Source organism: Paracoccus halophilus (genome assembly GCF_000763905.1).
Lineage (GTDB): Bacteria > Pseudomonadota > Alphaproteobacteria > Rhodobacterales > Rhodobacteraceae > Paracoccus > Paracoccus halophilus.
Genome location: NZ_JRKN01000006.1, coordinates 114,482 through 170,870 on the forward strand (window position 1 = coordinate 114,482; position 56,389 = coordinate 170,870).

53 protein-coding genes, 3 pseudogenes and 1 riboswitch (2 of these 57 cut by a window edge) are annotated in these 56,389 nt (G+C 65.2%); of the genes and pseudogenes, 32 read left to right on the forward strand and 24 right to left on the reverse strand.

Going from position 1 to position 56,389, the window contains the following annotated elements; all coding sequences use genetic code 11:
- The 7 genes from IT41_RS06285 to IT41_RS06315 all read left to right on the forward strand — a co-directional run.
- Window positions 1-345 carry the final stretch of a cobyrinate a,c-diamide synthase gene (locus IT41_RS06285; protein WP_036739528.1) on the forward strand. Its footprint begins 996 nt before the window's first position, so only the last 345 of its 1,341 coding nucleotides appear in the window; its start codon lies beyond the left edge, outside the window; it ends in the stop codon at window positions 343-345.
- A gap of 5 nt (window positions 346-350) precedes the next feature.
- Window positions 351-560: riboswitch (cobalamin riboswitch) on the forward strand.
- Window positions 561-594: 34 nt separating this feature from the next.
- Window positions 595-1,260, forward strand: coding sequence for an energy-coupling factor ABC transporter permease (locus tag IT41_RS06290; RefSeq protein WP_036739529.1), 666 nt, complete (start codon window positions 595-597; stop codon window positions 1,258-1,260).
- 48 nt (window positions 1,261-1,308) lie between these two features.
- Window positions 1,309-2,061, forward strand: coding sequence for a precorrin-6A synthase (deacetylating) (gene cobF, locus IT41_RS06295; protein WP_036739530.1), 753 nt, complete (start codon window positions 1,309-1,311; stop codon window positions 2,059-2,061).
- 176 nt (window positions 2,062-2,237) lie between these two features.
- Window positions 2,238-2,693, forward strand: a complete 456-nt coding sequence (locus IT41_RS06300) for a c-type cytochrome (RefSeq protein ID WP_036739531.1) — start codon at window positions 2,238-2,240, stop codon at window positions 2,691-2,693.
- Entirely contained in the window at window positions 2,693-3,295 is a 603-nt protein-coding gene (locus IT41_RS06305) for a cytochrome b/b6 domain-containing protein (protein ID WP_052081301.1), read from the forward strand. Before IT41_RS06300 ends, IT41_RS06305 begins: the two co-directional genes overlap by 1 nt.
- A 138-nt stretch (window positions 3,296-3,433) precedes the next feature.
- Complete coding sequence (locus IT41_RS06310; protein WP_036739532.1) at window positions 3,434-4,237, forward strand: calcium-binding protein; 804 nt, start codon at window positions 3,434-3,436, stop codon at window positions 4,235-4,237.
- A 250-nt stretch (window positions 4,238-4,487) separates the two neighbouring features.
- Window positions 4,488-4,640: a hypothetical protein gene (locus tag IT41_RS06315; RefSeq protein WP_156116954.1), complete on the forward strand. Its 153-nt coding sequence runs from the start codon at window positions 4,488-4,490 to the stop codon at window positions 4,638-4,640.
- A gap of 59 nt (window positions 4,641-4,699) precedes the next feature.
- On the opposite strand, the gene parC is transcribed toward IT41_RS06315, so the two are convergent.
- The 11 genes from parC to IT41_RS06370 all read right to left on the reverse strand — a co-directional run bounded on the left by parC (window position 4,700) and on the right by IT41_RS06370 (window position 16,111).
- A complete protein-coding gene (parC, locus tag IT41_RS06320) occupies window positions 4,700-6,928 on the reverse strand; it encodes a DNA topoisomerase IV subunit A (protein WP_036739535.1) in 2,229 nt (742 codons plus the stop codon).
- Between the two features lie 158 nt (window positions 6,929-7,086).
- Window positions 7,087-7,359, reverse strand: coding sequence for a hypothetical protein (locus tag IT41_RS06325; RefSeq protein ID WP_036739536.1), 273 nt, complete (start codon window positions 7,357-7,359; stop codon window positions 7,087-7,089).
- Window positions 7,316-8,857 carry a nitrite reductase gene (locus tag IT41_RS06330; protein WP_036739538.1) on the reverse strand — a complete coding sequence of 514 codons (1,542 nt, stop codon included), beginning with the start codon at window positions 8,855-8,857 and terminating at the stop codon, window positions 7,316-7,318. The genes IT41_RS06325 and IT41_RS06330 overlap by 44 nt, the downstream gene beginning before the upstream one ends.
- Window positions 8,832-10,049, reverse strand: coding sequence for a heme d1 biosynthesis radical SAM protein NirJ (gene nirJ, locus IT41_RS06335; protein ID WP_036739540.1), 1,218 nt, complete (start codon window positions 10,047-10,049; stop codon window positions 8,832-8,834). The genes IT41_RS06330 and nirJ overlap by 26 nt, the downstream gene beginning before the upstream one ends.
- A gap of 14 nt (window positions 10,050-10,063) precedes the next feature.
- Window positions 10,064-10,546: a siroheme decarboxylase subunit beta gene (gene ahbB, locus IT41_RS06340; protein ID WP_036739542.1), complete on the reverse strand. Its 483-nt coding sequence runs from the start codon at window positions 10,544-10,546 to the stop codon at window positions 10,064-10,066.
- Window positions 10,543-11,016, reverse strand: coding sequence for an Lrp/AsnC family transcriptional regulator (locus IT41_RS06345; RefSeq protein WP_036739544.1), 474 nt, complete (start codon window positions 11,014-11,016; stop codon window positions 10,543-10,545). The genes ahbB (IT41_RS06340) and IT41_RS06345 overlap by 4 nt, the downstream gene beginning before the upstream one ends.
- Window positions 11,013-11,984, reverse strand: a complete 972-nt coding sequence (gene ahbB / locus IT41_RS06350) for a siroheme decarboxylase subunit beta (RefSeq protein ID WP_036739545.1) — start codon at window positions 11,982-11,984, stop codon at window positions 11,013-11,015. The genes IT41_RS06345 and ahbB (IT41_RS06350) overlap by 4 nt, the downstream gene beginning before the upstream one ends.
- A 2-nt stretch (window positions 11,985-11,986) precedes the next feature.
- Window positions 11,987-13,138 (reverse strand): cytochrome D1 domain-containing protein, encoded by a 1,152-nt coding sequence (locus IT41_RS06355; protein ID WP_036739547.1) that lies wholly within the window; start codon window positions 13,136-13,138, stop codon window positions 11,987-11,989.
- Complete coding sequence (locus IT41_RS06360; protein WP_036739549.1) at window positions 13,135-13,446, reverse strand: c-type cytochrome; 312 nt, start codon at window positions 13,444-13,446, stop codon at window positions 13,135-13,137. The genes IT41_RS06355 and IT41_RS06360 overlap by 4 nt, the downstream gene beginning before the upstream one ends.
- Window positions 13,439-14,224, reverse strand: coding sequence for a uroporphyrinogen-III C-methyltransferase (gene cobA, locus IT41_RS06365; RefSeq protein ID WP_052081302.1), 786 nt, complete (start codon window positions 14,222-14,224; stop codon window positions 13,439-13,441). The genes IT41_RS06360 and cobA overlap by 8 nt, the downstream gene beginning before the upstream one ends.
- A gap of 69 nt (window positions 14,225-14,293) precedes the next feature.
- Complete coding sequence (locus IT41_RS06370; RefSeq protein WP_036739551.1) at window positions 14,294-16,111, reverse strand: cytochrome D1 domain-containing protein; 1,818 nt, start codon at window positions 16,109-16,111, stop codon at window positions 14,294-14,296.
- 136 nt (window positions 16,112-16,247) lie between these two features.
- Here IT41_RS06370 and IT41_RS06375 point away from each other — a divergent pair, with 136 nt between their 5' ends.
- The 7 genes from IT41_RS06375 (at window position 16,248) to IT41_RS06405 (ending at window position 25,064) form a co-directional block, all read left to right on the forward strand.
- A complete protein-coding gene (locus tag IT41_RS06375) occupies window positions 16,248-18,305 on the forward strand; it encodes a NosR/NirI family protein (RefSeq protein ID WP_036739553.1) in 2,058 nt (685 codons plus the stop codon).
- Window positions 18,302-19,486, forward strand: a complete 1,185-nt coding sequence (locus tag IT41_RS06380; protein WP_036739555.1) for an NnrS family protein — start codon at window positions 18,302-18,304, stop codon at window positions 19,484-19,486. Before IT41_RS06375 ends, IT41_RS06380 begins: the two co-directional genes overlap by 4 nt.
- A complete protein-coding gene (locus IT41_RS06385) occupies window positions 19,483-20,391 on the forward strand; it encodes an FAD:protein FMN transferase (RefSeq protein WP_231564699.1) in 909 nt (302 codons plus the stop codon). The genes IT41_RS06380 and IT41_RS06385 overlap by 4 nt, the downstream gene beginning before the upstream one ends.
- A 73-nt stretch (window positions 20,392-20,464) precedes the next feature.
- Entirely contained in the window at window positions 20,465-20,917 is a 453-nt protein-coding gene (locus tag IT41_RS06390) for a c-type cytochrome (RefSeq protein ID WP_036739557.1), read from the forward strand.
- Window positions 20,918-20,929: 12 nt separating this feature from the next.
- Complete coding sequence (locus IT41_RS06395; protein WP_036739558.1) at window positions 20,930-22,318, forward strand: cbb3-type cytochrome c oxidase subunit I; 1,389 nt, start codon at window positions 20,930-20,932, stop codon at window positions 22,316-22,318.
- A gap of 3 nt (window positions 22,319-22,321) precedes the next feature.
- The gene (locus IT41_RS06400; protein WP_036739559.1) at window positions 22,322-23,134 is read left to right on the forward strand and encodes a CbbQ/NirQ/NorQ/GpvN family protein; all 813 of its coding nucleotides are present in this window, start codon (window positions 22,322-22,324) and stop codon (window positions 23,132-23,134) included.
- Window positions 23,135-23,141: 7 nt separating this feature from the next.
- A complete protein-coding gene (locus tag IT41_RS06405) occupies window positions 23,142-25,064 on the forward strand; it encodes a nitric oxide reductase activation protein NorD (RefSeq protein WP_036739560.1) in 1,923 nt (640 codons plus the stop codon).
- A gap of 41 nt (window positions 25,065-25,105) precedes the next feature.
- Here IT41_RS06405 and IT41_RS06410 read toward each other — a convergent pair whose 3' ends face one another.
- Complete coding sequence (locus tag IT41_RS06410) at window positions 25,106-25,780, reverse strand: Crp/Fnr family transcriptional regulator (protein WP_036739562.1); 675 nt, start codon at window positions 25,778-25,780, stop codon at window positions 25,106-25,108.
- Between the two features lie 107 nt (window positions 25,781-25,887).
- On the opposite strand from IT41_RS06410, the gene IT41_RS06415 reads away from it, so the two are divergent.
- The 4 genes and pseudogenes from IT41_RS06415 to IT41_RS06430 all read left to right on the forward strand — a co-directional run bounded on the left by IT41_RS06415 (window position 25,888) and on the right by IT41_RS06430 (window position 29,893).
- A complete protein-coding gene (locus tag IT41_RS06415) occupies window positions 25,888-26,331 on the forward strand; it encodes a pseudoazurin (protein WP_036739563.1) in 444 nt (147 codons plus the stop codon).
- Window positions 26,332-26,481: 150 nt separating this feature from the next.
- Window positions 26,482-27,477 carry a serine hydrolase domain-containing protein gene (locus IT41_RS06420; RefSeq protein WP_036739565.1) on the forward strand — a complete coding sequence of 332 codons (996 nt, stop codon included), beginning with the start codon at window positions 26,482-26,484 and terminating at the stop codon, window positions 27,475-27,477.
- A 239-nt stretch (window positions 27,478-27,716) separates the two neighbouring features.
- Window positions 27,717-29,480, forward strand: a pseudogene (locus IT41_RS22025) (DUF262 domain-containing protein).
- Window positions 29,477-29,893 carry a hypothetical protein gene (locus tag IT41_RS06430; protein ID WP_231564700.1) on the forward strand — a complete coding sequence of 139 codons (417 nt, stop codon included), beginning with the start codon at window positions 29,477-29,479 and terminating at the stop codon, window positions 29,891-29,893. Before IT41_RS22025 ends, IT41_RS06430 begins: the two are co-directional and overlap by 4 nt.
- Before the next feature lie 261 nt (window positions 29,894-30,154).
- On the opposite strand, the gene IT41_RS06435 is transcribed toward IT41_RS06430, so the two are convergent.
- The 10 genes and pseudogenes from IT41_RS06435 to IT41_RS06475 form a co-directional block, all read right to left on the reverse strand.
- A complete protein-coding gene (locus IT41_RS06435) occupies window positions 30,155-31,267 on the reverse strand; it encodes an ankyrin repeat domain-containing protein (protein ID WP_036739568.1) in 1,113 nt (370 codons plus the stop codon).
- A 334-nt stretch (window positions 31,268-31,601) separates the two neighbouring features.
- Window positions 31,602-31,773 (reverse strand): annotated as a pseudogene (locus IT41_RS22030) (IS3 family transposase); the annotation flags it as partial.
- A gap of 74 nt (window positions 31,774-31,847) precedes the next feature.
- Window positions 31,848-33,110 carry a 3-oxo-tetronate kinase gene (gene otnK, locus IT41_RS06440; RefSeq protein ID WP_036739569.1) on the reverse strand — a complete coding sequence of 421 codons (1,263 nt, stop codon included), beginning with the start codon at window positions 33,108-33,110 and terminating at the stop codon, window positions 31,848-31,850.
- A 28-nt stretch (window positions 33,111-33,138) separates the two neighbouring features.
- Window positions 33,139-34,530, reverse strand: a complete 1,392-nt coding sequence (locus IT41_RS06445) for a flagellar basal body P-ring biosynthesis protein FlgA (RefSeq protein ID WP_036739570.1) — start codon at window positions 34,528-34,530, stop codon at window positions 33,139-33,141.
- Window positions 34,531-34,539: 9 nt separating this feature from the next.
- Window positions 34,540-36,045 carry a tripartite tricarboxylate transporter permease gene (locus IT41_RS06450; protein ID WP_036739572.1) on the reverse strand — a complete coding sequence of 502 codons (1,506 nt, stop codon included), beginning with the start codon at window positions 36,043-36,045 and terminating at the stop codon, window positions 34,540-34,542.
- Window positions 36,046-36,056: 11 nt separating this feature from the next.
- Entirely contained in the window at window positions 36,057-36,566 is a 510-nt protein-coding gene (locus IT41_RS06455) for a tripartite tricarboxylate transporter TctB family protein (RefSeq protein ID WP_036739573.1), read from the reverse strand.
- 74 nt (window positions 36,567-36,640) lie between these two features.
- Window positions 36,641-37,633 (reverse strand): tripartite tricarboxylate transporter substrate binding protein, encoded by a 993-nt coding sequence (locus IT41_RS06460; RefSeq protein ID WP_036739689.1) that lies wholly within the window; start codon window positions 37,631-37,633, stop codon window positions 36,641-36,643.
- Between the two features lie 44 nt (window positions 37,634-37,677).
- Entirely contained in the window at window positions 37,678-38,739 is a 1,062-nt protein-coding gene (locus IT41_RS06465; RefSeq protein WP_036739574.1) for a 4-hydroxythreonine-4-phosphate dehydrogenase PdxA, read from the reverse strand.
- A gap of 184 nt (window positions 38,740-38,923) precedes the next feature.
- A complete protein-coding gene (locus IT41_RS06470) occupies window positions 38,924-40,642 on the reverse strand; it encodes a dihydroxyacetone kinase family protein (protein ID WP_036739575.1) in 1,719 nt (572 codons plus the stop codon).
- A complete protein-coding gene (locus IT41_RS06475) occupies window positions 40,626-41,594 on the reverse strand; it encodes a sugar phosphate isomerase/epimerase family protein (RefSeq protein ID WP_036739576.1) in 969 nt (322 codons plus the stop codon). Before IT41_RS06475 ends, IT41_RS06470 begins: the two co-directional genes overlap by 17 nt.
- Before the next feature lie 144 nt (window positions 41,595-41,738).
- Between IT41_RS06475 and IT41_RS06480 the strand changes: the two genes are divergently transcribed.
- The 3 genes and pseudogenes from IT41_RS06480 to fahA all read left to right on the forward strand — a co-directional run bounded on the left by IT41_RS06480 (window position 41,739) and on the right by fahA (window position 44,469).
- Window positions 41,739-42,431: a GntR family transcriptional regulator gene (locus tag IT41_RS06480; RefSeq protein ID WP_052081305.1), complete on the forward strand. Its 693-nt coding sequence runs from the start codon at window positions 41,739-41,741 to the stop codon at window positions 42,429-42,431.
- A gap of 156 nt (window positions 42,432-42,587) precedes the next feature.
- Window positions 42,588-43,207 (forward strand): annotated as a pseudogene (locus tag IT41_RS19780) (homogentisate 1,2-dioxygenase domain-containing protein); the annotation flags it as partial.
- A 23-nt stretch (window positions 43,208-43,230) separates the two neighbouring features.
- The gene (fahA, locus tag IT41_RS06490; protein ID WP_036739577.1) at window positions 43,231-44,469 is read left to right on the forward strand and encodes a fumarylacetoacetase; all 1,239 of its coding nucleotides are present in this window, start codon (window positions 43,231-43,233) and stop codon (window positions 44,467-44,469) included.
- A 45-nt stretch (window positions 44,470-44,514) separates the two neighbouring features.
- Here fahA and IT41_RS06495 read toward each other — a convergent pair whose 3' ends face one another.
- Complete coding sequence (locus IT41_RS06495; protein ID WP_036739578.1) at window positions 44,515-45,273, reverse strand: IclR family transcriptional regulator domain-containing protein; 759 nt, start codon at window positions 45,271-45,273, stop codon at window positions 44,515-44,517.
- Window positions 45,274-45,377: 104 nt separating this feature from the next.
- Between IT41_RS06495 and IT41_RS06500 the strand changes: the two genes are divergently transcribed.
- From IT41_RS06500 to pcaF, 3 genes are read left to right on the forward strand one after another with little or no spacing between them, the layout of a single operon-like run.
- Window positions 45,378-46,112, forward strand: a complete 735-nt coding sequence (locus tag IT41_RS06500) for a 3-oxoacid CoA-transferase subunit A (protein WP_036739579.1) — start codon at window positions 45,378-45,380, stop codon at window positions 46,110-46,112.
- Entirely contained in the window at window positions 46,109-46,777 is a 669-nt protein-coding gene (locus tag IT41_RS06505) for a 3-oxoacid CoA-transferase subunit B (protein ID WP_036739580.1), read from the forward strand. The genes IT41_RS06500 and IT41_RS06505 overlap by 4 nt, the downstream gene beginning before the upstream one ends.
- 1 nt (window position 46,778) lies before the next feature.
- Entirely contained in the window at window positions 46,779-47,981 is a 1,203-nt protein-coding gene (gene pcaF / locus IT41_RS06510; protein WP_036739581.1) for a 3-oxoadipyl-CoA thiolase, read from the forward strand.
- A gap of 11 nt (window positions 47,982-47,992) precedes the next feature.
- On the opposite strand, the gene IT41_RS06515 is transcribed toward pcaF, so the two are convergent.
- Entirely contained in the window at window positions 47,993-48,904 is a 912-nt protein-coding gene (locus IT41_RS06515; protein WP_231564701.1) for a LysR family transcriptional regulator, read from the reverse strand.
- 180 nt (window positions 48,905-49,084) lie between these two features.
- On the opposite strand from IT41_RS06515, the gene IT41_RS06520 reads away from it, so the two are divergent.
- The 8 genes from IT41_RS06520 to IT41_RS06555 form a co-directional block, all read left to right on the forward strand.
- On the forward strand, window positions 49,085-50,272 hold the full coding sequence (locus IT41_RS06520) for a muconate/chloromuconate family cycloisomerase (protein WP_052081308.1): 1,188 nt from the start codon (window positions 49,085-49,087) through the stop codon (window positions 50,270-50,272).
- Between the two features lie 3 nt (window positions 50,273-50,275).
- Complete coding sequence (catC, locus tag IT41_RS06525) at window positions 50,276-50,566, forward strand: muconolactone Delta-isomerase (protein ID WP_036739586.1); 291 nt, start codon at window positions 50,276-50,278, stop codon at window positions 50,564-50,566.
- A gap of 71 nt (window positions 50,567-50,637) precedes the next feature.
- Window positions 50,638-51,576: a catechol 1,2-dioxygenase gene (catA, locus tag IT41_RS06530; RefSeq protein WP_036739587.1), complete on the forward strand. Its 939-nt coding sequence runs from the start codon at window positions 50,638-50,640 to the stop codon at window positions 51,574-51,576.
- A 120-nt stretch (window positions 51,577-51,696) separates the two neighbouring features.
- Window positions 51,697-53,049 carry a Rieske 2Fe-2S domain-containing protein gene (locus IT41_RS06535; protein WP_036739588.1) on the forward strand — a complete coding sequence of 451 codons (1,353 nt, stop codon included), beginning with the start codon at window positions 51,697-51,699 and terminating at the stop codon, window positions 53,047-53,049.
- Window positions 53,046-53,561 (forward strand): benzoate 1,2-dioxygenase small subunit, encoded by a 516-nt coding sequence (gene benB, locus IT41_RS06540; protein WP_052081309.1) that lies wholly within the window; start codon window positions 53,046-53,048, stop codon window positions 53,559-53,561. Before IT41_RS06535 ends, benB begins: the two co-directional genes overlap by 4 nt.
- A gap of 36 nt (window positions 53,562-53,597) precedes the next feature.
- The gene (benC, locus tag IT41_RS06545) at window positions 53,598-54,626 is read left to right on the forward strand and encodes a benzoate 1,2-dioxygenase electron transfer component BenC (protein ID WP_036739589.1); all 1,029 of its coding nucleotides are present in this window, start codon (window positions 53,598-53,600) and stop codon (window positions 54,624-54,626) included.
- Entirely contained in the window at window positions 54,623-55,408 is a 786-nt protein-coding gene (gene benD / locus IT41_RS06550) for a benzoate diol dehydrogenase BenD (RefSeq protein ID WP_036739591.1), read from the forward strand. Before benC ends, benD begins: the two co-directional genes overlap by 4 nt.
- Before the next feature lie 35 nt (window positions 55,409-55,443).
- A protein-coding gene (locus IT41_RS06555; RefSeq protein ID WP_036739592.1) for an MFS transporter crosses the window boundary here: on the forward strand, window positions 55,444-56,389 show its 5' portion. 383 nt of this gene lie beyond the right edge of the window; only the first 946 of its 1,329 coding nucleotides appear in the window; it begins with the start codon at window positions 55,444-55,446; the stop codon falls past the right edge of the window.

Genomic DNA, 56,389 nt, shown 5'->3' on the forward strand with positions numbered 1-56,389 from the left:
GGCGCGGGGCTGGTCGATGCCGATGGCACGCGCCACCGCATGGCCGGCCTTCTGGGGCTGGAAACCAGCTATGCCAAACGCCGCATGCATCTGGGCTATCGCCTGGCCGCGCCGCTGGCCCCGATCGCCGGCGCCTACGGCCAGCCGCTGACCGGGCATGAATTTCACTATGCCACCATCCTGTCCCAGCCCGACGCGCCGCTGGCCCGCGTGACCGACGCGAATGGCGCCGAGGTAGCCGAGACCGGCTCGCATCGCGCCATGCCGGGGGGCGGCCATGTCAGCGGCAGCTTTTTCCACATGATCGCGGAATCGCCGATGAGCGGCTTGACCCGCGCGCCGTGATGGCCTTTAGCTGAACGCCTGATCGGTGCCCGCCAAGACGCCATGCGTCGGGCTTAATCGGGAATGGGGAAGGGTTCGCCCAAAGCCCCAGCCGCCCCCGCGACTGTATGCGGCGAGCGTGCCTTATCTCATGCCACTGGGCGCTCGCGCCCGGGAAGGCCCGAGGCACGCCCCGACCCGCAAGCCAGGAGACCGGCCGTCAGCAACGCAACCCATCGCCGTCGGGTGTGACGGCTAAAGGAGACCGATATGCATATCGAACCCGGAATCGTTCAGGGCGCAAAGATCGCGCTCAGCTATGCCACCGCCGCAGGGGCGGGGCTTTTCACCATGAAACAGGCATGGGCCGGGCTGCGCGAACGCGGCCTTGGCTCGCTGGTCGGGCGCAGCACGCTGGCCGCCGCGCTCGGCTTCAGCTTCTTCGAGGTGCTGCCGCATTTCCCGGTCGGCGTCTCCGAGGTGCATTTCATCCTGGGCTCGACCCTGTTCCTGATCTTTGGCGCCGCGCCCGCCGCCATCGGGCTGGCGCTTGGGCTGCTGGTTCAGGGGCTGTTCTTCGCCCCCTTCGACCTGCCGCAATACGGCATGAACGTGACCACGCTGCTGGTGCCACTGTTCGCGCTGCAGGCGCTGGCGCGGCGGATCATCGCGCCGGGCACGGCTTATGTCGATCTGAGCTATGGCCAGGCGCTGGCGCTGTCGACCGCCTATCAGGGCGGGGTTGTGGCCTGGGTGGCCTTCTGGGCGATCTATGGTCAGGGGCTGGCCGGGATCGGCGGCATCGCCACTTTCGGCGCGGCCTATATGATGGTCGTGCTGATCGAGCCGCTGGTCGATCTGGCGGTGCTGGCGGGCGCGAAATCGCTGCGCGGGCTGCGTGACAGCGGGCTGGTGACGCCCCGGCTGTTCACCTGACCGGACAGCGCGCGGGCAAGGTTTGCCCGCGCATTCCCCGACAGCCGAATGGTGGAACTGATCCTGATCGGAATCGGGACCGGCAGTCCCGATCACCTGACCCTGCAGGCCACGGCTGAAATCGCCGCTGCGGACCTGATCCTGATTCCGCTGAAAGGCGCCGACAAAAGCGATCTGGCCGGGCTGCGCCGAAACATCTGCGCCGCCCATGCCGGGCCGCAGGCCCGCATCGCCGAATTCGACCTGCCGCGCCGCGACGCGCGGGACACCGATTACCGGCATGGCGTGGATCGCTGGCACGATGCCATCGCCGACAGCTGGGAGGCAACGATCCGCGCCCATCTGCCCGGCCTCTCGGGCCGGGTCGCGCTGCTGGTCTGGGGCGACCCCTCGCTTTACGACAGCAGCCTGCGCATTGCCCGGCGCCTGAGCGCGCGCCTGCCGCTGCGCCTGCGCGTGATCCCCGGCATCACCGCGATCCAGGCGCTATGCGCCGCCCATGCCATACCGCTGAACGCCATCGCCGCCCCGGTGCTGATCACCACCGGCCGGCAATTGCGCGATCACGGCTGGCCGCCCGGAGCGGATCGCATCGTGGTCATGCTGGACGGCGATAGCTCTTTCCAGGCCCTCGATCCGCAGGGCGTCACCATCTGGTGGGGCGCGTTCCTGGCGATGCCGGAACAGATCCTGCGCCATGGTCCGCTGGCCGCGACCGGCCCCGAGATCGTCGCCGCCCGAGCCAGCGCCCGCGCGGCGCATGGCTGGATCATGGATATCTACCTGCTGGAACGCGGATAACCCGGGCGCCGCCGCGGCCGGCGCATACCGGCGATTTCCCGCGCCCTGTCGTCAAGACGTCATGCATTTCACGATATTGGCATTTTTTGCGCGTTGGCAGAGCGGATGATCTGTGCAAGCTTTGCAGGCGCGCGATCCGTGATTGCAGCTCTGCGCCACATGAGAGGAACGACGACATGCGCCTTATTCTGACTGCCGCCGCTCTGGCTACGATACCGCTTGCCGCCATTGCCCAGGACGATCCGATCAGGAACACGATCGAGGCCCGTCAGGGATTTTACAAGATGCTGGCGATCAACATGGGCACGCTGGCCGGCATGGCCAAGGGCGATATTGAATATGACGAAACCGGCGCCAGCCTGGCCGCCGCCAATATCGAGGCGCTGGCCGGCTATGACCTGCCCAGCCTGTTCCTTGAGGGCAGCGCCTCGGGCGAGGTCGACGGCACCGCCGCCCTGCCCGATATCTGGGAAGACATGGATGATTTCCGCGCCAAGTTCGACGGGCTGCGCGAAGCCGCCGCCGGCGCGAGCACGGCCGTGACGGGCGGCGCCGGCAATGTCGGCCCGGTGGTCGGAAAGCTGGGCGGGGCGTGCAAGGCCTGCCACGACGACTATCGCGAGAAAGGCTGATGAGCGACGGCCCCGTCAAGCAGATGGGCGCCATCGACGAGGTGCGGCTGTGGGATCCGCTGCTGCGCGCCTTCCACTGGCTGCTGGTCCTGTTCGTGGTCACCAGCTGGCTTCTGGGCAAGTTCGGCCCCGACCAGATGACGCTGCATTTCTGGAGCGGCTATGTCGTGGCCGGGCTGCTGATCTTTCGGCTGGTCTGGGGCTTTGTCGGGCCGCCGCCGGCCCGGTTCAGCCATTTCATTCGCGGCCCCGGCGCCATCGCCGGCTATATGCGCGGCATGTTCCTGCGCCAGCCCAGCTATTGGCCGGGCCATAATCCGCTGGGCGCGCTGTCGGTCATCGCCATGCTGGCGGCGCTGGCGGCGCAGATCACAACCGGGCTGATCTCGGACCCCGACGACTATATCAATGTCGGGCCGCTGGCCTCGTATGTGAGCAGCGCCACCCGCTCCAAGGCGGTGGGCTGGCACGGTCTTGGCTCGACGCTGATCCTGCTGCTGGTGCTGATCCATGTCGCCGTGATCCTGTTCTATCGCTTCTGGAAGCACGAGAACCTGGTCAAGCCGATGATCACCGGAAAGAAACTGATCCGCCGGCGCTGACAGCGGGATCACAGGCCATGGCCCCGGCCTGTGACCCGCACGCATCAAGCTGGTACATTTTTCCGCACCACGACCGGAAATTGGCTTTGGCACGCCTGCAAATCCCCATAGCTTGCTGTCAAAACATGGGAGAAAGTCGTGATTTCCTGGATTGTGCTTGCCGGCTTTGGCCTGGCGATGATGGGGACCATCCTGTCGGACGACGATGACGACAATGAGTCCCGCAACGGCGAAGAGCTGGTTTACGAAGAGGGCGGCGACACCACCCTGACCGGCACGGACGGAAACGATATCGCGACGCTCGACCAGGAAGGGTTGACCGTCAATGGTGGTGCTGGCAACGACACGCTGACAAGCACCCGATTGGGTAATGTCCTGAACGGAGAGGCCGGCGACGATTACCTCGCAGGCATTGATTCCAATCAGCTCTATGGCGGCGATGGCGACGATGTCATCGAGTATTCCGACCCGGAATCAGTCGATACCACCGCGATCGTCGATGGCGGTGCCGGCGACGATACGATCAGCGTGACCGCCGCCACCGAAGAGGACTGGATCTACGGCGATCATGGCGGTGTCCGCGTTTCGGGCGGCGAAGGCAGTGACGACTTCACCCTGACCGCCGAGATGGACGACAGCGTCCCGAATCTCCCTGACGGATGGACCTCTACCGTCGAGACCGGGCTGGCACGGATTACCGATTTCAACCCCGATGAGGATGTTTTGACGATCCGGCTCCAGGCAGCCGAAGGCAGCAGCGAGCCCGAAACACCGGAAATCGAGTTCGAACAGGTCGAACCGCCCGAGGGCGAAGGCGGTTATACGACCACGGTCAGGCTTCGCTTTGCCGACACTGACAATCAGCTGGAAACTCTCGTCAGATTCACCATCCACAGCGACGTGCCCTTTACCCGCGACGTTATCAATTTCGTGAACCTGTGATGCGGCGCCGCGGTCCCGGGCCGGGACCGCGGCGCATCGGAAACAGGCCGTAAGCGGCACCGAAAGCGGCCGCGATCCGGGCCAAGGGCCCACGCCGGGCGCTCTCGATCACAATCCGGCGTGGTCCCGGCGCTGCGGCATTGATCGAATCAGCCCCTCGTGCCAGCCTGTGCATGCGAAGCCGCGCGATCTGGGCGGGCGCAATCTCGTCTCCGTCCACCGCGCCACGCATGACAAGGAGCACGACGACATGACCAGGACCATCGCCGCCGTTGCGGCACTTTTGCTGTCCGTGGCCGCCCTTCCGGCAGCAGCCGAATGCGTCAAGGGCCAGCCGCATGACGTATCGGCCTCGACCTCGACCGAGAAGCCGGTGATCCGGGCACCCGACGCCAACGCCTGAGGCTGAATGGCTGAGGGCGGCCCCGTGGCCGCCCTTGCGCATCGCTTACGGCAATCCGTTCAGTTGAACCTGTTGTCGCGCGGGAAACCGCGCGGCGCCATGTAGCCGGCCCCTGCCCGCTTGCCAAGCCAGGCGGACAGGTCTGGCTCGTGCCGCGTACGGCCGCCCGATTCCTGCCAGCGCAGCCCCTCGGCCAGGGTGATGCAGGCCGCATCAGACAACCCGCCATCCTTGAATTTCTGCAGGCGCACGCCCTTGCCGCGCCCCATCTCGGGCAGTTCCGTCAGCGGGAAGACCAGCATCTTGCGGTTTTCGCCCACGGTCACCAGATGATCGCCGCTGACCGCGCGGCAGAGCAGCGCGTCGCCATTGAGCACCTGCTTGCCGGCGCGGGTCTGGGCCTGAATGTCGCCGGCCCCGACGATGAACCCGTCCCCGGCCCTTGAGGCGACCAGATAGCGCCCGCCCTCGCGCCAGGGAAACAGGTCGATCACGGCGGCATCGTTGGGCAGGTCGATCATCAGGCGCAAGGGCTCGCCCATGCCGCGCCCGCCGGGCAGGGTGTTGGCGGGCAGGGTGTAAAAGCGGCCATTGGCGCCGAACACCATCAGCTTGTCGGTGGTTTCGGCATGCATGGCCAGGAAAGGCCCGTCGCCATCCTTGAATTTCAGTTCGGCATCCAGCGGCTGATGGCCCTTCATGGCGCGGATCCAGCCCATTTGCGAAAGGATGACGGTGATCGGCTCGCGCTCGATCATCGCGTCCATGTCGATCTCGGCCAGATCGCCGGCCTCGCCGATCTCGGTCCGGCGCAACCCGCCGGGGGCGGATTTGCCGAACTTGCCGCGCGTCTCGCGCAGTTCCTCGGCAATGCGCGACCATTGCGCGCCATCATCGGCCAGCATGGCGGCCAGAGCCTCGCGTTCGCGGGTCAGGTTCTCATGCTCGGTGCGCAGTTCCATTTCCTCAAGCTTGCGCAGGGCGCGCAGGCGCATGTTCAGGATCGCCTCGACCTGCACCTCGGACAGCTTGAATTCGGCCATCATCACCGATTTCGGATCGTCCTCATAGCGGATGATCTCGATCACCCGGTCCAGGTTCAGGAAGGCGATCATATAGCCCTCGAGCACCTCGAGCCGGGCGGCGATCTTGTCCAGCCGGTGGTTCGAGCGCCGCACCAGCACCTCGCGCCGGTGATCGAGAAAGGCGCGCAGCACCTCTTTCAGGCTGCACACCTTGGGCACGCGGCCGTCGATCAGCACGTTCATGTTCAGCCCGAAGCGGATTTCCAGGTCCGAGACCCGGAACAGCGCCGCCATCAACTGGTCGGCATCGACGGTGCGGGCGCGGGGTTCCAGAACGATGCGCACATCCTCGGTCGATTCGTCGCGCACATCGGCCAGGATCGGGATCTTCTTGGTCTGGATCAGCTCGGCCAGACGCTCGATCAGCTTGGATTTCTGAACCTGATAGGGGATTTCCGTGACCACGATCTGGTAATTGCCGCGGCCCAGATCCTCGCGTTCCCATTTCGCGCGCAGGCGCAGGCTGCCGCGGCCGGTGCGATAGGCCTCGGCAATGGTTTCGCGATCCTCGACCAGCACGCCGCCGGTCGGAAAATCGGGGCCGGGAATGATGGAGACCAGCGTGTCGTCGCGCGCATCGGGGGCCTTGATCAGATGCAGGCAGGCGTCGATGACTTCGTGCAGGTTATGGGGCGGGATGTTTGTGGCCATGCCGACCGCGATGCCGCTGGCGCCGTTGCACAAAAGGTTCGGGAAGGCCGCCGGCAGCACGACGGGCTCCTCGAGCGTGCCGTCGTAATTGGGGCGGAAATCGACCGCGTTTTCGGTCAGCCCCTCCATCAGGGCCTCGGCGGCGGCAGTCAGGCGGGCCTCGGTATAGCGGCTGGCGGCGGGGTTGTCGCCGTCGATATTGCCGAAATTCCCCTGTCCGTCCACCAGCGGATAGCGCATGGCGAAGGGCTGCGCGAGCCGCGCCATCGCGTCATAGATCGCGGCATCGCCATGGGGGTGGTAATTGCCCATCACATCGCCGGTGATCTTGGCCGATTTGCGAAACGCCCCGGTCGGAGACAGCCGCAACTCGCGCATCGCGTAAAGGATGCGCCGGTGCACGGGCTTGAGGCCATCGCGCGCATCGGGCAGCGCCCGGTGCATGATGGTCGAGAGCGCATAGGTCAGGTAGCGCTCGCCAATGGCGCGCGAGAGGGGTTCGGAACTGGTCTGATCCGCGTTGGGATCGGGGATGTTCGGATCGTCTGACATGGGCTCGTGAATAGGGCTGTGCGCGCTGGCGGTCCAGTCGGAAATGTGCCGGGGAAGAGGAGCCAGACGATTTGGCCGGGATGGCGCGTTGGAAGACCCCCGCGCCGGGGGCGCTGCCCCCGGACCCCCGGGATATTTGGATGAAGAAGAAAGGGCCGCTAGCTGCGATCCGGAGGGGCGGCCTGATCCATCAGGCCCCTGATCCATCTGCCCGCCGCCCAGGTCGCGGGGATGCCGAGGACGACGGCGAACGCCGCCGCGCGATAGGGCGACCAGACGGCGAAGCCCAGCCAGCTGGCGAGCAGCGACAGCATGAACAGGTTGATCCAGACCGCCGCCGCCGCGAAAGGATAGAAGAGCAGCGCCAGTTTCCAGACCGGCCAGCCCTCAGTGGCTGGTTCCGTCTTCGAAGGTGATCTTGTTCCAGACATTGTATTTCCCCGAGGGTTTGCGCATCGGCAGGCGCTTCACCTCTTGCAGCGTTTTGGCGTCATAGACCACGACGGCGCCCTCGTCCTCCCACAATGACACAAGCACATGGCTGCCGTCGCGGGTGAATTCGGCATGGGCGAAGGTCTGGCCCGGAAAGGGTTTCAGCGCCTTGACGATCTGCAGGCTTTGCTTGTCGATCACCAGCATCTGGTCCTTGTTGGGACCGAAGAACACATCCGCCCAGAGATAGGGGCTGTTGGCATGGCTGCGCAGGAAGAATCCCGGCCCGGGGGTTTCGATCTGCCCGACCAGCGACCAGTCCTGCATGTCGATGACCGACAGCACCCCTTCGCCCAGATGCGGGGTGGCCATGACGCGGCGGCCGTCCCGTTCCCAGGTGATGCCCGAACCAAGATGCGGCAGGCCCGGCAGCGGCAGTTCCGCGATGATGCGGCCGACATCCAGATTGACCACCACGCCCTTGTCGCCGTTCCGGTTGGCGCCGATCAGTTCGCGATAATCGGGCGAAAAGAAGAAATCATCTACCGGCTCGTCAATTACGATTCGGCGGCGGGCAAAAAGGCCCTTTTCAGCGCCCAGAGCCTCTTCGGCGCCGCTTTGGTAATTGTGGACAAAACCGTCATAGAAGGGTCCCGCCTCGGGGTCGGTTGCGATCTCCCATATTTCCGGAGCGTCCTTCAGCGCCAGAATGAAGCTGTCGCGGGCGGGCGCCTGATAGACGGCGCTGACGCGGCTGGGGGTCTTGTCGCGGGCGATGACCTCGATCATCTTGACCGGGGACAGATCGCGGCTGTCCAGAATGGTCAGGCTGGCGGGCAGGTAATTGGCCACGGCCAGCCATTTCCCGTCCGGGCTGATCGCGATATTGCGGCTGTTCAGCGCGGCGCGGGTCCGGCCGACCTCGGACAGCGACCAGATATCGTATTTCTGCACCCAGCCGTCGCGCGACATGATATAGACGAAACGCCCGTCGGGGCTGAATTTCGGCCCGCCATGGACCGCGAAGGGGGTGGCGAAACGATCCAGCACCTGGAACGTATCGCCGTCCAGAACGCTGACGTGGTGATCGCCGGTTTCCACCACCAACGTGATATTCATCGGGTCGCCGCTGAAAACCGGCGCATCGGCGGGGCGGTAATCGGGATTCATGCTGCGGCTGGCGGTGATCTGGTCGGCGCCCCAATCGGGAAGTGTGGCCAGCGGGGTCTTGAGATACCCCACGAGCGCAGCGATCCGTTCGGGCGACAGATCGCCCGCGAAGCCCGCCATCTGGGTCGAGACTCGGCCCTCGGCGATGATCCGGTCGACATCCCTGACCCGGCCCAGTGTTTCCGGGATCAGCGCCGGGCCGGTGCCACCCAGCCGGTCCTCGCCATGGCAGGACGCGCAATAATCCGCGTAATCCGCCGCCGGATCGGCCATCGCTGCCATCGGCAGCAGCGCCAGCAGGCTACAGGAAACGATGCGCCGGATCATGGCTTTTTCCCCGGAAAGGCGTGACGGCAAGGCGGTCCAGATCGGCGTCCTCGACCCCGATTTCCCGCGCGCTGAGGTAACAGGCCGGGTCCTCGGCCCACGGATCCCCGGTCAGTTGCAGGGCGCGGATGCGGGTATTGCCGCCGCAGACCGATTGATAGGCACAAGCCCCGCAGCGCCCCTTGAGCGGACGCGGGCGGGTTCGCAGCGTGGCAAGGATCGCGTCATCCCCGGTCCAAAGCTCGGAAAACGGGCGTTCCTTGACCGATCCGACGGTGTAATCCGACCAGTAGGTATCGGGATGCACCCTGCCCTGCGGGTCGATATTGCCGACCCCCAGCCCCGAGGAATTGCCGCCCCATGCCTGCAGATGCGCGCGCAGATTGGCGAGGGCTTCGGGGGCGAAACGTGCCTCGGCCCAACGCATGAAATAGACCGCGTCGGCATCGTTATTGCCGGTGACGACCTCGAAGGGTTCCCCCGCCTCGACCGCCGCCCAGGCGCGAGCGATCAGCAGATCCATCGCGCGGCGGGTATGATCATGGGCGGTATCCTCGGCCCGGTGCTTGTCGCCGCGCCCGGCATAGACCAGATGCGACAGGTAGAACTTGTCCACGCCCTCGTCCCGGCACAGATCCAGCATGGCGGGCAGGTGATGGGCATTGTCGCGCGTGATGGTAAAGCGCAGGCCCACCTTGACGCCGCGCGACTTGCAGGCGCGCACCCCGTCCAGCGCCTGCTGATACGCCCCATCGACCCCGCGGAACCAGTCGTTGACCGCGCCGATCCCGTCCAGCGAGATGCCCACATAGTCAAATCCCAGATCGGCCAGCCGGTCCACGTTTTCGGCATTGATCCTGGTGCCGTTGGTGGACAGCGACAGGTGGCGAAAATCCAGCCGCCGGGCCTCGGCCGCCAGATCCCAGAAATCGAAGCGCGACAGCGGCTCGCCGCCCGACAGGATCAGGGCCGGGATGCGGAAATCCGACAGGTCGCGCAGCACCGCCATGGCCTGGTCATGGGTCAATTCGCCCGGAAATGGACGGTCGGCCGAGACCGTATAGCAATGGCGGCATTTCAGGTTGCAGCTGCGCGTGAGGTTCCAGATCACCACCGGCTTGACCGGGCCGCGACGCGGGCGCGGCGGCGTGGGGCTGCGAAGCTGGTGCATGTATTGGGTCAGGCGGAACATGGGGCCTCCTTTTTTCAGCCAGCGCGCAGGCGCAGGCCGGTCTTTTTCAGGATCCGGGTGGAATACAGGATGTCGTCGGCGCGGCAGGCATCGCCCAGGATGTCGCGCAGTTCGGCGCGCTTGCTCTCGACCTCGGCGCGCGATGAGCCATGCAGCATGGCAAACAGGTTATAGCGCCAGACCGGCGCGCGCGGCCGCAGATAGCAATGGGTCACGAAATCCAGCGCCCCGATACGGTGGCCAAGATCCGATGCCTGCGCGTCATCGACATCCCAGACGCTCATGCCGTTGGCGGTCATGCCAAGCGCGTAATGGTTGGGCGCGATGGCGATGCGGCGAATGATGCCGCGGTCGCGCATCGCGGTAAGACGATAGATGACCTCGGCCTCGCTGAGATCCAGCGCGCGGGCAATCTGCTCATAGGGTCGGTCGGTCAGCGGCAGCCCGGCCTGGGTCGCCTCGATCAGACGGCGGTCGGTGCGGTCCAGATCGCTCATGCCCGCACCCGGAAATTGACATAGAATTCCTGCAACTTGGGGAACCTCCAGACGGTCAGGCCGGTCTCGGCCTGGATGCGGGCGGCGGTTTCCGCGATGCCCTCGGGGGTTTCGCTCGCCAGCACGAACCACATGTTCAATTCGTGGTCGCGGGCATAGTTATGCGCCACCTCGGGATGGGCGTTGACCAGATCCGCGATGCGGTCGAAATCCTCGGCCGGCGCGGCAAGCGCACAGAGGCAGAACGCCCCGCCCATCGCCGCCGCGTCGTAAAACGGCCCGAAGCGGGTGATCGCGCCGATCTCGCGCAGGCGGGACAGGCGCCGGATCAGTTCCCCGCCGGTCAGGCCCAGCGGTCTGGCTGCCTGATCGAAGGGATGCGGGCTCAGCGGAAAGCCCTCTTGCAGCGCGTTCAGGATGGCGCGGTCGGTGGCGTCCAGCGCCTCTTCGGGCAGGGTATGACGGGTCATGCCGCGACCTCGGTGATGATGGCGCCGCGTTGCCGGAAACAGCGGGTCGAGAACAGGATGCGATGCGGCACGCCCGCCAGTTCCGGCAGCGCCCGGGCACGGTCCAGCACCGCCATCGCCTCGGGGCGGGTGCGGGCGTGGATCATGCAGAACAGCGGCCAGTCCCAGAGCCCCGGTACCCGGCGCCGCTGATAGCACAGGGTGACGCCGGGCACGCGCGCCAGTGCCGTGCCGGCGGCGGCTATCGCCGCGTCGGGCAGGTGCCAGACGACCATGGCGTTTTCCCGCCAGCCAAGCGCGCGGTGGCGCACGATCACGCCGACGCGGGTCAGGATGCGCGCCCGGGCAAGCGCCGCGATCCGGGCGATGATCTCGGCCTCGTCGCGGGCCAGATCCTCGGCCAGCGCGGCAAAGGGGCGCGGCACCAGCGCCAGCCCGCTGGAGAGCGCCTGCATCAGCGGCCGGTCGCCCGGCCGCAGCGCCGACAGATCGGCGGGCCGGTCCAGCGCCATGCTGCGGCGCGGGCCGTCCAGCGGAAAGCCCAGATCGATATTGAAGGCGCGGACCAGCGGCAATGACAGTACCTGCAGCCGCGTCGCGGCCTCGATCCGGGCGAGGCTCGCGGCCAGCGCATCGGCGTCCGGCGCGGTGACCACCAGCCACAGGTTCCAGTCATCCTCGCGCAGATAGGAATGGTTCACGCCCGGCTCGGCCCCGGCCAGTGCCGCGACCTCGTCGATGCGCGCCGGCGGCACTCGCAGCGCGGCAAGGGTCGAGGCCCCGGCCGTGTTCGGCCGGCAGGTCGCGCCGACCCGCGCGATGCGCCCGGCCGCCTGCAGGCGGCACAGACGGTCGATCACCTCGGCCTCATCCCTGCCCAGCCGGGCGGCGATGGCGGCAAAGGGGCGCGGCACCAGCGGCAGGTCGCGCTGGAAATCGTCAAGCAGGCAGCGGTCCAGATCGTCCATGTTCACAGCCCCGTCCGATGCGCGCGGTCGGTAAAGAATATGCCCGAAGGCGCCTGCGCCGGAATTTCGCCCAGCAGCTCGTGGCTGCGGGCATCGCGGATTTCCACGCGGTTCTCGTCGCGGACGGACAGCCACACCTCGCGCCCGCGCGGGGCGAATTCCATGTGCAGGACGCCCTTGCCCGGGGTCAGCGTGTCGGTGACCTGCCGCGTCAGCACATCCACAACCTGCACCTTGTCATTGTCGGGCGGCGCGAAATTCACCCAGACCTCGCGCTTGTCGGGGCGGGCGACGGCAAAGACCGGCTGGCCGGCCAGATCGGTGCGGGCGATCTCAGACAGGGTCGCCGCATCGACCCAGAGCAACTGGTGCAGGCCCACGGCGGGCAGCGCATAGATGCCGTCCGCCAGCGTCCAGCCCTGAAGATGCGGCATCTTGTAGACCGGCAGATCGGGCTGGTCCTTGCCGTAATCGGGCAGAAAGCGCGTGGCCCGGGGCGGATCCTGCCACAGATCGACCGCCGTCAGCCCCTTTTCGCCGAAAAGCCCGACGATATAGGTGCGCCCGTCGCCGGTCAGCAGCGCGTCATAGGGGTTGGCGCCGATCCCCGTCAGCTTTGTGATCACAGGATCGGCCGGTTCGGCGGAATGATCCAGCAGCCAGACCTCTCCGGTATCCCAGGTGGCGACGACAAAGCGCCCGCCGGGCACATCCGCGATGCCCACGGTTTTCGAGCCCATGGGGATATCGGCAACCAGTTCCAGCGTCTCGGCATCGAACACCTTGACCCCGCCCGGCTCGTAGTTCGAGACCGCGACCAGCCGGCCATCGTCGGAAATCGCCCCGCCGATGGAATTGCCGGCCTGCACCACGCGATTGACGATGGCCCGCGTCAGGATATCGACCTTGGTCAGCCCGCCATCGCGCCCGAAGACATAGGCGAAACGCTCATCCGGGGAATAGACGAGGCTGGCATGGGACAGATCCCCCAGCCCCTCGATCCGGCCGATGGCGGCGCGTTCGCTGCGATCCACGACCAGCAGCGAGCCGGCCTCGCGTTCGACGATCAGGCCCAGATCGCCGGTGCCGCGCAACTCCTCGGCACCGGCCGGAGCGATCAGCAGCATAAGCAGGGCGATGGCGCGAAAGATCATGGCGTTTCCTTTTGCAGAAGGTAGTCGGCGATCCAGCGCGCCTCGTCCTCGGACAGAAGCGGACGCCAGCCGGGCATGGCGGTGCCGGGCATGCCGTCAAGGATCACGGTGGTCAGCTCGTCCGGGTCGCGCCCCGCCAGATCGGCGGGGGTGATGGCGCGGCCCAACCCGCCGGTCAGGCGCAGCCCGTGGCACGAGCCGCAATCCTGCCGGACCAGATGGCGCAATTCCTGCGCCCGGTCGGGCGTGACCGGGCCGGCGCCGGCGGGCAGCGCCAGAACGGCCAGCACTGCCGCAAGCCTAGCCATGCGATGCCAGCTTGCAAAACGGCGCGGCGTCCAGCGCCGCAAGCGGCAGCGCCTCGTCCCGCGCCAGCCCGGCGACATGGCCGATAACGAACAGCACCGGCGCCGGCATCGGCTTGGCCTCAAGCGCGGCGGCGATCCCCGAAAGCGATGCGCTCAGGCGCTGCTCGCTGGCGGTGGTGGCGCGGGAAACCGCCAGCACCGGCAGATCGGCGGGCATGCCGTGGCGGATCAGCTGCGCCGCGATTTCGGCCATGTTCGCGGCGCCCATATAGACGACCAGCGTGGTCTGCGGATCGGCGAGCGAGGCCCAGTCCAGATCCAGCGCCGCATCCCGCGCGCGGTGCCCGGTGACATAGCGCAAGCCGGTCGCCAAGCCGCGATGGGTCAGCGGAATGCCCGCCGACAGGGCTGCGCCCTGCGCGGCGGTAATGCCCGGAACCTGCTCGCAAGGGATGCCGGCGGCGATCAGCGCCTCGTATTCCTCGCCGCCGCGGCCGAAGATGGTCGGGTCGCCCCCTTTCAGCCGCGCGACGCAAAGCCCCGCGCTGGCCAGTTCGATCAGAAGCGCGTTGATGCGCTCTTGCGGCACGGGATGAAAGCCCGCGGCCTTGCCGACCGAAATGCGCCGCGTGCCGGCGGGCACGCAACCCATGATTTCGCCGGAAACAAGGCGGTCGTAAACCACCACATCGGCCGATTGCAGCAGACGCAGCGCACGGACGGTCAGCAGTTCCGGGTCGCCCGGCCCCGCGCCGATAAGATGAACCCTGCCGGTCATCTGACACCCCCTATTGATTTCTTTCTGCCTGGGCGGGGGCGCGAACGCCCCTGCCTTGGTCGATACGGATCAATAGATATCGGACTTGGTGTTATAGACGTTGAACTTGCCCGTGGGCGTCACCAGGCGCGGGTCCTTGATGACATGCTTCATCTCGAGCGTCTTGTCGTCCACCACGACGATGGCGGATTCCTGATCCTTGCCGTTCCACAGGCTGAACCAGACCTCGGTGCCTTCCTTGTTGAATTCGCCCTGCACGACGCGGGGCTGGCCCTCGGTGATGCCGGCCCATTCGGCCAGCGGCAGGGTGACGAATTCGGGATCCGTCTCGGCATCCGTCATCTTGGTGGTGTCGAAGACCGCGACCGAGCCGGAAATCTCGGCATCCGGGTTCAGCGTCGCATCGACATAGAGATATTTCGAGTTCGGATGCGTCTTGACGAAAAGCGAGCCACCACCCAGCGCCGGGAAGCTGTCGACGATCTTCCAGGCATAATCGGGGTTGTTCTCGGGATCGGTGCCGATCAGCGCCACCGATTCCTCGCCCATATGCGAGGTCGCCCAGACCGGACCGAAGGTCGGGTGAACGAAGTTCGCGCCGCGGCCCGGATGCGGGGTCTGGCCGCCGGTATCCTCGATCGCGACCAGCTTGCCCTCCTTGGTGTCGATGACCACCAGCTTGTTGCGGGCATTGGCGGCGGTGATGAAATAACGCCGCGTGCTGTCCAGACCGCCATCGTGCAGGAAACGCTCGGCCTCGATCTCGGTGGTCTTGAGGTTTTTCAGGTCGGTATAGTCGACCAGCAGGATTTTCCCGGTTTCCTTGACGTTGACGATGAATTCCGGCCGGTAATGGCTGGCCAGGATCGCGGCGACGCGCGGTTCGGGGTGATATTGCTGTTCGTCATAGATCATGCCGCGGGTGGACTTGATCTTGAGCGGCTCGAGCGTCTCGCCGTCCATGATCACGTATTGCGGCGGCCAATAGGCGCCGGCAATGGCGTATTTGTCCTCGTAGCCTTCCATCTTCGAGGTCTCGATCGAGCGCGCCTCGGCGCCGATCTTGATTTCGGCCACCGTGGCGGGTTCTTCCATCCACAGGTCGATCATGTTGATCTTGGCGTCGCGGCCGATCACGAAGAGATAGCGCCCCGAGGCCGACATGCGGCTGATATGGACGGCATAACCGGTATCCAGAATCGACTTGATCTCGTAGCTGGCGCCGTCGATCAGGGCGATCTGGCCGGCATCGCGCAGGGTGACGCTGAACAGGTTGTCCAGATCCCAGTCGTTCATCTGCTCGGTCGGGCGATCCTCGGGGGCGACCAGCACCTTCCAGCTTTCCTTCATCTCCGTCATGCCGAATTCCGGCGGCGCGGCCGGGTCCAGCATCAGGTAATTGGCCATCAGATCGACCTGTTCGGGCGTCAGTTCGCCCGAGGTGCCCCAGTTCGGCATGCCGGCGGGCGAGCCGTAATTGATGAAGGTCTGCAGGTAGTCAAAGCCCAGTTCGCGCGTCAGGTCGGGCGTCAGCGCCTTGCCGGTCGCGCCGTTGCGCAGCACGCCGTGGCAACCGGCGCAGCGCTCGAAATAGATCTTGTTGGCCTCGTTATACTGCGCCTCGGACAGCGCGGTCACGCCTTCGGGCGCGCCGGGGGCCTCGACCGGTTCCTGCGCCAGGACGTCGAGCGAGGGCTCGTAGCGGTTGTCGGTCTTGGTCTCGTGGTCCTCCAGCGCGGCCTTGGCTTCGGGCGACAGTTCCTGTTCGGCGGGGGCCGGTTCAGCGGGCGCCTGTTCCTGCGCGGTCGCCGAATAAGGTCCCAGAACAAGTGCCAGTGCCGCTGTCGCCAACAGCCGCCTGCTCGCGGGTGGGATGCTGTATCTCATCTCTGGCTTTCCTAATTTGCTTGAGCGCGTCCGAGCCCTTTCTGCGCAGATTTCGCGGCCGGAGCTTTGACCATAATCAAGGCCCGGCGACCGAATTCGCGCCATCAGCAAAGGGAAACATGAGGCGCGGTCAGGAATGCTTGGCAAATCATCACCGATCGGGCGGGTTCTGGCCTGGCTGTTTGCCCTGGTGATTCTGGCCGGCCTGACCCTGCCCGCCGGGGCGCAGGAGCCCGGGCTGACCGCCAGCGCCGCGCAGGAGCTGTTTGCCCAGGACCGTCCGGTCACCGTCGAGCGGCGCGAGGCGCCGGTGCCCGGCTGGCGCGTGAGTGCCGGCAACGAGGTGCTGGGCATGGTCGGCTCGACCTGGGAAATCGCCGCCACGACGGGCTATTCGGGCAAGCCGCTGGACGTGCTGGTCGCCGTGACCCCGCAGGGCGCCATCGCCGGCGCGCGGCTGATCCGGCAGACCGAGCCGGTGCTGAGCCTGGGCATTTCCGACGCCGATATCGCGGCCTTCGTGGACGGGTTTCGCGGCGTCGATCTGATGCGCGATCACTCCGCTTTGGGGCCGGACCCGGCCCTGCCCGACGTGATTTCACGCGCCACCGTCTCGACCGGGGTGATCCGCGACGGCATCCTGCGCACCGGGCGCGTGCTGGCGCAGGCGCAGGGGCTGGGCGGCGGCGGCATCGACCGGGTCGGCTATCGTCCCGCGACATGGGCCGATCTGCTGGCCGAGGGCGCCTTTGGCCACAGCCTGACCACGATGAACGACGCGGCGCGGGCCTTTGCCGGGGCCAAGGTTCCCGTCACCGGATCGGACGCCCCGTTTCTGGAGGTCTATGCCGGGCTGATCGACCCGCCCACCATCGGCCGCAACCTGCTGGGCGATCTGGATTTCACCGCCGCCGCCGGAGCGCTGGCGCCCGGTCAGGCGCTGGTCGCGATCATGTCGCGCGGCCTTTACAGCCCGCGCGGCAGCGAATGGCGACGCTCGGGCCGGTTCGAGCGGATCGTCTTTCAGCAGGGCGATACCCGCATCGAGCCGGTCGATTCCGATTTCACCATGGTCGAGAAACTGGCCCTGCCGGATGCGCCGGAATTCAAGGAAATCAGCCTGTTTAGGCTGAATTCCGACCCCGCCTCGGGCGGCATCGACCCGCGCCGGCCCTTTGATCTGATCGTCACCGCCACCCGCCCGCTGGCCGATGGGGGCGAGGGCGAACTGCCGATCCGCACCGCCATCGCCCTGCCGCAGGCGTTTCAGGTCGCGGCGCCGGTCGAAACCCCGCTCTGGCAGGAATTCTGGCAGCAGAAGCGGGCCGGCATCGCCGTGGTCGGCGCCATGCTTTTCGTGCTGGCGCTGATCCTTTTCGGGCAAGAGGCGCTGGTGCGGCGCAAGACCCTGTGGCTGCGGGTGCGGCTGGGCTTTCTGCTGACCACGCTGGTGGTGCTGGGCTGGGGGCTCAACGGCCAGCTATCGGTGGTGCAGGTCGTGGCCTTCCTGAATTCGCTGCTTTCGGGTTTCCGCTGGGAAACCTTCCTGATCGAGCCGGTCATCTTCCTGATCTGGTCGGCGGTCGCGCTTGGCCTGCTGTTCTGGGGCCGTGGCGTGTTCTGCGGCTGGCTGTGCCCCTTTGGCGCGTTGCAGGAGCTGACCAACGCGCTGGCGCAGCGCCTGGGGGTGCGCCAGATCGCGGTGCCTCAGGCGCTGCACGAACGGCTTTGGGTGATCAAGTACACGCTTTTCGTGGCCATTGTCGCGCTGAGTTTCTACAGCATGGAGCAGGCGCTGCTGCTGGCCGAGGTCGAACCCTTCAAGACCGCGATCTCCATGCGCTTCATGCGCGCCTGGCCCTTTGTGCTGTTCGTTCTGGTGCTGCTGACGGCGGGGCTGTTCATCGAGCGGTTCTATTGCCGCTATATCTGCCCGCTGGGTGCCGGGCTTGCGATCCCGGCCAAGCTCAAGGTCTTTGACTGGCTCAAGCGGCGCCCGCAATGCGGCCGCGAATGCCGGCTGTGCGAAACGAAATGCACGGTTGGCGCCATTGACCCGCTGGGTCGAATCAACCCGAATGAATGCGTGCTGTGCCTGCGTTGCCAGGTGGTGATGAACGACCCGCAGACCTGTCCGGTGCTCAAGCGCCGGGCCAGGGGCGCAGCCGCATCCGCGCCGAAGGAGGCGACATGAAACCTGCATATCTTTTCAAGGCCGGCTGGCGCGTGTTCTTTCTGGCCGCCGGCATCTGGGCGATGATCTCGGTCGCGGTCTGGACCCTGTGGCTGGCCGGGCTGGGCGGCAGCGGCACGGGCGCGGGCGTCGCGCCGCAGCTTTGGCACGCGCATGAGATGATCTTTGGCTACGCGACGGCGGCGATGGGCGGGTTCTTCCTGACCGCGGTGCCGAACTGGACCGGCGCCAAGGCCGCGCCCGAGCGTTTCGTGATGCTGGTCGCGGGGCTGTGGCTGGCCGGGCGGCTGGCGGTGGCGCTGGCCGGGCTGCTGCCGCCGGTGCTGGTCGCGGCGATCGACCTGTCCTTTCTGCCGGTGCTGGCGGCCAAGGTGCTGACCCAGCTGATGGCCCGGCCCAAGCCGCAGAACATGATGTTCCTGCTGCTGATCACCATGGTCTGGAGCGCCAATCTGCTGGTCCATCTGGAATGGCTGGGGCTGGCGGGAACCGAATGGCTGGGACTGCGCGGCGGACTGCTGGCCATCGCCGCCATGATCGCCGCGCTTGGCGGTCGCGTGACCCCGGCATTCACCCGCAACGCCCTGATCCGCGCCGGGCGCGAGGATCGCCTGCCGGTCAGCCGCCCATGGCTGGACCTGCCCGGCACCGCGCTGCCGATCCTGACCGCGCTTGTCGTGCTGGCCGGCGCGCCCGATGCGATCGGCGGGATTCTGGCGATCGCGGCCGGGCTGGTCGCCGCCGCGCGGCTGTCGGGCTGGCGGCCGCTGGCGCTGCCCGGCCAGCCGATCGTCTGGGCGCTGCATCTGGGCTATGCGATGCTGGCCCTGGGGCTTGTCGTCTGGGGGCTGGCGCAGCTGGGCTGGGGCAGCGAAACCGGCGCGCTGCACATCCTTGGCATCGGCGCCATCGGCGGCATGACGCTGGCAGTGATGAGCCGCGCCTCGCTGGGTCATAGCGGCCGGGCGCTGGTCGCGCCGCGTGCCGTCGCCATCGCCTATGGGCTGATCCCGCTGGCCGTGGCGCTGCGTTGGGCCGGCTCGGCCTTTGCGGCAAGCTTTTACCTGCCGGGGGTGATCGGCTCGGGCCTGCTCTGGTGCGCGGCCTTCGCGCTCTATCTCGGGGCGCTGTGGCCAATATTCTTCGAGCTCCGCCGGAACGAGGCGGAGGTCGCCGCATGATGAACCGGCGCCGCTTTCTGACGCTGAGCGCCTGCGCGGCATGGCCGCTGCGCGCGTCGGCGGCGCCGCAGGAATGGCGCGGCCGCGCCATGGGCGCCGATGTCACGCTGCGCCTGCGCGGCGCCGGCCCAGCCCAGGCCCGCGCCTTTTTCACCGAGGCGGCGCGGCTTCTGGCCCATGTCGACAGCCAGTTTTCGCTGCATCGCAATTCGGATCTGGCGCGGCTCAATCGCGACGGATCGCTGCGGTTTCCCGATGACGACATGCTGGCGCTGCTGGAACTGTCGGATGAGCTGCATCGCGCGACCGGCGGCATGTTCGACCCCACCGTGCAGCCCCAATGGCTGGCCCGCGCGCGGGGCGAGAACGAAGAGGCCGCCCGCGCCCTGACCGGCTGGCAGCGGGTGGAACGGTCGCCGCGCGAAATCCGGCTGCGCCGCCCGGGCATGGCGCTGACCCTGAACGGGATCGCGCAGGGCTGGGCCGCCGACCGGCTGGCCGGCGCGGCCGCGCGCCACGATCTGACCGACCTGCTGATCGACACCGGCGAGATCCGCGCCATCGGCGCGCGCGGCTGGCGCGCCGGGCTGGCCGATGCGCAAGGCCGCCTGCACCGCCAGATCGTGCTGCGATCCCGCGCCGTCGCCACCTCGTCGCCCGAAGGGACCCGGATCGGGCCCGGGCATGCGCCCCATATCCTGGCAGCCGATGGCCGCGCGCCGCTTTGGGACACGATCTCGGTCAGCGCGCCCTCGGCGGCTTTGGCCGACGGGCTGTCGACTGCGCTCTGCCTGATGTCCCGGCAGGCGATGGATGCCGCCCTGCGGCGGCTGCCGCAATGCCGCCTCGAACTGGCTTTGCCACGGAAAAACGCGGCGGAAAAACCAGATAGCGCCGCTATTTGACTTCGGTCAATGAACGACTCGGGCCATGCGCCCAGTGAGGGGATACCCGCAATAACAGATAGGTACCCGCGTCATGAGCGAGATCATGACCAAGAGCATGGCCCGGAACGTCTTTTATGGCGGCTCGATCTTTTTCATCGTCGTCTTCGGCCTGCTTACTGTTCATAGCCATATCTACGCCCGCACCAAGGCCGTGGATGAAACGCAACTGACCGCCTCGGTCCGCGAGGGCAAGCATATCTGGGAACGGAATGCCTGCATCAATTGTCACACGCTTCTGGGTGAGGGTGCCTATTTCGCGCCGGAACTGGGCAATGTGATGAAACGCTGGGGCGTGCAGGACGATCCCGAGGCCGCCGTCGAAACGCTGAAAGGCTGGATGCAGGCCATGCCCACCGGCATCGAGGGGCGCCGCCAGATGCCCTTTTTCGACCTGACCGACGAGGAATTCCGGGCATTGTCCGACTTCCTGCTGTTCACCGGCACGATCAATACCCAGAACTGGCCGCCGAACGATGCCGGCTGAGGGGGAAAAACGATGAAATATCAATCACAACGCATTGCCTTTGCCTATATCATCTGCGCCATGGCCCTGTTCGCCATCCAGGTGTCGGTCGGGCTGCTGATGGGCTGGATCTATGTCAGCCCGAATTTCCTGTCCGAGCTTCTGCCCTTCAACATCGCGCGGATGCTGCACACCAACAGCCTGGTGGTCTGGCTGCTGCTGGGTTTCTTCGGCGCCACCTATTACATCCTGCCCGAGGAGACCGAGCGCGAGATCCATTCGCCCACGCTGGCCTATCTGCAGCTTGCGATCCTGGTGATCGGCACGCTGGGCGCGGTCATCACCTATGTCTTCGACCTGTTCCACGGCAACTGGCTGCTGGGCAAGGAAGGCCGCGAATTCCTTGAGCAGCCGAAATGGGTCAAGGTCGGCATCGCCGTCGCCGCCATCATCTTCATGTACAATGTCAGCATGACCGCGCTGAAGGGCCGTCGCACGGCGGTCACCAACGTGCTGCTGATGGGGCTGTGGGGGCTGGTGCTGCTGTGGCTCTTTGCCTTCTACAACCCGGCCAACCTGGTGCTGGACAAGCAATACTGGTGGTGGGTCATCCATCTGTGGGTGGAAGGCGTCTGGGAACTGATCATGGCCTCGATCCTGGCCTTCCTGATGCTGAAGCTGACCGGCGTGGACCGCGAGGTGGTCGAGAAATGGCTTTACGTCATCGTCGCCACGGCGCTGTTCTCCGGCATTCTCGGCACCGGGCACCATTACTACTGGATCGGCCTGCCGGCATATTGGCAATGGGTCGGCTCGATCTTCTCGAGCTTCGAGATCGTGCCCTTCTTCGCGATGATGTCCTTCGCCTTCGTCATGGTCTGGAAGGGCCGGCGTGACCACCCGAACAAGGCCGCGCTGGTCTGGTCGCTGGGCTGCACGGTGCTGGCCTTTTTCGGGGCGGGTGTCTGGGGCTTCCTGCACACGCTGCACGGGGTGAACTATTACACCCACGGTACCCAGATCACCGCCGCGCATGGGCACCTGTCCTTCTATGGCGCCTATGTCTGCCTGGTGCTGGCGCTGGTCAGCTATACCATGCCGATCATGCGCAACCGCGACCCCTATAACCAGGTGCTGAACATGGTCTCGTTCTGGCTGATGTCCTCGGGGATGGTGTTCATGACCGTGACGCTGACCTTCGCGGGCGCGATCCAGACCCATATGCAGCGGGTCGTCGGCGACTATTACATGGAGGTTCAGGACGGGCTGGTGCTGTTCTACTGGATGCGCTTCGGCTCTGGTCTGGCGGTGGTGATCGGGGCGCTCCTGTTCATCTATTCGGTCATGTTCCCGCGCCGCGAGGTGGTCGAGGCCGGCCCGATCCAGAAACACAAGGACGGCCATCTGGAGGCCGCGGAGTAAGTGATGAACGCGCATGTGAAACCCCAAGCGAAAGGGGCGGCCGACGCCCCTTTCTATCTGCCGCATGCCGACGAGGTCGCGGTGTTCGAGGCCGCCGCCGCCAACGACCTGCCGGTCCTGCTGAAAGGCCCGACCGGCTGCGGCAAGACCCGCTTCGTCAGCCATATGGCCGCCCGCCTGGGCCGGCGGCTTTATACCGTCGCCTGCCATGACGACCTGTCCGCCGCCGATCTGATCGGCCGCTATCTGCTCAAGGGCGGCGAAACCGTCTGGACCGACGGCCCGCTGACCCGCGCCGTGCGCGAGGGCGCGATCTGCTATCTCGACGAGGTGGTCGAGGCGCGCAAGGACGTGACCGTGGTTCTGCACCCGCTGACCGACGACCGCCGCATCCTGCCCATCGACCGCACCGGCGAAGAGATTGAGGCCGCGCCCGGCTTCATGCTGGTCGCCAGCTACAACCCCGGCTACCAGAACATCCTGAAAACGCTGAAACCCTCGACCCGGCAGCGGTTTCTGGCGATGGAGTTCGATTTCCCCGCGCCCGAGCGAGAAATCCAGATCGTGGCGCGCGAAAGCGGCCTGGACCCCGAGCGCGTCAAGGGGCTGGTGCGGCTGGCGGGCAAGATCCGCGGCCTCAAGGGCCAGGACCTGGAGGAAGGCGTCTCGACCCGGCTGGTGGTCTATGCCGCCACGCTGATCGCCCGGGGCATGGGCATCGACCGCGCCATCGAGGCGACGATGATCGAGCCGCTGACCGATGACGACGAAACCAAGCGCGGCTTGCGCGACCTGTCGGCGGCGGTGTTCGGCTGAGGCGGAAATGCATCTGGAACTTGAACCCTGGGAGCCCGAGGAAACCGTCGGCAAGCTGTGGCACGTCTGGGCCAGCGGCTTTGACGCGCCACGGGACTTTGCCGATCAGTCGGTGACGCTGGCCGAGGTCTCGGCCCGGCTCGCCGTGCTGTTTCGCGGCCTTGGCGGCGCCCCCTCGGTCGAGATCCGGCCCGCATCGGCGCAGGTCTCGCGCCACCGGATCAGCTGGCGGCGCAAGCTCGGGACCGAGGCCGAGACCGTCCCCTCGGCCCGGTTCGACGGCGAGATCCTGCGCCTGCCGGAAAGCCTGTCCGTGCTGCCCACGCGCCAGGCGAACGGGACGCTTTACCTGTGGCTGGCGGCCTGTGCCGCGCATGAGGCGCGCCCCGATCGGCAGACCGATCCGCTGGCCCGCGATCTGGCCCGGATCGGCGCGGCGCGGCGCGCGGCGCAGGCCACGCTGGACGATGCGCCCGGTCTGCGCGGGCTTTACCGCGACCTGTGCGCGCTGACCCTGCAATTGCGCCCGCAAGGCGGCCTGCCCCCGTTTGAGGCGAATGTCGAGGCGATCATCCGCCACAGTCTTGGCGATCCCGCCCCGCTCAGCCCGCTGTCGCGGGAATGGCTGGCAATGCTGGACGCACCCCAGGTCACCGCGCCGCGCGGCTATCAGCCCATGCGGCCGGTGCCGCTCTGGCCCGATTTCACCCGCCCCGACGAAACCGACCCGGCGGCCTCGGGCGAACAGCCCGACGGCATCGCCGCCGATCACGCCGATCCGCGCATGTTCCGCGCCCGCCGCCGCAAGAGCGATCAGGCCGAGCGGCGCGACAGCCTGATCCTGCACAAGTTCGAGGCCCTGCTGTCATGGGCCGATCTGATGAACCTCAACCGGCATGTCGACGATGACGATCAGGACGATGCGAAGAAGGCGGCCGAGGATCAGGAAGAACTGGGCCTTGGCCAGGTGTCGAAAGCCCCGGCGACGCGCCTGCGGCTGCATCTCGATCTTGCGCCCGAGGACGCGGATCTTGAGGCCGTGGCCGGCATCCATACCTATCCCGAATGGGACGCGCGGCGCGGGCGCTACCTTGCCGACCATGTGCGCGTGCTGGAAAACCGCGCGGCCGAGGATGCCGATGCGGAAATGATCCACGACGCGGCGGCGCAACGCCGCATCCGCGCCGTGCGGCGCCAGTTCGAGGCCCTGCGGCCGGGCCGTATCACCACCACCGGCCACCGCGATGGCGAGGAACTGGATGCCGACCTCGTCGTGCGCAACGCGGCCGAGTTGCGCGCGACGGGGCAGGGCAGCGACCGCATCTGGCGGCAGTCGCGGCCGATGGCCCGCAACCTTGCGGTCTCGATCCTGCTGGATGTCTCGCGCTCGACGGAAAGCGCGGTCACCGGCCGCGCGGTGATCGACATCGAGCGCGAGGCGCTGGCGGCACTGGCCTGGGGGCTGGACGCCTGCGGCGACAGTTTCGCGATCAACGCCTTTTCCTCGTTGAAGCGCGACCGGGTATTCCTCAGCGCCTGCAAAAGCTTCGACGAACCGATGACGCGCGCGGTCGAACGGCGCATCGCCGGGCTGCGGCCGCGTTTCTATACCCGGCTGGGGGCGGGCATCCGCCATGCCTCGGCCGGGCTGTCGGCGCAGGCCAGTCACCGCCGCCTGCTGCTGATCGTCACCGATGGCAAGCCGAATGATCTCGACCATTACGAGGGCCGCCACGGCATCGAGGACAGCGCCCGCGCCGTGCGCGAGGCCCGCATGCGCGGCCATGCCGTCCATGCCGTCACCGTGGACCGCGACGGCAAGACCTGGTTTCCCCGGATTTTCGGCCAGGGCGGGTTTTCACTGATCCCGCATCCCGACCACCTGCTGGCGGCGCTGCCGGCGATCTATCGGCAGCTGGTGGGCACATGATGCGCGCCACCCTGCCCCCCGGCCTGCGCCCGGCGCCGGCCCTAATCCTGTGCCAGCAGGCGCAACTGGGCGATGTCGTCGATCACCGCCTTGCTGGAATCGACCTTGACGCCATGTTCGCGCAGCCGGGCAAAGGCCCGCGACAGGCTTTCGGGCTGCATCCCCAGATTGCCGGCGATCAGCCGCTTGTTATAGGGCAGAGCGACCTCGCAGGGGCCGCTTTCCGCCTCGGTCAGGGTGCTCAGGAACTGGGCCACGCGCTGGACGCCGGTATGCGCCTTGAGGTTTTCGATCTGGTTCACCAGCGCCTGAAAATGGACGAAGGTCGAGGCCAGAAGCCCGATCGCGAATTCCGGGTTCTCCAGCAGGACGTGACGCAGCCGGGTGCCGTCGATCTGCAGCAGCGTGCAATCGGAAATCGCCTCGGCGGTGACCGGATAGGGCGTGCCGCGCAGCGCCATCGCCTCGGCAAAGCTGCGGTTGCGGCCCAGGATCGACACCACCGCCTCGGCCCCGCCGGGCGTCATGCGCGACAGCTTGACAAAGCCCCGCAGCACGATGAACACCGCCCTGGCCGGATCGCCTTGCAGGAAGATCGTCTCGCCCTCGGCATAGGAGCGCTGGACCGAATCCTTGAGCAGCCGGTCGCGAACCTCTTCGCTCAACCCATTGAGCAAGACGGATTTCCTGACCGCCTCGGACAGCGGCGCTTTCATCTTACCCTCATTCTTCGGACCAAGAGTGCCGAGTTTCGCATGCCCAGCCAGCGAGGAAAAGCCCAGTTCGGCATGCGCCTTGCCTTACCAAAACCAAGGAGTAATCCATGAAACTGACCGCAACGCTGAAACCCGCCCTTGCCATTCTGTGCCTTTCGGCCCTGCCTGCCCTGGCCGCGAATCACGAGGTGCATATGCTCAACAAGGGCGAACGGGGCGTCATGGTCTTCGAGCCGGCCTTTGTCCAGGCCGAGCCAGGCGACACCATTACCTTCATCCCCACCGACAAGAGCCATAACGTCGAATCCCTCAAGGGCATGATCCCGGAAGGGGTCGAGGCGTTCAAGAGCAAGGTGAACGAGGAATTCGTCCTGAACGTCGAGGTGCCCGGCCTTTACGCCGTGAAATGCACGCCGCATGTGGTGATGGGCATGGTCGGGCTGATCCAGGTCGGCGGCGACGCGCATAATTACGACAGCGTGGCCGAGGGCAAGCTGCCCAAGAAAGCGCGCGAGCGGATGGACGAGGATCTGGCCAGCGTCACCCGCTGACCCACCCGCGGCCTCGGCCCGGACCGTTTTGGCCAGCCTTCGGGCTGGCCTTTTTCCTGTCACGATCCCGCGCGATGCGCGCGGCCGGGCTTTGAAAATCGCCCGCCCCGCCCCAGATTCAGGGCGTGCGACAAGCAAGGGGGCCGTGACATGGCAAGGATTTCCCGCCGGGATCTGACCAGCGCTCTTGGTGCCGCGCTGGCCATGCCGCTGCTGGCGCGCCGCGGCGCGGCACAGGACGCATTGCGGGCCATCGCGGCCGAGGCGCGGCAGCTGACGCAGCTGCGCGCGCTGGTCCTGCACCAAAGGGGCCGGCGCCTGTTTGCCGAGGCATTCCGGGACCCGCCCCTGACGCGGCCGGCCAATATCAAATCCGTCTCCAAGAGCATCGTCGCGCTGCTGACCGGCATCGCCATCGATCGCGGCGTGATCAGGGGCACCGCGCAGCCGGTCCTGCCGCTCTTGGGCCGTGCCCCCTTTGGCGACGCCCGCGACCGGCTGACCGTCGCCGATCTGCTGAGCATGCGCGCCGGGCTGGCCAGCACCTCGGGCGAGGATTACGGCGCATGGGTGTCCAGCAGCGACTGGGTGGAATTCGCGCTGACCCGGCCGCTTGAGGACACGCCGGGCGGGCGCTTCATCTATTCGACCGGCGGCTGGCACATCCTTGGCGCGGCGCTGGCGCGGGCGGCCGGCCGCGACCTGCACCAGCTTGCCCGCGAATGGCTGGGCGATCCGCTGGGCATCGCGATCCCGCCATGGATCCGCGATCCGCAGGGCCGGTTCATGGGCGGCAATGACATGGCGATCAGCCCGCCAGGACTGGCGCGGATCGGCGACATGCTTCTGAATGGCGGCGAAATCGACGGCCGGCGGGTGGTCAGCCGGGCATGGCTGGAAACCTCGTGGCGGCCACGCGCGCGGTCGCCCTTTTCCGGCGACCGCTATGGCTATGGCTGGTTCCTGACCCGCTATGGCGGCCAGTCCGGGATCTATGCGCGGGGCTATGGCGGACAGTTGCTGGCGATCCTGCCGGGCTCGGGCCTGTGCATCGCCATCACCTCGGACCCCGGCCTGCCGGCGCGCGGCGATGGCCATTTCGGCGATCTGCGGCGCCTGGTCGAACGGATCGCGGCCGAGTTCTAGCCGCGCGTCGCGGGTCTGTACGTCATTCCATTCGCTGAACGAAGCCACCTTGACACTCGCGCTTTCGCCGGTCGAAACTATGTCGCTGAGAAGGAAGAGTTTTTACAAGAGATTTTTTCAATGCCCGGATTCTCTGCTCTGCGGTATTCCGCACGAGAGATTACGATCCGACCCTTTGATCTCTTGGTTCGGCTCGTCCAACTCGTTCCCCTGACTCTCTCGATCAAAGACAGAATCCTATGACTTACACCTCCCAAACGATCGGCAACCTCATAGATGACGTAAACCGGATCTATCTTCTCCCGGCAATCCAGCGGCCTTATGTGTGGTCGACATCGCAAATCGTCGCCTTGTTCGATTCCCTGCTGAAAGGCTACCCGATCAGCAGCTTCATGTTCTGGGCGATCAACGAAACCACGAAGAAGGAGGTGCGCTGCTACAAATTCATCGAGAACTATCGCTAGGGCGTCATGAACGAGCCGGCCGCAGTCGAAGGTCGCAATGTCGTGCTTGTCCTGGACGGGCAACAACGCCTGACCTCGCTGTTGATCGGTCTGCGCGGAACCTACGCTGAGAAAATGCATCGCGCGCGCGCTTCCAATCCTTCCGCATGGTCAAGCAAGTCCTTGTATGTCGACCTGCTCAAAGACCCGGCTGCCGTCGATGAGGATACCGACAATGAGTTGGGTGTGACCTACGGTCTTGCGTTCCACGAGAGGCGACCGGGAAATAACCACCGTCACCACTGGTTCAAGCTTGGCGCCATGCTGGACTATGCCAGTGAAGAGCGCCTCGAAGGGTTGATCCGGCAGATCAATGACGAACTCCATGTAGGTGTATCGGTCTATGAACGCCATATCGCCGAGGAGACACTGCGCCGCCTGCATCGGGTGATCTGGCAAGACGAGGCGATCAACTACTACACCGAGGCTGACCAGTCGCCCGATCGCGTGCTCGATATATTCGTGCGCGCCAATGACGGCGGTGTGAAGCTGTCGAAGGCAGATCTGCTGATGTCGATGATCACGTCGAAATGGTCGAGCGGCTCGGCGCGCGAGGATATTTTCGGCTTCGTGGATCATGTCAATCGCGGCTTGAGCTCCCCCAACAAGATCACCAAGGACCTTGCCCTGAAGGCCTGTCTTGTCCTGGGCGAACATGACGTCGTCTATAACGTGAAAAACTTCACGTCGCATGCCATCGCAGAGATCGAAGAGAACTGGACCAGGATCAAGTCGGCGATCGAAAACACTTTCCGTTTGCTGAACCGGCATGGCCTCAACAGCGAAAACCAGGGGTCGCTGAACACGGTGTTGCCACTGATCTATTATGTCTACAATACGCCGGACTTCGACTTCCGGGGTTCATCCGAATTCGAGCGGATGAACTCGGCGGAAATGCATCGATGGCTGCTGAACAGCTTGCTGGTTGGTGCTTTCGTGGGTGCGTCGGACCAGACCATCAAGGCATCTCGCGCCACGATCCGCGAGCACCTCAAGACATCAAGGGATTTTCCCACGGACAAACTGTTCGAGGCGCTTGCCCGTGGCGGTCGGCTCTCGCAGGTGGATGAGCGCACCGTCGAGGAAATCCTGGAACTGCAATACGGAAAGCCGCGGACCTTTATCGCCTTGTCCCTGCTTTATCCTGGCATCGACTGGCACGGCTCGAACTGGCATGTCGACCACATCATTCCACAAGCGGAAGCGAATAAGTCGATCCTGCGTGGGCGTAACCTGCCCGAGCACAGAATCAATGAAATTCTCGCTGCTGCCAACAGGCTGGGCAACCTCCAGCTTATGCGCGCCGACGAAAACATCGAGAAAAGCTCGATTCCGTTCCGGTCGTGGATTACGGGTCGCGACCACGAATTCAACAACAGGAACATGATCCCGATGCGCCCGGATCTTTGGGATGTGACCATGCTTCCAGAGTTTGTCGATGAGCGCGAGAAACTGATCCGTCAGCGCCTGCTTCGCATGGTGGGGAGGGCCGCCGCATGACAACACAGTTGAATCGTCAGGACCTGAAAGCCGCCTGTCTCGAGATGCTTGACCAGGTCGCGATCGAGCATCCTGCGGGCCATCAGGGCAAGCTGGCGGCACGCTATGTGCTGCGCTCTCAGGCCGGAGACCGTATCGAGCTGATGTTCGAGAAGGGAGAGAAAGTCAGCGCCAACCTCTGGATCGAGCGTCGCTATGCAGAGGCGCTTGCCAGTGAAGGTATTATCTGCCGCGAATACCCGGCCGCATCACTTTTCGCGAAAAAGGGGGCCGAGGGAAAAAAGACCTATGGTCGGCACTCGGCGCTGAAACCCATGCGCTCGCTTGCCAATAGCGACTTGCTGCGGTTTACCATCGAACGCGTCAGCCAGTTGCAGAGCATCCTAGACCATCTCCGGACCGAGCGGGTGTAGAGCAAAGGGGGCGGCCACCAGAAAGATGGTCGCCCCGTTTCACGGTGCGCCATTCATCGGGTAGAAAGCCCGCCGATGCCGTCGCGCCGGAACTGCCGTGCCGGTTCGGCGGGCTTGGCGCCCCATGTCAGACATTCGTCAGCTTGGCAGTGGCCCGTCTCCGTGTCGGCAATGTCAGTTATCCGGGATCAACATCGCCGCCTTGTTCGGACACGGTTACCAGTCGGCCTTGCCGGGAATAATCGTCAAACCGGTCCCGTCTTACGGTCCCCAGATCTGATCGCCGCGATCGGGTACAGACAAGGGCGCATCGTAACGCGAGTGGATTTCATCCGCGGCCAGATACCAGCCACCATCCGCCTGATAGTCGAACTTGGTCAGACGCGCGCGAATACGATCGGTCTCTGCCATCCGGTCAATCGCAGGGCCGAGCAATGTCAGCACCTGATCAAGCCGCCATGCTGTATGGCGAGAAGCTGGACCGGTACCGATCGCGAATTTTTCCACAACGTCATCCAGCCGTGCCAGCACATGGTCAAGCTGCTCCTTCGGGCCAGCAGGCAGCTTTGTGGCGCCAAGGACACGGAACCATACCTCGGCGCTGGCGTGATTGCCCGCCGCCAAGGCCTGCGTTTCCATGAAACTGTCGGTAGTCGCTGTGCCGTCAGCAAAAGGCGGGCGCAGCCAAGGATCAGCGCCTGCGTTGATCAGTGCGATCATCGCGCCCAGATTGGTCAGCCCGTCGGCCAGGTTCAACGGTGTCACATGGAGGAATCCGTGTCGCTGCATATTCGGATCAGCGCCTGCGTCCAGCAAGGCCTGTACTATGGGCAGGCTGGCATCGAAATCGGGAAACAGCATAAAGGCTGGCGCAGTCGGTGTTTTGCTCTCGATCGCTGTGAACATCGCCTCGCTGTAGTTCACGGCCGGATCGGCCCCGCTTCTCAACAACGCCCGAACGCCCTCCAGATTATTGGATATCACGGCCTCTTGCAGCAGTGTGGACAGATACGGCACTCGGTTTCCGTTGCGCTCGCGGTCCAGGTCCGGCGCCGGATAGGCCCGGGACAAGACCTCGGATGTAAGCTGTTCCAGCCCCTCGGGTATTTCGCCTTTTGCGATCACGCGCGCCAGTTGACGGATCGCCTCGGGGGCTTCGCTCCATCTGGTTTCAAACGCCGGCCAATCCGGTTCGTATACGGCCTGTTCCGCAGACATGCCCTTGGCAACAACGGTGGGCGGCGCAGCGCTCGACTCGTTCTGTTCCGTGGGAACCTGTTCGAGTTCGAGCGTGACGAAAAAGAACGCAAATACCAGCACAAGAATTAACCCGATCGCGACACCCGAAATAGCGATCATCCATCTCATCATCATGCCTGATGTCCGTCGTCAAAACACTTGGCGCAGCCCGCATTGCTGCCCAGGTGGAGTGCGTGCCTCGTCTGGGCGTGACTTTAGGCGGCGAACTCGCGGTGTTGCAAGCGCCGGCATTCGATGGCTTGTCGCTTGGTCCTTTCGCGCTGTTCGATTACGGGCGGGTGACACGGGGCGCCAGGAACATGGCTCGTCCTGTTGGCCCCGATCTATTCGCCCCAGTTCGCCGGCGACGTAACCGGGGCCGTCATCGCTGGGCAGCCCTGGCTCGTGCGGCACCGTTGCACTGGCGCAACCGGACGCCGCGAGCGCAAGATCCGGTTCTTGCGTCGAGTCGTTCGGCGAAGAGATGCGACCGCTCGACGATCCGGATAGTCTTGACCTTCACGGATGGAGGATACCTCATTCGTCGTCGCCTCCATCCGCGATCATGTTCTTGTGGGCAGTCGGTTTTCCAGCGTCAGATCAGCCACCCTGCGCTTGCCGGCCTCAATGAACTCCTTCGACCCGATGCCTGGCCGAAACCATCATCAGACCGCGCGAAAGGATCAAGCGAAAGAGCTCGGACAGCGGCGTTCGCTCACGCTGTCCGCTCGCGCCCCGCCAGCAGAGCATCAGCCCGAGCAAAGAAATCCTCATCCCCGAAATTGCCCGATTTCAGCGCCAGAACCAGATCGTTGCCGCTACGGATCGCGGGCACGCCGGCGGCGATTTCGGGACCTATTTCAAGGCGGCCCAATGACAGCCCCTCGACCACGGCACCCGAGGTCTCTCCTCCTGCGGTGATCAGCCGGGTGACCCCGCCAGCCACAAGACGACGGGCTGTTTCGGCGAAGAATTCCTCCAGCCGGTGTGCCAGAGGATCACGGCCGAAACGGGCCTGTGCCGCGCTGACCGCCGCCGGATCGGCCGAGGAATAGATCAAGGGCAACCCGTCCTGAGACAGCGCCCAGCCGACGGCCATGTCCTCGGTCATCTCGCCTGTCATGACCCTGTCGGCCAGAACCTCCAGCGCGGGCTGGGCATTGGCAAGATGCCGCGCCACCTGCCCCCGTGTCGCACGCGAACAGGAACCGGACAGCACCGCCGACCGGCCCGGTTGAGGGCGCCAGCTTTCGGCATTCCCGGCAAGCAGGCCCTGACGGCGGAAATTGTCGGGCAGACCCAGGGCGATCCCCGACCCGCCCGTGATCAGCGGCAGATCGGCGGCCGCGCGGCCAAGGGTCATCAGGTCTTCGTCGCGGATTGCATCGGCAATGACAAAGGGGCGTCCGGCATGCGCTTCGGCCATCATCCGGTCGCGCGCAGCCTGCGGCCCGGCCCAGACCTGTGCCGCCGGCAGGTGACCAACCCCGTTTCCGCTCTGCGCGGCAAGACAGCGACGCAGATCGGGATCGCTCATGGGGGTCAGCGGATGCGCTTCCATCCCGCTTTCATTCAGCAGCCGGTCCGCGACAAAGAGATGCCCCTGAAAAACCGTGCGCCCGGCAGCAGGGAAAGCAGGACAGAAGATGACCGGCGCCGCGCCAAGCGCCTTGGCCAGTGCGTCGGCCACGGGGCCGATATTGCCGGCGGGCGTGGAATCAAAGGTCGAGCAATATTTGAACAGGAATTGCCGACAACCCTGCGCGCGCAGCCAATCCAGCGCGCGCAAGGACAGGGCGACGGCCTCGGCCGCCGGAACCGAGCGCGATTTCAGCGCCACCACCCCGGCCTCGACCGCGGGATCAGCGGGGCTTTGCGGAACGCCGCAGTATTGCACCGTCCGCATCCCCGCCTTGACCAGCGTATTGCCAAGATCGGAGGAACCGGTGAAATCGTCGCCTATACAACCCAGCAGCATCGCAGCCTCTTACCCGATTTGCCCGATCTCAGGACCAGTCGCCGACCGCGTCCTGTGCGTGGCGCAGGCGCAGCAACTCGGAGCGTTCATCCAGTTCGACATCGGCGCAGGTGATCGCCCTGCCCGCAGGCACATTGCGGATCAAGCGCCGGTTCGCGGCCAGATAATAGGGAATCGGCGTATCGTCCGACAGCGCCATCGCCGGCGTCATCCGGGCCGAGACATGGGCAATCGTGTGGTGATGCCCTTCGGCGGTCAGCAGCGTGCCCGCGATCAGATCGCGATCCGCATGAGCGGTCAGGTCGATGACCGGGCGCGGGGCCTGGGCGCCCGAGGATACGCCCAACAGCGCCGTTTCGAACACCGAAGTTGCGGCCTCAAGCCCCAGCAGGTGACGGGGCAGACCAATCATGGCAGTGCGACCATTGCGCGCCACGACATGGCCCTTATCGGCCAGCATCTGCCAAGCGTCGTCGTCATGACAGGCAACGGTGACGAAGACGCCGCCGGCAAAGCTGGGCTCGCCAGGAAGGCGCAGGCAATGAAACACATCCAGAACCCTGCGCGATTGCAGCAACCCTCCATTAGCGGAACTTGCCATCAGGTCGGCGACTTCGGTGATCCGGGCGATCGGCGCGTGCAGATCGGGGCGATCCGGCATCAGGCCAAGCGCATTGGCGACGACCGTCATTTCGCACAGATCGGGCACGGCGCGTTGCGGCAGTGCTGCGGCCAGTTCGGCACGGGCCTGTGCCACCTCTGGCCATGGCCTGTCAGCGGGCTCGATCCAGGCGCCGAAGCCCGGGGTCGCGACGGTCTGGCCGTTGCTGGCAATGCTGTCCCGCGACGGATCATAGACGAAATCATATTCGCTGGATTTTCCGGCCGCGATCATGTCCAGCCCGATCACCTCGGCCCAGCTGGCCAGACCGATCAGCAGGCTGGGCTGATCACCGTCCACCGGTGACACCACGCGTCCGCGCTTGGCAGCCATGCGCGCCAGGATGGGGCCGACCACGCTGTCGGTTTCCTTGGTGACCATGATCACATGCTTGTCGGCCTCGATGGCAAGCCGGGCATGGCGGGCGCCCGCCTCGGGATCGCCCGTTGCCTCAAGGACAACCTCGACCGGCAATTCCGCCAGCAGCGCCGGATCGGCGCAGGCGATGGCCCGGTCATCCGCCCATGCCGAACGTATGGCGGCGGCATCGGTGCATTCCGCGATTCCAGCGCGATCATGCCCGACCGAGGCCAGCGCCGCGGCGGCGGTCGCCGTATCGCGGTCAAAGGCGACCCGGCAGCGCAGCCCCCGGACATGGCGCGCCTGCGACAGAAAGCTGCGACCAAAGCCACCGCTGCCGACAATCGCGCATTCAACCACATGGTCGTTGCGACCCGCGAAATAACGGAGATGGTTCATTGCGGTTTCCTATTCGACAGGTTGCCGGCGGCGCAGGCGGCCACCCAGTTGCAGCAATTTGGGCAGGATCAGCAGCGCCAGTGCCAGCGCCATGATCGAGCCGACCAGCGGGTTGGAGAAGAACACCTTCAAGGAGCCGTCGGACAAGATCATCGACTGATAGAATGCGTTCTCTGCCTTGTGGCCAAGCACCATCGACAGAACCAGCGGCGCCAGCGGATAGTCGAGCCGCGTGAACAGATAACCGACCAGGCCGAACAGCAGCACCAGCCACAGATCGAAACTGGCCCCCGATACGGTATAGCCGCCGACAAAGCAGATCGCGACGATCATCGGGCCGATGATGGCAAAGGGGATGCGCAGCAAGGCCGCGAACATCGGGACCGTCATCAGCACAAGGATCACACCCACCACATTCGAGATATACATGCTGGCGATCAGGCCCCAGACGAAATCGGGCTTGGTCGCGAACAGCATCGGCCCCGGCGTCAGCCCCCAGATCATCAGCCCGCCCATCATCACCGCCGCGGTCGCAGAGGAGGGCACCCCAAGCGCCAGCATCGGCAGCATGGCACAGCTGCCCGCGCTGTGGTCGGCAGTCTCGGGCGCGATGATGCCCTCGGGCCGGCCGGTTCCGAAGGGCTCACCCTTGCGAGAGGCCTGGCGCGCGATGCCATAGCTCATGAACGAAGCAGCGGTCGGACCGCCGGGCGTGATCCCCATCCAGATGCCGATCAGCCCCGAACGCAGCGAGGTCGCCCAGTATCGGGGCAGTTCCGCCATGGTGCGGAACACGTCGCGCAGGTCGATGCGCGACGAGACGCCGCGGAATTTCAGCCCTTCCTGGACCGTGGCCAGCAATTCCCCGATCCCGAACAGGCCGATCACGACGACCAGAAAGCTGATCCCGCCCAAAAGCTCGGAAAAGCCGAAGGTCAGCCGGACCTCTCCGGTGACATTGTCCATACCCACCGAGGCCAGCAGAAGTCCCATGGACAAGGACACCACGGTCTTGACCGGCGAGGCGCTGCCCATGCCGATAAAGGCAGCAAAGGCCAGAAAATAGACCGCGAAATATTCGGGCGCGCCAAAACGAAGCGCGAAATCCGAGGCCCAGCCGGCCAGCAGGGTGATGACCAGCACGCCCAGCAACGCACCGAAACCCGCCGACATGAAGGCCAGTGTCAGCGCCCGCGTCGACTGCCCCGCTTTCGCCATCGGATAGCCGTCGAATGTCGTCGCCACCGAGCTTGGCTCACCGGGGATATTGAACAGGATCGAGGTTGTCGAGCCGCCGAACAAGGCCCCCCAATACATCGATGACAGCAAGATGATCGCCGAGGTCGGATCCAGGGTGAAGGTCAGCGGAATCAGCAGCGAGACACCGTTCGGGGCTCCCAGCCCCGGCAAGACGCCCACGACCAGTCCCAGCAACACGCCCGCGACCATCAGCACCAGATGCATCGGCGTGATCGCCACACCGAAGCCCTGCATCAGAAGATCAAAGTTTCCCATCGGCGCGCCCCCTAATAGATGCCCAGCAGCGGCTCGATCGGGCCTTTCAGCAGCGGCATCAGGAAAGCCACCTCGAAGACCAGGTAAAGTGCCAGGGCAAAGCCCACGCCCATGGCCAGGGCAAACAGCGGACGATAGCCGCCGCGCCACGCGCTGTAAGCGATATAGCTTGCCGAGCCGACATAGATGCCCATGACCAGAGTCACGATGACAAAGGCCAGCATCACAGCCAGGAACCGGCCCAGACGGCCCAGCCGTGCACTATCAAGAAAAGGCTCCTCGGCCTCGCCGGTGCGGGCATGGCCGGCGACTGTGGCACGATGCGCCAGAAAGGCCGCGACCAGATTCCAAAGACTTGCCCCGACGAGGATCAACCCGACATAAAAGGGGAAATAGCCCGATTGCGGACCACTTTCCTCCCAGCCAACGCCCAGTTCGGTCGCGCCGATCATGGCGGCGAGGCCAAGCGCGCCTGTCACGATGGCCGCGCCGATCTCGGCATGGAAACGTCTGACGGTCATCGCTGCCCCCTCCTCTTGCTGCGAAATGCGTCAGGCCCCGCGGCTGTTGTGCCGCAGGGCCGTATCTTTTGCGCCTATTCGGCGGTCCAGCCTTCGGCCTTGAAGACCTCGACGGTGCTGGTTTCGCTGTTGTCGATGAATGCCTGCAGCTCATCGCCCGTCAGGAAGGCGCCGCTTTGCGAAGTCTTGGTCAGGTAATCCTTCCATTCCTGCGACTCGGCTACGCCCTGCAGGGCAGTGCGATAGAAGGCCAAGGCATCCTCGGGCACGCCGGCGGGCACCCAGACGGTGCGCGGCATCTGATAGCTTTCGATACCGACGCCCTGCTCGGCGCAGGTCGGGATATCGTGCCAGCCCTTGCCGTCGAAGATCGGTTCGCTTTCGGCCATGCGCTGCGGCGCAAAAACGCAAAGCGGACGAATCGCGCCGGCCTGCCATTGCCCCAGATTTTCGTTCGGGTTGTTGACATTCGCGACGACATGGCCGCCTGCCAGTTGCACGCCGACTTCGCCGCCGCCGTTGAACGGCACATATTTGAAATCCGCGCCGGTTTTCTGTTCGATCAGCGCGACGAGGGTCTCGTCGGTATCCTTGGACTGGCTGCCGCCGAACGGCAGCGCGCCGGGATCGGCCTTGGCGGCGTCGATCAGATCAATGGCGGTCTGATAGGGCGAATCCGCCTTGACCCAGATCAGGAATTCATCCATCGCCAGCGCCGCGACCGGCTGCAAATCCTCGGTGGAATAGGCGAGTTTTGCGACATAGGGCAGCAGATAGACGTTATTCGTGCCGAAGATCACCTTGTGGGGGTCGCCGGCATTCTGCTTGGCGTAAAGAAACGCCTCGGCGCCCGAGCCGCCGCCCTTGTTCAGCACCACCACCGGGCGACCGATGCTGTCCTGCTTGGTCAGGATCGCCTGAATGGTGCGGGCGAAATTGTCGGTGCCGCCACCGGCGCCCGAGGCCACAACGAATTCCAACGGCCGCTCAGGCGCCCATTCCGCCGCCGCAGGCAGCGCAGCCAGCAGCGCCACCGCCGCGATCGCGCCGGTTTTCAGATAAGTCATGGTATCCTCCTCCACCATTGATCGGCCGTTATCGGCCTTGGGTTTCAGCCGGCGATCAAAGCCTTGTCGCCGACCTGCTTGCTGGCCCAGCCAGGAGCCAGTGATTGCCCCTCCCCGCGCGGGGGGTTCAATTTCGCCAGATCAATGCCCAACCGCGCGGCGGCCAGCGTCGCGCCAGGATCGGCCTTGCCCTGACCCGCAATGTCGAAAGCCGAGCCATGCGCCGGGGTGACGATCGGAAACCCGTAGCCGGCAATCAGCGTGACGCCCCGGTCAAAACCAATCAGTTTCATCGCGATCTGGCCCTGATCGTGATACATCGTCAGCACGGCATCGAATTCGCCCCGCGTTGCACGGACGAAGACCGTATCCGAGGGCACCGGCCCGGTGACCTTGAGCCCCTCGGCCACGGCGCGCTGCACGGCGGGAGCGATGATATCCTCGTCCTCATCGCCAAAATTGCGGCCATCTCCGGCATGGGGGTTCAATGCCGCCACGCCGATGCGCGGCCCGGGCTTGCCGGCGCCTTCCATCACCTCGACCGTCAGGCGGATGCTGGCAAGGATCCGCTCTACGCTCAGCTTGGATGCAACCTCGCGAAGCGGGATATGCGAGGTGACACGAGCGTTCCAGACCTCGTTCAGAACGTTGAATTCGCGGCCGCTGCGGGTTGCGCCCAGAGTCGCGTCGATGAAGCCGATCTCGTCAACATAGCCCGGCCGCGCCAGCCGCATGGAGTACTTGTTGAACGGCGTGAACATGGCTGCATCCGCAAGTCCCGCCTGCGCCAGCCGCAGCACAGCGGCAAAATTCTGCAGTGATGCCGCACCCGCGACGGGGGTCGAACTGCCCAGCGTCACATCCGCGGGCGGGCAATTGGCCAGATCGATCATGACGGAACCCGCAGGCAGGCCATCGGCCAACCGGTCGGGAGACAGAACCGGAAGGTCCAGATCGACACCGGCATGTTCCATGCCCATGCGCAGAACCCGCGCATCGCCCAATACGACAGCCTGATGGTCGCGCATCAGGTCATCAGCCAACAGCTTCGCGGCCAATTCCGGCCCGACGCCGCCCGCATCCCCGATCGCCAGAGCAATCCGCATTTCCGAATCTCCCTCTTCCCTATACTGAATTCTGTATACAGAATTCAGTCGTGAGTCTACCCTGTTTTCGCGCCCGGCAGTGCCTGGCCGTAAAATTTTAGTCTATTGATATTAAATGACTTAGCTTGGCTATCCTGCCGTCCGGATCCAACGTGACGGCAAGCAGGCTTCTTCGGGCTTGATGTCAGATATCCCCGATCTGGGCGCCAACCACCCTTGCGCAAAGCGCGAGCGAGGTCGCGCCCGCATCGGGATGGCCAAGGCTGCGTTCCGCCAGAGGCCGGGCTCGACCCAGTTTCGGGCGCAGTTGCGCGGTGGCCTCGGCCGCGTCGGTTGCGCGGCTGGCGGCACGTTCCCATGCCTGCTTCAGCCTTGCACCGCCAGCGACTTCTGAACGCAAGGTTTCGACAAATGGCACCAACGCATCGACCAGCGTCTTGTCACCGGGTTGTGCGCCGCCCAGCCGGACAATGGCATCCAGCGCCGCTTGCGCCCCGGCGGCGACCGTCGCGCTGCAAATTGCCTTGTCATTGGTAAGTGCCGCGCCCCATGCGCGCAGGGCCACGCCCCACAGCGCGCCCGAGGTGCCGCCCGCGCGATCTGCCCAAGCATCTCCGGCAAGGCCCAGAACGGTTGCCGCCCCGGCCCCGGCCCTGGCAGCTTCATCGGCTGCGGCCGCTGCTGCTTTCGAGCCCCGAGCCATCCCCTGACCGTGATCGCCGTCGCCCGCCAGGGCATCTATCTGGCCCAGCATCTCTTCGGCCTCGGCCAATGCGCCTGACAGCGTTGCCATCAAAGCGGCAATGCAAACCCCGCCTTTTTGCGATTCCGGTGCGCCCTGCGGGATCTGCTGCGGCGTCGCTCCGGCGGGCATCGGCGCAAACTCTTCGCCCTCGGCGGCGGGCGCGACCTGACCCTTGCGGAAAGCGGGCGCGTCGGCGGGAGCACGCCAGAACGCCTCAAGCTCATCATCCAGCCACATCAAGGACAGCGAACATCCCGCCATATCGAGGCTGGTCACGAATTCGCCCACCTCGGGATCGACCGGCGTCAGCCCTTCGGCCTCGAGCCGGGCAGACAGGTGGTGCCACAAGACGAAAAGCTCTTCATATTTGGTGCAGCCCAGCCCGTTCAGGACCACCGCGACACGGCCCGCGTGACCGGCCGGCCGTTCGGCCAGAAGCGGCGTCAGCAGGACATCTGCCATCTTGGCGGCACTCGGCAGTTTCTCGGTGCGAATCCCCGGCTCGCCATGGATGCCAAGGCCAAGCGCGACATTGCCCTTTTCGACGGTAAACAAAGGCGCGGGTTGCCCGGGCAGGGTGCAGCCATCAAAGGCCACCCCGAACGAGACCGAGGCGGCATTGGCGCGCTGTGCCACAGCCTCGACCGCATCGATATCCAGCCCCGCTTCGGCGGCTGCGCCCGCGATCTTGAAGACCAGCAGATCACCTGCCACGCCACGGCGTTTGTGCCGCTGGTCCGGGGCGGAACTGGCGACATCGTCGGTCACGGCAAGGATCCGGGCGTCGATCCCTTCGGCCTGCAACCTTTCGGCGGCCGCGCCGAAATTCAGGACATCGCCGGCGTAATTGCCAAAGCCCAGGATCACCCCGCCGCCGCGATTTGCGGCCCGTGCCACGCCCGCCACCGCGCTGGTCGAGGGCGAGGCAAAGACATCGCCCGCGACCGCAGCATCGGCCATGCCCGGCCCGACATAGCCCAGAAAGGCCGGATAATGGCCCGAACCGCCGCCGACCAGCAGCGCCACCTTGCCCGCAGCACCGGGGCGGGCGCGCACCGCGCCGTGCGGCACCTGAACGACCCTGCCGCGATTGGCGGCGCAAAAGCCTGACAGCGCGCTGGCAGCAAAATCTTCGGGATTGTCAAACAGCCTGGTCATTGCGGCTCCTCCTGCCGGCAAGGATGGTTCGGATATAATCGCGGTTCTGCGCACAGACGCCCAGCCCGTCGCCGCCATAATGCTCGACGAGGAAGGGGCTGTCGAAACCCAGATCGAGCGCGGTCTCGATTGCCGCGCGCCAGTTGATCACCCCACCCAGAAGCGGCGCGGGATGGGTCATGATCTGGCCATTGCGGCCGTCTTCCATCCGGTAATAATTCTTGACGTGCCAATAGCCCGCGAAGGGCGCGCAAAGGCGGATCATCTCGGCCCATGGCTCCACCGGGCGGTGCAGGCGGATCAGGTTGCCGATATCGACATTCAGCTTGACCGAAGGATGATCGACATCCTCGATAAAACGGACGGAATCCCTTGCCGTGCCCAGATAGGTGTCTTCATACATCTCCAGGACAACACGAATGCCACAGCTCTGGGCATGGGAGGCCAGATCGCGAACGCGGTCTATCGCCAAGCGATATGTGTCGGGATCGTCGGGACAACGCGGCCCGTCCTCGGTCCAGAACCATGTCACGCGCTGTTGCTCGGGCGTCAGCGGGCCGAAAAAGCCAAAGCTGACATGGCCGACACCCAGCTCGGCAGCGATGTCGATCACCCGATGACCATAATCCAGATGCGCCTTCCCATGATCGGGATCGATCAGATTGCGACGAGAGGTCGAAATCGCGGGGATCGCCAGCCCGAGGGATTGGCAGATATCGACGAATTCGGCCCGTGCGCCCGCCGGCAAATCGGCGACCCGCAGCCAGGAATCGGTTGGATCGACCGCCTCGAAGCCCGCGCCCGCGACCTGACGCAGGCTGTCCGCCCAGGCCTCCGGGCCGGCCTCCTGGACCAGCCGCCCATCCGGCAATTGTCCCGGAAAGGGAATCATCGCCGCGGCGATTGGCCATTCCTTTGCCGTCCAGCCGCCTGCCCAAGCCTGTTTCGTCATTCCTACCCCCGAATCGTCCCTTGGCGAGTGTTAGCTGAAACATTGCTTCACATCAAATATTCTGTATACAGAATGCAGAGGGCGTGATTGACTTGATTTGTGGCAGTCTCTAGCGAAGACGAAATCTGACAAAGGAGAGCGCGGGTGGCTCAATCCAGACCAGAAGCGGCCGAACTGCCCGGAACGCCCAACCGAATTGAACGGCAATCGTTGCATGATGCGATTTTGTCGCGGCTGCGTGACATGATCATCGAAGGCGAATTGCCGCCGGGAACGCGTATCAATGAAGGGCAGGTTGGCGCACATCTGGGGGTATCCCGGACGCCACTGCGCGAGGCGATTAAGTTTTTGGCCAGCGAGGGGCTGATCGAACTGGTTCCCAGCCGGGGGGCGGTGGTCAAGAAATTCACCGCCAAGGAAGTACGCGACATGATCGATGTCCTCAGTAATCTGGAACAGCTCGCCGCGCGCCGCGCCTGCATCTGCGCCACGGATGAAGGCATCGCCGGAATCCGTGCCCTGCATGATCGCATGCTGGACCGGTATCGCGAGGGTGACCGGATGGCATATTACAGACTGAATCAGGACATCCACACCGCGACCGTGACGCTGTCGGACAATGCCGCGCTGTCAGATGTACATGCGCTGTTGCAGACCCGCCTGAAGCGCATCCGCTTTATCGGCCATGAAGGTCCGGAGAAATGGGCCAACGCCGTAGCCGAACATGAAGATATGATGGCCGCGCTGGAGGCCCGCGACGGAGATCGCCTGGCCGCCGTCATCGGGCAGCATCTGGAACAGGCCTGGCAGCGGGTAAAGGAAGCACTTCAGGAATAGGGGCACCCGTCGCGATGTTCATGACCCCGCCGGATTGTACGACTATGGCCGAAGCGATGCGATCCGCCTGCATGTCGTCAGCGGATAGGGCTGAACTATCCTTCCGCGTCGTCGATAACCGGGGCAATCGGGTTCTCGAACGCTCGGAGGGTTACCATGAACATCGCCATCATCGGAGCAGCAGGAAATGTCGGCCGGCGGCTGGTGGCGGAGGCCCTGCCGCGCGCGCTGCCGCAGGGCATGAACAGCCCGCAGAAATGCAATTATGGCCTTTATGGCGAGCAGCTGTCGGGCACCGCCTTCACCGCCAACCCGCCCGAGCGGACCTGGTGCTGCCGCATCCGCCCCTCGGTCAAGCATTCGGCGCGCTATACCCGGATCGACATGCCCTATTGGAAAAGCGCCCCGAATGTTCAGGACGGTGTGGCCAGCCTTGGTCAGTATCGCTGGAACCCGGCGCCGCATTCGGGCGAAAAGCTGAACTGGATCGCCGGCATGCACACCATGACCACGGCCGGTGACGTGAACGCGCAGGTTGCCTGCCATGGTATCACAAGAACATCATGTCCGAACTGATGGGCAATATCTATGGCCAGTACGACGCCAAGCCCGAAGGATTCGTGCCCGGCGGCATGAGCCTGCACAACATGATGCTGCCCCACGGCCCGGATCGGCAGGCCTTCGAGGCGGCCAGCAATGCCGAATTGAAACCCGAGAAGCTGGACAATACCATGTCCTTCATGTTCGAAACCCGTTTCCCCCAGCACCTGACCGAATTCGCCGCCAAGGAGGCGCGGAAATGAGCGGTCTGAAAAGCTGGGTGTCGTCGGCCAATGGCGACACCGACTTCCCGATCCAGAACCTGCCCTGCGGTGTCTTCGATGATGGCAATGGCGCGCGCGTGGGCGTTGCCATCGGCGACATGATCCTGGATGTCGCGGCGGTCGATCACGGTCAGGATGCCGGTCTGTTTTCCGAACCGGCGTGGAATGCCGTGATGGCAGCAGGGCGGGACATCTGGGCGGCATTGCGCGCGCGGCTGACGGTCCTTTTGTCGGACGAGGCGCAGCGCAAGGCCGTCGAGCCGCATCTGGTGCCGCAGGCCAGCGCACAATTGCTGATGCCGTTCCGGGTGACGGAATACACCGATTTCTATGCCGGCCGGAATCATGCGCTCAACGTCGGGACGATGTTCCGGGGGGCCGAGAACGCGTTGCCGGCCAACTGGCTTTCGATCCCCATAGGCTATAACGGCCGGGCATCATCCGTTGTCGTGTCGGGAACACCGGTTATCCGGCCCTGGGGACAGGTCAAGTCAGCTGATGAAGCGCTGCCGCGCTTTGCGCCCTCGGCCCGCTTCGATCTGGAGCTGGAGCTGGGCGCGGTCGTCGGCCAGTCGTCCGAGGGCATGGTATCGGTGCAGCAGGCCGACGACATGATCTTCGGCTATGTCCTGCTCAATGACTGGTCGGCACGCGACATCCAGGCATGGGAATACCAGCCCCTGGGTCCGTTCCAGTCCAAGGCGACGGCGACGACCATCTCGCCCTGGATCGTAACCCGCGCCGCGCTTGAGGCTTTCCGTGTCGATACGCCCGAGCGCGAGCGCGAATTGCTGCCCTATCTGCGTGAACCGGGGCCGATGCTCTACGATATCGCGCTTGAGGTCGGACTTGCGCCCGAGGGCAAGCGTGAAACCGTGATCGCACGAACGAATTACCGCGAGATGTATTATTCGGCGCCGCAGCAGCTGGCCCATCACACGAGCTCGGGCTGTGCGATGCGGGTTGGCGATCTGCTTGGATCTGGCACGATCTCGGGCCCGGTCAGGGAAAGCCGCGGCTCGTTGCTGGAACTGAGCTGGGGCGGGAGCGAGCCGCTGCGGCTGGATACCGGCGAGGAGCGCTGCTTTCTTGAAAATGGCGACACCCTGACCATTCGCGGTGCGGCACTGGGCGACGGCTACCGGATCGGTTTTGGCGCCTGCAGCGGTAAGGTGATGCCGTCAATCGAACTGCCCGACTGGGCCAAGAGCTAGCATTACAAACCTCCGGCAAACCCGGCGCGGTTCATACAGCCGCCCTTATCGCAGCACGCGCCGCAGCCCGTCCTGCACCTTCAGCAATGGCTCAAGGTACAGGCCGACAAGCGCCTTGGCGTCCTCCTGCACGGCGGCCACGCCTGTGTTGATCGCGGCGACCGTGCGGCCATGCACCGAAAATATCGGCACGGCGATCGAGCGCAGGCCAAGCTCGACCTCCTGATCGATCAGCGCATATCCGTCGCGGCGGGCGGCATCCACGCGCGCCACGATCTCGGCCGGATCGGTCAGGCTGTGCGTTGTCCGGGGCGTGAGGTCCGATGCCTCGATGATGGCGCGGGCCTCATCGCGCGGCAGGGCTGCCAGCAGCACCCGGCCCATCGACGTGCAATGCGCGGGCAGGCGCGAGCCGGGCATCAGGCCGATGGACATGACCCGGCGCTGCGCCGCGCGGGCCAGATAGACGATCTCGGTCCCGTCCAGGATCGAGACAGAGGTGGACTGCCCGATCCGCTCGGACAGCTGGTCCAGCCAGGGCTGCACCAGCTGCGCCATCGGCATCGCCGCCAGCGCCCCCATGCCCAGCCGCAGCACGCGCGCGGTCAGGGTGAAGAACTTGCCGTCGTAATCGGCATAGCCGAGATCATGCAGGGTCAGCAGGCAGCGCCGTGCCGTGGCCCGGTCAAGGCCGGTCGCCCCCGCCACGTCGGAAATCGACATCCGGGGCTGTTCGGCACGAAACGCCTCGATCACGCGCAGGCCCTTGGCCAGCGATCCGATGGTATCGGTCTTGTTCGCCATGCGAACAAGAAAATTCGCTTTGCGAACAAATGTCAATATGCGCACGATTTTCCTGTCGCCTGCACGGCGTTGCGCCTAAGCCAAGCCGAAACACAGGAGGATTCATGGACAAGCGCATTGCCAGCCTTGCCGACGCGGTTTCGGATATTCCGGACGGCGCCGCGGTCATGATCGGCGGCTTTGGCGGATCGGGGGCGCCGATCGAACTGATCCACGCCCTGATCGACCGTTATCTGGCCACCGGCAGTCCCGCGCGGCTGACGGTGATCAACAACAACGCCGGCAATGGCCATGTCGGCATCGCCGCCATGATCGAACAGGGCATGGTCGCGAAGATGGTCTGTTCCTTTCCGCGTTCGGCCGATCCGCGCGTCTTTACCGAGAAATACCTGGCCGGAGAGATCGCGCTGGAACTGGTTCCGCAAGGCACGCTGGCCGAGCGCATCCGCGCCGGCGGCGCCGGGATCCCGGCCTTCTATACGCCGACCAGCTTCGGCACCGATCTGGCCGAAGGCAAGCCTGTGGCCGAATTCGAGGGGCGCTCCTATGTCCAGGAGCGCTGGCTCAAGGCCGATGTCGCGCTGATCAAGGCCGAGACCGGGGATCACCTTGGCAATCTGACCTATCGCATGGCCGCGCGGAACTTTGCGCCGATCATGGCCATGGCGGCCGCGCATACGGTGGCGCAGGTCAGCCATATCGTCGAACCCGGCGGCATCGACCCCGAAGCGGTCGTGACCCCCGGCATCTTCGTCGATGCCGTGGTTTCCGTCCCGAATCCCGCGCAGGAAGAGGATCTCAACCGCGCCAACGCAATCCATCCGCAGGTGAGCGCATGACCAAGCTGACGAATGCCCAGATCGCCTGGCGCGCGGCCCAGGACATCCATGACGGGGCCTATGTGAACCTGGGGATCGGCTTTCCCGAAATGGTCGCCCGCTTCCAGCCCAAGGGGCGGCAGGCGATCTTTCATACCGAAAACGGCATCCTCGGCTTTGGCGAGGCGCCCGCGCCGGGACAGGAAGACTGGGACCTGATCAATGCCGGCAAGAAGGCGGTGACGCTCAAGCCCGGCACCGCCTTTTTCCACCATGCGGACAGCTTTGCCATGGTGCGTGGCGGGCATCTGGACGTGGCGATCCTGGGGGCCTATCAGGTGGCGCAGAACGGCGATCTGGCGAACTGGTCCACGGGACCCAAGGGCGTGCCGGCCGTGGGCGGCGCGATGGATCTGGTCCATGGCGCCAAGCGCGTCGCAGTGATCACCGATCACGTGACCAAGGACGGCAAGCCCAAGCTGGTGGACCGCTGCACCCTGCCGCTGACCGGGCTGGGCTGCGTGACGCGGATCTATACCTCGCTTGCCGTGGTGGATATCAAGGACGGCCGTTTCCTGCTGCGGGAAAAGCTGCCCGCGCTGTCTTTTGACGAATTGCAATCCCTGACCGGCGCGCCGCTGCATCGCGATGGCGACGTGGCCGATCTGATCGTGCCAGAGGTGTGACATGACCGAGGTTTTCATCTGCGACTATATCCGCACGCCCATCGGCCGGTTTGGCGGCGCGCTGGCCACCGTCCGGGCCGACGATCTGGGCGCCGTTCCCCTGCGCGCGCTGATGGCGCGGAACGCAGGCGTCGACTGGCAGGCGGTCGATGATGTGATCTTCGGCTGCGCCAATCAGGCGGGCGAGGACAACCGCAATGTCGCCCGCATGTCCCTGCTGCTCGCCGGTCTGCCGGTCGAGCTGGCGGGCACGACCATCAACCGGCTTTGCGGCTCGGGCATGGATGCGGTCATCGCCGCGGCCCGCGCCATTAAGGCGGGCGAGGCTGATCTGATGATCGCGGGCGGGGTCGAATCGATGTCGCGCGCGCCCTTCGTGATGCCCAAGGCCGAGACGGCCTTTTCGCGCAGCAACGCGATCTACGACACCACCATCGGCTGGCGCTTTGTCAATCCGCTGATGGAGGCGCAATACGGCGTCGATTCCATGCCCGAAACCGCCGAGAACGTGGCCGAGGATTTCGCGATCAGCCGCGAGGATCAGGATGCCTTCGCGCTGCGCTCGCAGCAAAAGGCCGCTGTGGCGCAGGCGAATGGGCGGCTGGCGGCCGAGATCACCCCCGTCACCATCCCGCAACGCAAGGGCGATCCCAGGCTGGTGGACCGCGACGAACACCCGCGCGAGACGACGGCCGAGGCCCTGGCGGCCCTCAGGGCGCCGTTCCGCAAGGGCGGCACGGTCACTGCGGGCAATGCCTCGGGCGTCAATGACGGGGCGGCGGCGCTGATCCTGGCCTCGAAGGCGGCGGCGCAGCGGCACGGCCTGACCCCGATCGCCCGGGTGCTGGGCGGCGCGGTGGCGGGCGTTGCGCCGCGCATCATGGGCTTCGGCCCGGCGCCGGCCTCGAAAAAGCTGATGGCCCGGCTGGGGCTGTCACAGTCCGATTTCGACGTGATCGAACTGAACGAGGCTTTCGCCAGCCAGGGCCTTGCCACGCTGCGCGATCTGGGCATCGCCGATGACGATCCGCGCGTGAACCCGAATGGCGGCGCCATCGCGCTTGGCCATCCGCTGGGCATGTCCGGCGCCCGCATCACCGGCACGGCGGCGCTGGAACTGGCCCGCAGCGGCGGCAGACGCGCGCTTTCGACCATGTGCATCGGCGTGGGTCAGGGCATCGCCGTGGCGCTGGAACGGGTATAAAGGTCGGCTGGCTAAAGGGGCGGGCGCAGGTTGTTCGCCGCAAGCCAGGCCGGATTCTCGGCATACATGTCGTGGATCAGCGTCTTGATGAGGCCCAGATGATGCGAGCCGTCGCCCGCCCGATGGCTGAGGATGACCGGAGAGACCGCCCGCGGGCTGTCGATCACGCGATAGCGCACATCCGAGCGCATCTGCCGCGCCGATGACGGGATGATGCAGATGCCCGACTCGGCGGCGACCAGCCCGAGCGCGGTCTGGATCTCGCGCACCTCCAGCACGTCGCCGGGGTGGATCTCGGCGTCCTGAAGCAGGCTCAGAACCTGATCGGCATAGCTGGGACGGGGCTCCTTGGGATAGACGATCAGCTTCTGCCCGCCGATCGCGGACAGGGGCAGCGGGGCGTCGCTTGCCGCCAGCGGCGTGCCTTCCGGCAGCGCGGCGACCAGCCGTTCCTCGCGCAGGACGGTGCTGGCAATGTTCGGATCGCTCTGCTTCAGCCGGCCGAAGCCCACGTCGATGCGGCCCTCCTTCAGTGCCGGGATCTGCTGGATCGACAGCAGTTCCAGAAGCTGGATATCCAGTTCGGGCGCGTGCCGGCGCAGCTTGCGGACCAGCACCGGCAGGCCGCCGTAAAGGGTCGAGGCGACGAAGCCGATGGACAGCAGCCGGTTGCGGTTCATGCCGACCCGGCGCGTCGCGTCCTTCATCTGATCGACGCGGCCCAGCACCTGCATCGCCTGTTCATAGAACAGCCGGCCGGCATCGGTCAGCCTGATGGGGCGGCTTTTGCGGACGATCAGGGTCACGCCAAGTTCCTCCTCCAGAAGCTGGATCTGGCGGCTGAGCGGGGGCTGCGCGATATGCAGACTCTCGGCCGCGCGGGTGAAATTCCTTTCGCGCGCCACGGCGGCAAAATATCGCATCTGCCTCAGATCCATCGCTGTTCCCCTGTCCGAATCGTAAAAATCATGCGGGTTTCGGGTATGTCGCGGCGTTCCAAACTGCTGTTTGACCGGGTATTTTCCCATACTATACCTTAAAGGTATTGTTGCAAATGCAAATGATCTTGGACTGGTGGCGGCTGCCTGATGCAATCTGCCCTCATGAACCAGCCATACACCCCCCTTGTCGGATCGACCGCAGCGCCCGTTGTCACTGGGGTCGAGACGGTGATCCTCGATCTGCCGACCATTCGCCCGCACAAGCTGTCGGTCGCGACCATGAACGGGCAGGTGCTGACAATCGTCCGCATCCATTGCAGCGACGGAATCACCGGCATCGGCGAAGGCACGACGATCGGCGGCCTCGCCTATGGCGGCGAAAGCCCGGAAAGCATGAAGGTCAATATCGACACCTGGTTCGCGCCGGTGATGATCGGTCAGGACGCGACGCGGGTGCAGGCGCTGATGGCGCGGATCGGCCGGATGGTGCGCGAGAACCGCTTTGCCAAATCGGCAGTGGAGACCGCGCTGCTGGATGCCCATGGCAAGCGGCTGGGCCTGCCGGTCAGCGAGCTTCTGGGCGGGCGGCGGCGCGACCGCCTGCCGGTGGCCTGGACGCTGGCCTCGGGCGATACGGCGCGCGATATCGACGAGGCCGGGCGGATGCTGGACCTGCGCCGTCACCGCATCTTCAAGCTGAAGATCGGCGCCCGCGCCATCCGTGACGACATCGCCCATGTCGCCGCGATCAAATCCGCGCTTGGCGACCGGGCCATGGTGCGCGTCGATGTGAACATGGCCTGGTCCGAAAGCGAGGCCGCCTTTGGCATGGCGGCGCTGGCCGATGCCGGCTGCGAACTGGTCGAACAGCCCGTGGCCTCGGCCGCGGCGCTGACCCGGCTGGTGCGGCGTTTCCCGGTGGCGCTGATGGCCGATGAATCGCTGACCGGACCGGAAAGCGCCTTTGAACTGGCGCGCGTCCACGGCGCCGATGTCTTTGCCGTCAAGCTTGAGCAAAGCGGCGGTGCCTTCAACGCGCTGCGTGTTGCGGCCATCGCCGATGCGGCGGGGATCGGGCTTTACGGCGGCACCATGCTGGAAGGCGCGGTGGGCACGGTCGTCTCGGCCCATGCCTTTGCGACCTTTGCCCGGCTGGACTGGGGCACGGAGCTGTTCGGCCCGCTGCTGCTGACCGAAGAGATCCTGACCGAGCCGCTGGATTACAGCGATTTCGAACTGACGGTGCCCGGCGGCCCCGGACTTGGCGTCACGCTGGACGAGGATCGCGTGGCGTTTTTCGCCCGCGACGGCATCCGCAAGACGATCAGCCTGCCGACAGCAAGGGGATAGACCATGCTTTTCCACGTCTCCATGGATGTCCGCATCCCGCGCGACCTGCCCGCCGATGAACGGGCCGATATTCTGGCCCGCGAAAAGGCCTATTCGCAGGATCTGCAGCGCCGGGGCAAATGGCGCCATATCTGGCGCGTTGCCGGGCAATACGCGAATGTCAGCATCTTCGACGTCAGCGACAATGCCGAACTTCACGAGATTCTGGCCGGCCTGCCCCTGTTCCCCTTCATGGAGATCAAGGTCACGCCGCTGCTGCGCCATCCGTCAGCGATCAGGGAAGACGACAGCTGACCAATACCCAACGGGGCGGAGCGTGAGCCGCCCTGCCCAGTTTCCAAGCGAATCCAGGAGGAGAAATACCAATGACAGTCAAGATTTCCGACCGCCCCGACATGCAGGCGTTCCTGAACGAACTCAGCGGGTTGAACAACGATGACGGCAATCCACGCATGAAGCAGATCGTGCACCGGCTGATGTCGGATCTGTTCAGGGCCATCGACGATCTGGACATCACCCCGGACGAATACTGGACCGGCGTCGCATGGCTGAACGATCTGGGCGCGGCCGGTCAGGCGGGGCTGATCTCGCCGGGTCTGGGGGTCGATCACTTCATCGACGAACGGCTGGACGCCATCGACGCCTCGCTGGGGATCGAGAACCCGACGCCGCGCACCATCGAAGGCCCGCTTTACGTCGCCGGCGCGCCGGAATCGACGGGCTATGCGCGCCTTGACGATGGCACCGACACCGACGGTCACACGCTGATCATGCACGGCACGGTGCATGGCTCGGACGGCAAGCCGCTGCCCGGCGCCAAGGTCGAGGTCTGGCATTGCGACACGCGCGGCTTCTATTCGCATTTCGACCCGACCGGCAAGCAGGCGCCCTTCAACATGCGCCGCACGATCATCGCCGACGAGAATGGCCGCTACAAGTTCCAGAGCATCCTGCCCAGCGGCTATGGCGTGCCCCCGGGCAGCCCGACCGAGCTGCTGCTGTCGGCGCTTGGCCGTCATGGCCAGCGTCCGGCGCATATCCACTTCTTCATCAGCGCCGAGGGTCATCGCAAGCTGACCACCCAGATCAATATCGAGGGCGATCCGCTGATCAATGACGACTTCGCCTATGCGACCCGCGACGGGCTGGTGCCCCATGTCGTCGAGCGCACGGACGAGGAAAGCATCCACGCCAACAATCTGAACGGCCCCTTTGCCGAGATCACCTTTGACATCCATCTGACCGCGCTGGTCGATGGCGTCGACAACCAGGTGAACGAACAGCGCCGCCGCGCGGCCGCCTGACGGCATCCGGGGTGGCCCTCGGGAGGAGCGGCCACCCCAACCACCCGAACCCAATCTTTCATCACTGACATCTGACAGGGGCCTGCCCGCAACAGGCGCATCCCCTGGGGAGGAGAACTCATGTCCGCGATCATCGAAAAGGCACGCGATCTGGATCATCTGCTGGCGACGGCGGTGCAGGACGATGCCGAGGCCGGCCTTTACCGCTGCCGGCGCGATATCTTTACCAACGAAGACCTGTACGCGCTGGAGATGAAGCACATCTTCGAAGGCAACTGGGTCTATCTGGCGCATGAAAGCCAGATCCCGGAAATCAACGACTACTACACCACCTGGATCGGCCGCCAGCCCATCGTCATCACCCGCGACAAGACCGGCACGCTGAATGCCGTGATCAACGCCTGCGCCCATAAGGGCGCGATGCTGTGCCGCCGCAAGCAGGGCAACAAGGGCAGCTTTACCTGCCCCTTCCACGGCTGGACCTTTTCCAACAATGGCAAGCTCTTGAAAGTCAAGGACGCCAAGACCACGCAATATCCCGATCAGTTCAACAAGGACGGCTCGCATGACCTGACCAGGGTGGCGCGCTTTGAAAGCTATCGCGGCTTCCTGTTCGGCAGCCTGAACGCGGATGTCGCGCCGCTTGAGGATTATCTGGGCGAAACCAGGGTCATCATCGACCAGATCGTCGATCAGGCCCCCGAGGGGCTGGAGGTGCTGCGCGGCAATTCCTCCTACATCTATGACGGCAACTGGAAGTTGCAGATGGAGAATGGCTGCGACGGCTATCACGTCAGCTCGGTCCACTGGAACTACGCCACCACCATGGATCGCCGCAGCGAGACCGGCACCAAGGCCGTCGACGCGAACAGCTGGAGCAAATCGGTCGCCGGCGTCTATGGTTTTGACAACGGCCATATCCTCTTGTGGACCAACACCAAGAACCCCGAGGTGCGCCCGGTCTGGAACCGCCGCGACGACCTCGTGGCCCGTCTGGGCGAGGACAAGGCCGGCTTCATCGTCAACCAGACGCGCAACCTGTGCCTTTATCCGAACGTGTTCCTGATGGATCAGTTCAGCACCCAGATCCGCGTCGTCCGCCCGCTGTCGGTGGACCAGACCGAAGTCACCATCTTCTGCTTTGCCCCCAAGGGCGAAAGCGCCGAGGACCGCGCCCACCGCATCCGCCAGTACGAGGATTTCTTCAACGTCTCGGGCATGGGCACATCCGACGATCTCGAGGAGTTCCGCGCCTGCCAGACCGCCTATGCCGCGCCTTTGTGGAACGACATGTCGCGCGGTGCGCCGCTGTGGATCCACGGGCCGGACGACAACGCCCGCCGCATGGGCCTGAAGCCGCTGATCTCGGGCGAGCGCAGCGAGGATGAGGGGCTGTTCGTCTGTCAGCACGAATATTGGGCGCAGGTCATGCGCGATGCGCTGGCCGCGGAAAAGGCAGGAGAAGCAGCATGAGCCTCGATCACAACATCGCCACCAGCGGCGTGGATTACAACGCCATCTGCGCCTTTCTCTATCGCGAGGCGCGCCTGCTGGACGACCGCCAATGGGACGAATGGCTGACCTGCTATGCGCCGGATGCGACCTACTGGATGCCCGCCTGGGACGATAACGACCAGACCACCCAGGACCCGCAATCGGAAATCTCGCTGATCTATTACCCCAATCGCGAGGGGCTGGAGGATCGCGTCTTTCGCATCAAGACCGAGCGCTCGGGCGCCTCGACGCCCGAGCCGCGCACCAGCCACGCCGTCCAGAATGTCGAGGTGGTCGAGGATCGCGGGGCCGAGGTGGATGTGCGCTACAACTTCCACACGCTGAACCACCGCTACAAGGCCACCGACCAGTTCTTCGGGACCATGTTCGTGACCCTGCGCCAGACGGATGAGGGGCTGCGCATCGCCGCCAAGAAGATCGTCCTGAAGAACGACTACATCCGCCAGGTCATCGACGTCTATCACGTCTGACCCCCAGCCCAGCACAACCGCAAGGAGGAGGCGACCATGTGCTATCGGATCGCACTGAATTTCGAGGACGGGATTACCCGCTTTGTCGATTGCAAGCCGGGCGAGAAAGTTCTCGACGCCGCGTTTCGCAACAAGATCAACCTGCCGATGGATTGCTCGGACGGGGTTTGCGGCACCTGCAAATGCCGCGCGGAAAGCGGCGCCTATGACATGGGCGACGACTATATCGACGACGCCCTGACCGAGGACGAGGCCGAAGAGGGCCTGGTGCTGACCTGCCAGATGGTGCCCTCGTCCGATTGCGTGCTGTCGGTGCCGACGACCTCGCAGGCCTGCAAGACCGGCCAGCAGAGCTTTGTCGCCACCGTCACCGGCATCGCGCCGCATCACGATGCCGCCGTGGTTCTGGAACTGGCCGTGGACGAGGGCGAGACGGCGCCCGTCTTCCTGCCCGGCCAATATGTCAATATCGACGTGCCGGGCGGCGGCGAGCATCGCTCCTATTCCTTCAGTTCCGCACCGGGCGAGCATCGGCTGGGCTTTCTGATCAAGAAGATCCCGGACGGGCTGATGGGCAACTGGCTGGCGGGTGCAAAGCCGGGCGAGCGGCTGAACCTGACCGGGCCGATGGGCAGCTTCTATCTGCGCGACGGCGACGGGCCGCTGCTGTTTCTGGCCGGCGGCACCGGGCTTGCCCCCTTCCTGTCGATGCTGGAGGTGCTGGCCCGCGCCGGATCGCAGCGGCAGATCCACCTGATCTATGGCGTGACGCGCGACCTGGATCTGGTGCTGGTGGACGAGATCGCGGCCTATGCCGCCCGCCTGCCGAACTTCACCTATGCGACGGTGGTGGCCGATCAGGCTTCGGATCATCCGCGCAAGGGCTGGGTCACGCAGCACATGCCCGAGGACATGCTGGCCGCGGGCGATGTCGATATCTACCTTTGCGGTCCGCCGCCGATGGTCGATGCCGTGCGGCATTATCTTGACGAGAACGGCGTCAGGCCCGCCAGCTTTCACTACGAAAAGTTCACCCCCAATGCGCCGCTGCAGGCGATCGCATGACCGGGGCGATCTTTTCCGGGCGCTTTGCAGGCAAGGTCCTGGTGGTGACCGGCGCCGCGCAGGGGATCGGCCGCGCCGTCGCCCTGCGCGCGGCAGCCGAGGGCGGCAGGGTCCTGTTCGTGGATCGCGCCGATTTCGTTGCCGATGTGGCGGCCGAGGCGGGCAGCGATGCCGCCGCCTTCACCGCCGATCTGGAAAGCTGGAGCGGCGCCGACGCGGCGATGCGCCACGCCGCCGAGCGTTTCGGCGGCATCGACATCCTGATCAACAATGTGGGCGGCGCGATCCGCATGCGCCCCTTTGCCGAGTTCGAGCCGGACCAGATCGACGCCGAGATCCGCCGCTCGCTGATGCCGACGCTGTATTGCTGCCATGCGGTGCTGCCGCATCTGCTGGCGCGCGGCGGCGGCACCATCGTCAATGTCTCGTCCAATGCCACGCGCGGCATTTATCGCCTGCCCTATTCGGCGGCCAAGGGTGGCGTGAATGCGATCACGCAATCGCTGGCGATGGAACTGGCGCACCGGAACATCCGGGTCGTCGCCACTGCCCCCGGCGGAACCGAGGCGCCGCCGCGCCGCGTGCCCCGCAATGCCGAGGGCGACAGCCCGGCCGAACAGCAATGGATGGCCGAGGTCGTGGATCAGGTCAGGCAGACCGCCCTGATGCACCGCTATGGCACCATCGAGGAACAGGCCGCGCCGATCCTGTTCCTGGCCTCTGACGAGGCATCCTACATCACCGCCAGTGTCCTGCCCGTCGCGGGAGGCGACACGGGCTGACCGGCTTTCACACGACAATTTGGGAGGTAAGGACTATGCGCAGCATAGATGTGAACGAGGCCATCGACCAGGGCCCGTTCGGCAGGTTTCAATGGATGGTGGTGGCGCTTTGCGGCACCTTGCTGATCGTCGACGGCTATGACGTGTTTGTCGCCGGCACGGTGCTGCCCACGCTGATCGCGGAATGGGGCCTGACCAAACCGCAGGCGGGCGCGCTGCAGGCCTGGGCGCTGTTCGGCATGATGTTCGGGGCGCTGATCCTTGGCTCGCTGGCCGACCGGATCGGCCGCAAGAAGGGCGTCGCGATCAGCTTCGTCCTGTTCACCTCGGCGACGCTGGTGACCGGCTTTGCCAACTCGCCCGAGCAGTTCAAGATCTTTCGTTTCATCGCCGGTCTGGGCTGCGGCGGGCTGATGCCGAATGCCGTGGCCTTGATGAACGAATATGCGCCCAGGCGGATGCGTGGCACCATGGTCGCGCTGATGTTCTCGGGCTATTCGGTCGGCGGCATGGTCGCGGCGGGTCTGGGCATCGGGCTGATCCCCGGCTTTGGCTGGAAACCGATGTTCTATATCGCCGCCGTGCCGCTGATGCTGCTGCCGCTGATTCTGTGGAAACTTCCGGAATCGTTGGGCTTTCTGATCCGCCAGGGCCGCCAGGACGAGGCAAGGCGCATCTTTGCCAAGGTGTCGGGTGCGCCGCTGGCCGCAGGTGACAAGCTGGTCTTCAGCGAAAGCAAGGGCGCCTCGGCCTCGGTCGCGGAACTGTTCCGCCATGGCCGGGCGCTGCGCACGCTGATGCTATGGCTGTCCTTCTTCTGCTGCCTGCTGCTGGTCTATCTGCTGTCCTCATGGCTGCCCAAGGTGCTGCAAGAGGCAGGCTATGCCGAGCGCGCCAGCCTTCTGTCGCTGTTCTCGCTGAATTTCGGCGGCATGGCGGGTGCGATTGCCGGGGGCTGGATGGGCGACCGCTACGGGCTGC

Bases quoted from the DNA above. Each gene is read 5' to 3' on its own strand.
- IT41_RS06395 (WP_036739558.1), top strand. From the start codon at position 20,930: ATGAAATATCAATCACAACGCATTGCCTTTGCCTATATCATCTGCGCC.
- IT41_RS06515 (WP_231564701.1), bottom strand. From the start codon at position 48,904: ATGCGATATTTTGCCGCCGTGGCGCGCGAAAGGAATTTCACCCGCGCG.
- IT41_RS06415 (WP_036739563.1), top strand. From the start codon at position 25,888: ATGAAACTGACCGCAACGCTGAAACCCGCCCTTGCCATTCTGTGCCTT.
- IT41_RS06435 (WP_036739568.1), bottom strand. From the start codon at position 31,267: ATGATGATGAGATGGATGATCGCTATTTCGGGTGTCGCGATCGGGTTA.
- IT41_RS06465 (WP_036739574.1), bottom strand. From the start codon at position 38,739: ATGCGGATTGCTCTGGCGATCGGGGATGCGGGCGGCGTCGGGCCGGAA.
- IT41_RS06445 (WP_036739570.1), bottom strand. From the start codon at position 34,530: ATGAACCATCTCCGTTATTTCGCGGGTCGCAACGACCATGTGGTTGAA.
- IT41_RS06495 (WP_036739578.1), bottom strand. From the start codon at position 45,273: ATGGCGAACAAGACCGATACCATCGGATCGCTGGCCAAGGGCCTGCGC.
- parC (WP_036739535.1), bottom strand. From the start codon at position 6,928: ATGTCAGACGATCCGAACATCCCCGATCCCAACGCGGATCAGACCAGT.
- IT41_RS06455 (WP_036739573.1), bottom strand. From the start codon at position 36,566: ATGACCGTCAGACGTTTCCATGCCGAGATCGGCGCGGCCATCGTGACA.
- IT41_RS06290 (WP_036739529.1), top strand. From the start codon at position 595: ATGCATATCGAACCCGGAATCGTTCAGGGCGCAAAGATCGCGCTCAGC.
- IT41_RS06500 (WP_036739579.1), top strand. From the start codon at position 45,378: ATGGACAAGCGCATTGCCAGCCTTGCCGACGCGGTTTCGGATATTCCG.
- ahbB (WP_036739542.1), bottom strand. From the start codon at position 10,546: ATGAGCGATCTGGACCGCACCGACCGCCGTCTGATCGAGGCGACCCAG.
- IT41_RS06360 (WP_036739549.1), bottom strand. From the start codon at position 13,446: ATGGCTAGGCTTGCGGCAGTGCTGGCCGTTCTGGCGCTGCCCGCCGGC.
- IT41_RS06430 (WP_231564700.1), top strand. From the start codon at position 29,477: ATGACAACACAGTTGAATCGTCAGGACCTGAAAGCCGCCTGTCTCGAG.
- IT41_RS06470 (WP_036739575.1), bottom strand. From the start codon at position 40,642: ATGACCAGGCTGTTTGACAATCCCGAAGATTTTGCTGCCAGCGCGCTG.
- IT41_RS06450 (WP_036739572.1), bottom strand. From the start codon at position 36,045: ATGGGAAACTTTGATCTTCTGATGCAGGGCTTCGGTGTGGCGATCACG.
- IT41_RS06355 (WP_036739547.1), bottom strand. From the start codon at position 13,138: ATGATCTTTCGCGCCATCGCCCTGCTTATGCTGCTGATCGCTCCGGCC.
- IT41_RS06420 (WP_036739565.1), top strand. From the start codon at position 26,482: ATGGCAAGGATTTCCCGCCGGGATCTGACCAGCGCTCTTGGTGCCGCG.
- IT41_RS06315 (WP_156116954.1), top strand. From the start codon at position 4,488: ATGACCAGGACCATCGCCGCCGTTGCGGCACTTTTGCTGTCCGTGGCC.
- IT41_RS06380 (WP_036739555.1), top strand. From the start codon at position 18,302: ATGAAACCTGCATATCTTTTCAAGGCCGGCTGGCGCGTGTTCTTTCTG.
- cobF (WP_036739530.1), top strand. From the start codon at position 1,309: ATGGTGGAACTGATCCTGATCGGAATCGGGACCGGCAGTCCCGATCAC.
- IT41_RS06375 (WP_036739553.1), top strand. From the start codon at position 16,248: ATGCTTGGCAAATCATCACCGATCGGGCGGGTTCTGGCCTGGCTGTTT.
- IT41_RS06535 (WP_036739588.1), top strand. From the start codon at position 51,697: ATGTCCGCGATCATCGAAAAGGCACGCGATCTGGATCATCTGCTGGCG.
- catC (WP_036739586.1), top strand. From the start codon at position 50,276: ATGCTTTTCCACGTCTCCATGGATGTCCGCATCCCGCGCGACCTGCCC.
- IT41_RS06505 (WP_036739580.1), top strand. From the start codon at position 46,109: ATGACCAAGCTGACGAATGCCCAGATCGCCTGGCGCGCGGCCCAGGAC.
- IT41_RS06405 (WP_036739560.1), top strand. From the start codon at position 23,142: ATGCATCTGGAACTTGAACCCTGGGAGCCCGAGGAAACCGTCGGCAAG.
- IT41_RS06370 (WP_036739551.1), bottom strand. From the start codon at position 16,111: ATGAGATACAGCATCCCACCCGCGAGCAGGCGGCTGTTGGCGACAGCG.
- IT41_RS06520 (WP_052081308.1), top strand. From the start codon at position 49,085: ATGAACCAGCCATACACCCCCCTTGTCGGATCGACCGCAGCGCCCGTT.
- catA (WP_036739587.1), top strand. From the start codon at position 50,638: ATGACAGTCAAGATTTCCGACCGCCCCGACATGCAGGCGTTCCTGAAC.
- IT41_RS06330 (WP_036739538.1), bottom strand. From the start codon at position 8,857: ATGATCCGGCGCATCGTTTCCTGTAGCCTGCTGGCGCTGCTGCCGATG.
- fahA (WP_036739577.1), top strand. From the start codon at position 43,231: ATGAGCGGTCTGAAAAGCTGGGTGTCGTCGGCCAATGGCGACACCGAC.
- IT41_RS06390 (WP_036739557.1), top strand. From the start codon at position 20,465: ATGAGCGAGATCATGACCAAGAGCATGGCCCGGAACGTCTTTTATGGC.
- cobA (WP_052081302.1), bottom strand. From the start codon at position 14,224: ATGACCGGCAGGGTTCATCTTATCGGCGCGGGGCCGGGCGACCCGGAA.
- IT41_RS06325 (WP_036739536.1), bottom strand. From the start codon at position 7,359: ATGTCTGGAACAAGATCACCTTCGAAGACGGAACCAGCCACTGAGGGC.
- benB (WP_052081309.1), top strand. From the start codon at position 53,046: ATGAGCCTCGATCACAACATCGCCACCAGCGGCGTGGATTACAACGCC.
- IT41_RS06345 (WP_036739544.1), bottom strand. From the start codon at position 11,016: ATGACCCGTCATACCCTGCCCGAAGAGGCGCTGGACGCCACCGACCGC.
- IT41_RS06410 (WP_036739562.1), bottom strand. From the start codon at position 25,780: ATGAAAGCGCCGCTGTCCGAGGCGGTCAGGAAATCCGTCTTGCTCAAT.
- ahbB (WP_036739545.1), bottom strand. From the start codon at position 11,984: ATGGACGATCTGGACCGCTGCCTGCTTGACGATTTCCAGCGCGACCTG.
- benC (WP_036739589.1), top strand. From the start codon at position 53,598: ATGTGCTATCGGATCGCACTGAATTTCGAGGACGGGATTACCCGCTTT.
- IT41_RS06385 (WP_231564699.1), top strand. From the start codon at position 19,483: ATGATGAACCGGCGCCGCTTTCTGACGCTGAGCGCCTGCGCGGCATGG.
- IT41_RS06305 (WP_052081301.1), top strand. From the start codon at position 2,693: ATGAGCGACGGCCCCGTCAAGCAGATGGGCGCCATCGACGAGGTGCGG.
- benD (WP_036739591.1), top strand. From the start codon at position 54,623: ATGACCGGGGCGATCTTTTCCGGGCGCTTTGCAGGCAAGGTCCTGGTG.
- nirJ (WP_036739540.1), bottom strand. From the start codon at position 10,049: ATGTTCCGCCTGACCCAATACATGCACCAGCTTCGCAGCCCCACGCCG.
- pcaF (WP_036739581.1), top strand. From the start codon at position 46,779: ATGACCGAGGTTTTCATCTGCGACTATATCCGCACGCCCATCGGCCGG.
- IT41_RS06300 (WP_036739531.1), top strand. From the start codon at position 2,238: ATGCGCCTTATTCTGACTGCCGCCGCTCTGGCTACGATACCGCTTGCC.
- IT41_RS06400 (WP_036739559.1), top strand. From the start codon at position 22,322: ATGAACGCGCATGTGAAACCCCAAGCGAAAGGGGCGGCCGACGCCCCT.
- IT41_RS06475 (WP_036739576.1), bottom strand. From the start codon at position 41,594: ATGACGAAACAGGCTTGGGCAGGCGGCTGGACGGCAAAGGAATGGCCA.
- IT41_RS06460 (WP_036739689.1), bottom strand. From the start codon at position 37,633: ATGACTTATCTGAAAACCGGCGCGATCGCGGCGGTGGCGCTGCTGGCT.
- otnK (WP_036739569.1), bottom strand. From the start codon at position 33,110: ATGCTGCTGGGTTGTATAGGCGACGATTTCACCGGTTCCTCCGATCTT.